The organism is Streptomyces sp. E11-3 (assembly GCF_046540415.1).
GTDB lineage: Bacteria > Actinomycetota > Actinomycetes > Streptomycetales > Streptomycetaceae > Streptomyces.
Window position 1 is genome coordinate 1,438,915 of sequence record NZ_JAZGRL010000002.1, and the last position, 55,970, is coordinate 1,494,884.

Genomic DNA, 55,970 nt, shown 5'->3' on the forward strand with positions numbered 1-55,970 from the left:
CCCGTGGTACTCCCCCGGCCCCTCGGGAACCCGAGGAGCACCCCCACTCGTCGGGAGTGCGCGCCGTTCCGCCGCCCCGTGTCGGCGGTGCCGGCGCCGCGCTCCCTCCGTGGCCTCCACTCTGTCGTCCGCGCGGGTGCGCCCCCATCCGCGCGGCTACTCATCTCATCCACTAGGTACGAATACTCAGACCTGTGTGCTCATCCTCAGGTCAGGCTTTACGTAACTGGTTACGATCGCGTCCGTGTCCGTACTCCCTTTGGTGTTCACCAGTGGCTGGGCCAGCGGTGTCAACGCCTATGCCGTCGTCCTGCTGCTCGGCGTCTTCGGCGCCACCGGTCTGACCGACGAGGTGCCCGCTTCGCTGCAGCGCACCGACGTCCTGGTCGTGGCCGGTGCGCTGTTCCTCTGCGAGGCGGTGGCCGACAAGATCCCCTACGTGGACTCGGCCTGGGACGCCGCGCACACCGTGATCCGGCCGGTCGCGGGTGCGGTGGTGGGGGCTCTGCTCGCGGGGCAGAGCGGCTCGCTGTCCGATCTGACGGCTGGCGCGGTGGGCGGTTCGACGGCCCTGATCAGCCATTTCGTGAAGGCCGGGACACGGATGGCGATCAACACCTCGCCCGAGCCGTTCAGCAACATCGTGATGAGTACGGCCGAGGACCTCGGGGTCGGCACTCTGGTGACGTTCGCGATCTTCTATCCGGAGGTGGCGGCGGTCATCGCGGGGGTGCTGCTCCTGCTGGGGCTGGTGATCGTGCTCTTCCTCGCCCACCGCATCCGGCGGTTCATGCGCCGCAGGGCGCGGCGTCGCGAGGAGAAGCGGCTGGCGGGGGCGGGCCTGGGGCCGCCGCCCGGCTGAGCCGCGCTCCGGCTGAGCCGCGGTCGGTCCGGCTGAGCCGCGGTCCGGGCTGTCAGTGCGGGCCGATAAAGTCGCTGGCATGGCACGGATTGCGGTGATCGGCGCCGGGATGGGCGCCATGGCGGCTGCCGCCCGGCTGGCCGTGGCAGGCCACCGGGTGGTGGTGTTCGAGCGCGCTGACACCTACGGCGGCGCCCTGGGTCGCTACGCGCGGGACGGCTTCGGCTTTGACACGGGCCCCGGCCTGCTGCCGCTGCCCGCCGTGTACCGCGATCTGTTCATCAAGACCGGCAAGCAGCCCCTTGAGGACGTCGTCGAGCTGGTCCAGGTGGAACCCGCGGTCTGTCATGTCTTCGCGGACGGCACCGAGGTCCGGCTGCCGAACGCCTCGCGGGCCGGCGCCGTGGACGCGCTGGACGCGGCCCTGGGCGCGGGCGCGGGTGAGCGCTGGGGCACGGTCATGAACCGCGCGCGGGAGGCCTGGGACCGCACCCGCAGACCGCTGCTCGAAGAACCCCTGTGGCCGAACTGGCAGGTGCTGGCCGAGCGCGAGCCCTACCCGGCGGTGGAGCGGCGCCGGGTGCTGCGCCGCAGCCGTACCGCGACCACCCTGGCCGAGGTCGGCGAGCTGGAACTCGGCGACCCACGGCTGATCGCCCTCCTTGAGAGCCACGCCGTGGCGCACGGCCTCGATCCCCGTACGGCTCCCGCGAGCGCCGCGGTCCTGCCGTACATGGAGCAGTCCTTTGGGGCCTGGTACGTCCGCGGCGGGATGCGGGAGCTGGCCCGCGCGGTGTACGAGCGGTGCCTGACCCGCAAGGTCGAGTTCCACTTCGGTTCCGCGGTGACCCGGATCGTCGAGAAGGACGGCCGGGCGGCGGGTGTCGAGTCGGCGGACGGCTCGGTCCACGAGGCGGACTTCGTCGTGGCGGGGGTCGCGCCCGGAGTGCTCGACTCGCTGACGGGTCGCCCGGTGTGGGGCGAGGTCGGGCCGCAGTCCGGGCTGCCGAGCCGGTTCACGGTACTGCTCGCCCTGCGCGGCGGCCGTCCGGAAGGCACCCCGCATCGCACGGTGCTGCACGCCAGGCACCGGGCGGACGAGCTGAACCACCTCTTCACCGCCCCGGACCTCGGCGGCTGTGCCGCACCCACGGTCACCGTGCTGCGCCCCGACGATCAGACGCTGGCGCCGGACGAGGACCACGAGGCGGTCACCCTGACCGCCACCGTGCCCGCGCACGAGCAACTCGGCCCGGAGGTCGTGGAGAAGGTCGCGGACCAGCTGATGGCCGTCGCCGAGCGCGCGCTGCCCGGCCTGCGCGACCGACTGCTCTGGCGCGAGGTGCGCACCCCGGCCGATGTCGCCCGGGCGACCGGGGCCGACGGCGGTGCGGTGCCCGCTCCCGCGCTGGCCGCGGCGGCCGGACGGCTGCTGCATCCGGCCAACAGCACCGAAGTGCCCGGACTGCACCTCGTCGGCGGCTGGTCCCACCCTGGCGGCGGGCTGCCGCACGCGGGGATGTCGGGCGCCCTGACCGCGGGGCTGATCGTGGAGGGTCCGGAGTTCCGCGGCTCGCAGTGAGCCGGGGCCAGCGAGCCGCCCCAGCTCAGTAGCGGTACGGCTGCTGTTCGTTCTGGTAACCCGCGCCGTAGCCGTCCTGGTAGGGCGGGGGCTGTTCGGGCTGCAGCTCGCTGTCGCGCTGCTGCGGTACCCAGACCCCACCGGGCGGGGTCTCGGCCGCTCCCGGATAGGCGGCACCGCCGTACGGGTCCTGGTAGCCGGTGCCGTAGCCCTGCTGGTCCCCGGCATAGGGGGCGTACGGGCTCTGGCCGCCGTAGGTCTGGGTGTCGTAGGTCTGGGTGCCGATGTAGGGGTCGGAGTACGCGGCGTACTGCTGCTGCGCCCCGGTGTCGTAGCCGTACTGCTGCTGGTCGTAGCCGGAGTAGCCGTACTCCCCCGCGGCGGAGGCGGCCGCGGGCTGGGGCGGGTAGTCCGCGTCCTGGTATATGCCGTACTGGCCGGTGTCCTCGGGCAGCGGCTCCGGGGCGTACACCGGAGACGGAGGCGCCAGGTGGTCCATGGGCTCGGCGTAGTCCCGGTCGGGCATCGGGGGCTGCTCCGGTCCGTAACCGGCGTCGTACTCCAGGTCGCTGACCTCGAGCGTCGGGTCCTGCTCGGCCTCTCCCCGGGTCTTGCGGCGACGGCTCTCGCCCGGGCTCCCGCCGATCGCCCAGCCCGTGGAGAAGCCGCGGCGGAAGGACAGCGTCACATAGGTCTGCCCGATGGCGAACGCGGCCGTGCCGACGCCGATCACCAGCAGCGACTGCAGCAGCACTCCGAAGACCACACCGACGAACCCGACGAAGGCCAGCATCCGCCAGCGCAGCCGCGCCTTGTACTGCAGCAGCACTTCACCCAGCAGCCACAGCGCGACCACACCGAACGCGATGTAGAGGACCGCCCAGCCCATGTACGCCCCTCTCCTACGGCCGCCCGCCCCGGTCGGGGGCGGATACGGCCGATCAGGCCTGCTGTTGGTCGTGCAGGCCCAGATTCTCGTAGATTTCCAGCGTCGCGGTCGAGTTGTTGAGCGTGATGAAGTGCAGTCCGGGCACTCCTTCGGCCAGCAGCCGCGCGCAGAACTCCGTCGCGAACTCAATGCCAATGGAGCGTACAGCCGCGGGATCGTCCTTGGCTGTGAGGATGCGCTCTTTCACGTGCTCCGGGAAAACCGCGTTGCTGAGCTGCGGCAGCCGGGCGAGCTGCTTGACGTTGGTGACCGGCATGACCTCGGGGATGATCGGGGTCTCGCAGCCGGCGGCCGCGACCCGGTCGCGCATCCGCAGGTAGTTCTCGGGGTCGAAGAACATCTGGGTGATCGCGTAGTCGGCGCCGGCGCGGCACTTGTCCACGAAGTGCTGGATGTCACTGTCCCAGTCGGCCGAGCGCGGGTGCATCTCGGGGAAGGCCGCTACGCCCACGCAGAAGTCGCCGGACTCCTTGATCAGCTGCACCAGCTCGGCGGCATAGGCCAGGCCCCTGGGGTGCGGGACCCACTCGCCCATCGGGTCGCCCGGCGGGTCACCGCGCAGTGCGAGCATGTTCCGGATTCCCGCGTCCGCGTACTGCCCGATGATGTTGCGCAGCTCGGCGACGGAGTGGTCGACCGCGGTGAGGTGGGCGACCGGGGTGAGGGTGGTGTCGGCGACGATCTGCTGGGTCTCCTTCACCGTGCCGGCGCGCGTGGAGCCGCCCGCACCGTAGGTGACGGAGACAAAGCTGGGTGCTACCGCCTCAACTCGGCGCAGCGAGTTCCACAGGTTCCGCTCCCCTTTCGGGGTTTTCGGCGCGAAAAACTCGAAGGAATATGAGGTTTTGCCGGTCGTGAGCAGGTCACGCACCGTGCGTGCGCGATCGATCCTGGTGGAAGCAGTGCCAAGGGCCATACCGGCAGGTTAGCCAGGGCTTCGCGGCACCCCAACCAGGCCGGTGCGATATGTCCATAATGTGCATTTGTTGTCCACCCCTCGGACACCCGCACACGCCGGGGACGCATCAAGGGCCTGGGGAGGTTCTAGACCTCGCGCAGCCGCTTGGCGAGGTGTGCGGCCGCGGCTCCCGGATCGTCGGCCTCGGTGATCGCGCGGACGACCACCACCCGGCGGGCGCCCGCTTCCAGTACCTCGTCCAGGTTCGCGGCGTCGATCCCGCCGATCGCGAACCACGGGCGGTCCGTGCCGAGCGAGGCGGTGTACCGCACCAGGTCCAGGCCCGGTGCGTACCGGCCCGGCTTGGTGGGGGTCGGCCAGCAGGGGCCGGTGCAGAAGTAGTCCACGCCGTCCTGGGTAGCGGCGGCGGCTACTTCGGATTCGCCGTGGGTGGAGCGGCCGATCAGGACCTCGTCGCCGAGGATGGCACGGGCCGCGGGCACCGGCAGGTCGCCCTGGCCCAGGTGCAGCACGTTCGCGCCCGCGGCGTGCGCGACGTCCGCGCGGTCGTTCACCGCGAGGAGCTTGCCGTGCCGCTGACAGGCGTCCGCGAAGACGGCGAGGTGCTCAAGCTCCTCGCCGGCCTCCATGCCCTTGTCCCGCAGCTGCACGATGTCGACACCGCCCGCGAGCGCGGCGTCCAGGAACTCCGGCAGGTCGCCCTGGCGCTTACGGGCGTCGGTGCAGAGATACAGCCGGGCGTCGGCGAGCTGTGCGCGTGACATGGAGCGCTCCCCCGTAGTCGGTGGCGTGCGGGCGGCCCTGCTGGGCGGCCCGCACGCCAACAGTTGTCAGGTCAGACGGCGAGCGCCTGGGCGCGGCGCTTCACCTCCGTGCCGCGATTCTCGCTCAAGGCCTGCGCGGGCGTGCCGGGCAGGGTCGGGTCGGGGGNGGGGGGGGGGGGGGGGGGGGGGGCGGGGGGGGGCCCCCCCCACGCCAACAGTTGTCAGGTCAGACGGCGAGCGCCTGGGCGCGGCGCTTCACCTCCGTGCCGCGATTCTCGCTCAAGGCCTGCGCGGGCGTGCCGGGCAGGGTCGGGTCGGGGGTGAAGAGCCACTCGAGCATCTCTTCGTCGGAGAAACCGTCGTCCCTCAGGAGGGTCAGGGTCCCGCTGAGGCCCTTGATCACCTTGGCGTTCTCGCCGTCGATGAAGGCAGCGGGCACCTGGAGCGCGCGGTTCTCACCACGGCGCACGGCGATCAGGCTGCCTTCCTTGACGAGCTGTCGCACGCGGGTCACTTCGACACCGAACATCTCGGCGATGTCGGGGAGGGTGAGCCAGCTGGGGACGAGAGCATCGATCTTTGCGTCAATCTCGGTCACAGGGACAAGCGTGCCATCCCGGACTGACAGTCGGTACCCGGCACAGCCCCGTCACGGGATCAGAGCGTCGTCGATTTCAGCGGTACGGAGGGGTCGGCCAGTCGTTCCTGGTCCAGTGGCGCCCCAGAGGCGATCAGCCGCCGCCCCTGCGCCAGGTCGCGCGGCCGCCCCACGGCGAGCAGCGCCACCAGGGCCCCCTCGCGCAGCCAGCACACCGTCCAGGCGGCGCCCTGCGGTGACCCGCGCCACACCAGGGTGTCCGCGTTGCCGTGGTGCCCGGCGTACTGGACAAAGCGGCCGAACTGCTCCGACCAGAAGTACGGCACGGGGTCGTAGACCTCGGGGGTCTCGCCGATGATGTTCGCCGCCACCGCGCGCGGGCCCTGCAACGCGTTGTCCCAGTGGTGCACGAGGAGCCGCTGACCGAACCGCGCCGAGGGGAACGAGGCGCAGTCGCCGACCGCGTACACATCGGGCGCCGAGGTGCGCAGGCGGTCGTCCGCGACGATCGCGCCGTCCGGCCCGACGGCGATCCCGGAGCCGCTGACCCAGTCGGTGGCGGGCCGGGCGCCGATGCCGACGACCACGGCGCCCGCGGCCAACCGGGTCCCGTCGTCCAGGACGACGGCACCGGGCTCGACCCGCGCCACGCGCGCGTGGGTACGCAGGGTGGCTCCGGACTCCGCGTACCAGTGGGCCATGGGGGCCGCGACCTCGGCGGGCAGCACCCCCGCGAGCGGCCGCTCGGCGGCCTCGACGACCGTGACCGCGCACCCCGCATCGCGGGCCGCCGTGGCGAACTCCGCGCCGATCCAGCCGGCGCCGACGACCACGATGTCGTGCTTCTCGGCGAGTACCGGGCGCAGCCGCTCCGCGTCGTCCAGGGTGCGCAGCAGATGGACCCCGGGCACCCCCTGCGCACCGGGCAGCCGCAGCGGCTCGGCCCCGGTGGCGATCACCAGGACGTCGTAGCCGACGGGCCCGTCGGCGGTGTCCAACTGGTGGGCGTCGGGGCGCACCCCGGTCACCTCGCGGCCCAGCCGCAGCTCCACCTCCAGCTGCTCGAAGTCCACGTCGAAGGCGGACCCCTCCGCCTCGCCGAGCAGCACGGCCTTGGACAGGGGCGGCCTGTCGTACGGCTGGTGCGGTTCGGCGCCGATCAGCGTGACCACCCCGGTGAAACCCTGCTCGCGTAGAGCCACGGCGGTCTGCACACCGGCCATCCCCGCGCCGACGATCACGACACGCTGCTCCTGCTGCCTCTGCTCGTTCACCCGATCACCATAAACAACTGACGGATCATCAGGAAGCGGAAGGGTCAGCGGCTCGGGAGGCGCCCGCCCCCGGCTCCCTTATCCCGTCGGAGCCGAAGGGCTAGGCTGGCCGCTGTAGACCACTCGCGGGAGCCCGGACGCACCGGGCTGAGAGGGAGGCTCAGGCGCCTCCGACCGTACGAACCTGATCCGGGTCATGCCGGCGAAGGGAGGGGCTGGACGCCCATGCACGCACGCACCACATCAGACGTCCTCGTCCTCGGGGGCGGCATCATCGGCCTGGTCACGGCCTGGCGGGCGGCCCAGCGGGGCCTGGACACCGCCGTCGTCGACCCGGAGCCGGGCGGCGGGGCCGCCCAGGTCGCGGCCGGGATGCTCGCCGCCGTCACCGAACTGCACTACGGCGAGCAGACGCTGCTCGGCCTCAACCTGGCCTCCGCGCGCCGCTATCCGGACTTCGCCGCCGAACTCGAAGAGGCCAGCGGCCAGGACCTCGGCTACCGCGCGTGCGGCACGCTGGCGGTCGCGCTGGACGCCGACGACCGTGCCCATCTGCGGGAGCTGCACGCCCTGCAGCAGCGTTCGGGCCTGGAGTCCGATTGGCTGTCGGGGCGCGAGTGCCGCCGTCTGGAGCCGATGCTCGCGCCGGGGGTACGCGGTGGTCTGCGGGTCGAGGGCGACCACCAGGTCGATCCGCGCCGGCTGGCCGACGCCCTGGTCACGGCGTGTGAACGGGCCGGGGTGCGATTCCACCGCGACTGGGCCGACCGGCTCACCGTCGCGGGCGACCGGGCCCGCGGGGCCGTCCTGGCGGACGGCACGGAGCTCGCCGCCGACCAGGTGGTCCTGGCCGCGGGGAGCCTCAGCGGCAAGCTCGCCGGGGTGCCCGCGGCCGTGCTGCCCCCGGTGCGTCCGGTCAAGGGCCAGGTCCTGCGGCTGACCGTGCCGTCGTCGTACGCCCCCTTCCTGAGCCGTACGGTCCGCGCCGTGGTCCGCGGCAGCCATGTCTACCTGGTGCCGCGCGAGAACGGTGAGCTGGTCATCGGCGCCACCAGCGAGGAACTGGGCTGGGACACCACGGTCACCGCGGGCGGTGTGTACGAGCTGCTGCGCGACGCGCACGAGCTGGTCCCCGGCCTCACCGAGCTCCCCCTCACCGAGACCCGCGCGGGTCTGCGCCCCGGATCCCCGGACAACGCGCCGCTCCTGGGGCCAACGGCGCTCCCCGGCCTGCAGCTGGCCACCGGACACCACCGCAACGGTGTCCTGCTGACCCCGATCACCGGTGAGGTCATGGCCCATGCCCTGACGACCGGTGAACTCCCCGAAGAGGCGCGCCCCTTCACGCCCCGGCGCTTCGGCATCCTTCAGGAGCAGCCCGCATGACCACGCACACCGACAACCCCGACAACGCCGACAACACCGGGCACGCCGGGCACGCCGGGCACGCCGGGGCGACCGTGCCCGTCTCCGTGAACGGCGCGCGCCGTGAGATCCCCGCGGGCAGCATGCTGGACACCCTGGTCGCGACGCTGACCACCGCCCCGTCCGGGGTGGCCGCGGCCGTCAACGAGACCGTCGTACCGCGCGGCGCGTGGCAGCGCACCGCACTGCGTGCGGGGGACCGCGTGGAAGTCCTCACCGCCGTCCAAGGAGGCTGATCCCCATGGCTGACGATCCCCTGGTCATCGGCGGTTCGAAGTTCTCGTCCCGGCTCATCATGGGCACCGGTGGCGCGCCCAGCCTTGAGGTGCTTGAGCGGTCCCTGATCGCGTCCGGCACCGAGCTCACCACGGTCGCGATGCGCCGCCTGGACCCGGAGGTGCAGGGCTCGGTGCTGTCCGTGCTGACACGGCTCGGCATCCAGGTGCTGCCGAACACGGCGGGCTGCTTCACCGCGGGCGAGGCCGTGCTGACCGCTCGGCTGGCCCGCGAGGCGCTCGGCACCGACCTGGTGAAGCTGGAGGTCATCGCCGACGAGCGCACTCTGCTGCCCGACCCCCTGGAGACGCTGGAGGCCGCGGAGACCCTGGTCGACGACGGCTTCACGGTCCTGCCGTACACCAACGACGACCCGGTGCTCGCGCGCAGACTCGAAGAGGCGGGCTGCGCCGCGATCATGCCCCTGGGGTCGCCGATCGGCTCGGGCCTCGGCATCCGCAACCCGCACAACTTCCAGCTGATCGTGGAGCACGCGCGCGTGCCGGTGATCCTGGACGCGGGGGCGGGCACGGCATCCGACGCCGCCCTGGCGATGGAGCTGGGGTGCTCCGCGGTGATGCTGGCCTCCGCGGTGACGCGGGCGCAGGAGCCGGTACTCATGGCCGAGGCCATGCGCCATGCCGTCGAGGCGGGGCGGCTGGCACGGCGGGCGGGGCGGATCCCGCGGCGGCACTTCGCCGAGGCCTCGTCGCCGACGGAGGGGCTGGCCCGCCTGGACCCGGAGCGCCCGGCCTTCTGACAGACAGGCTCAGAAGCAGGCTCTGACGGTCACAGGTCAGCTGCAGTACGGCGGTACGGGCCCCCGAGGGGTCGGGCGTGTCAGCGGCGGCTCGTACACTCACCTGCGTGGACACGACCCTTCAAGATCCGCTCGTCGGCCAGGTCCTAGACGACCGCTACCGCATCGACGCGCGTGTCGCCGTCGGCGGGATGGCCACGGTCTACCGGGCCGTGGACACCCGCCTCGACCGCGTGCTCGCGATCAAGGTGATGCACCCCGAACTCGCATCGGACGCGTCCTTCGTGGAGCGCTTCATCCGCGAGGCCAAGTCGGTGGCGCGGCTCTCGCATCCGAACGTGGTCGGGGTATACGACCAGGGCACCGACGGCGCGTACGTCTATCTGGCGATGGAGTACGTCGCCGGGTGCACCCTGCGTGACGTGCTGCGCGAGCGCGGCGCGCTGCAGCCGCGGGCCGCGCTGGACATCCTGGAGCCGGTGCTGGCCGCGCTGGGCGCGGCGCACCGCGCGGGGTTCGTGCACCGCGACATGAAGCCGGAGAACGTCCTGATAGGGGACGACGGCCGGGTCAAGGTCGCGGACTTCGGCCTGGTCCGTGCCGTGGACACCGTGACGAACACCACCGGCGCGGTGCTCGGCACCGTCTCCTATCTCGCGCCCGAGCAGCTGGAACACGGCACCGTGAACCCACGGGTCGACGTGTACGCCTGCGGTGTCGTCCTCTACGAGATGCTGGCCGGCGGCAAGCCGCACACCGGGGACTCCCCCGCCCAGATCCTCTTCCGGCATCTGCACGAGGACGTGCCGCCTCCCTCGGCCGCCGTACCGGATCTCGCCGTCGAGCTCGACGAGCTGGTGGCGGCCGCGACCGCTCGCACGCCCGAGGTACGCCCGTACGACGCGGTGGAGCTCCTCGGGCAGGTCAGGGAGGCGCGGGCCGCCCTGAGTGAGGCGCAGCTGGACGCGATGCCGCCGCAGGCCCGTGCCGCGGACCACGACAACGCGGAGGACCGCACCAGCGTGATCGCGCGCGCCACGGGCACGGTGCCGCGGCCCCAGTCCGCCGAGCAGGACCAGGTGGAGGTCAACCGCACCAGTCGGCTTGAGATGCCCCCGGCCGAGCCGCCTCAGGCGCCGCCCCCGGCCGCCGGGTGGCGTGGCCCGCGGCGTTCGGTGCTCGCCGTGGTCGCGGGCGTGCTGCTGGCGCTCGGGCTCGGCGCGGGGGTCTGGTACATCAACTCGGGTCAGTTCACGCAGGTCCCGGCGCTGCTGAGCAAGACGGAGGCCGAGGCGCGTAAGTCGCTGTCCGACGCCGGACTTGAGGTCGGGGACGTCAAGGGCGAGTACAGCACCACCGACAAGCGCGGCACGGTCATCGGCAGCGACCCCGCGTCCGGCAGCCGGATCAGGGACAACGGCGAGGTGACGCTCACCCTGTCGCTCGGGCCGCGCACCGCCAAGGTCCCCGACCTCACGAACACCCCGCTGGCCAAGGCCAAGACCGAGCTCAAGGACCTCGGCCTGGAACCCGGCATGGTCAAGCGCACGTTCAGCAACAGCGTCCCGAAGAACTCCGTCGTCCGTACGGACCCGCCCGCGGGTACCGAGCGCAAGGCGGGCAGCGCGATCGCCCTCACGGTGAGCAAGGGCGCCCAGGTGGAAGTGCCGGACGTGGTCGGCGAGTCCGTCGCCGACGCGCGCGACGAGCTGCGCGAGGCGGGCCTGAAGGTGAAGGTCGCCACGGAGCGGGTGTTCTCCGAGGAGGACGCGGGCAGCGTCGCCCGGCAGTCGCCCGGCGAGGGCCGGACGCTCGCGGAGGGCGACAACGTCACCCTCACGCTCTCCAAGGGGCCGAGGATGATCGAGGTCCCGGACGTCGTCGGCATGAAGATGGACGCCGCCAAGGCGAAGCTCGGCGCGGCGGGCTTCAAGGTCGAGGTGGACCGCGCGTTCCCGTTCCTCGGCGACGAGATCTCCAGCCAGTCCGTGGAGGGCGGCGAGGAAGCGCCGGAGGGCAGCACCATCCGCATCAAGACGAAGGGCCTGTAGCCGCGGGCGGGGTCGCGGTCCGGGCCAGCGGTCACGGTCCGCGCCTGGGGCCCCGGTGTCCGGGCCCTGGCCACCGGCCCGGCGGCCGGGGGCGGTGATCGGGGTGTAGACCCCAGGCCCGAGCCCAGTGGGCCGGGCTGCCGCATCCCGAGCGAGGCCGCAGCCACGGCGGGAAGCGGGCGGCGGGGGCGGCACAGCTACTCGACGGCGCCAGGAGCGGCAGGCACGCGGACGTACCCTCAGAGCGGACGCGGCCTGCCAGGCCGCGGGACAGGCAGTTGAAGCCCGAGGCCTCGGGCACAGGGCCCCGAGGCCCAAGGCGGGGCCAGCGCCTGAAGAGCGGAACCGAGGGCCGGACACTGACGTCCACACACGCCCGCGCCAACCGTCCGCCCTCACGGCCCTGGCAGCTGGGCTGACGCCCACGCGCTGTCGGCCGCGTCAACGCTCCGCGTCAGGAGCCCAGACTGACGAGCCGCGCTGATGCCCGCGCCGAGGGCCACACCGAGGGCCGCCCTCGGCGCCACGCTCACGGCCACGGGGCCACAGCCCTGCGGCCGATGGTTGGAGGTCTGGGTCTGGGGCAGGGACCGTGAGGCCGAGCACACAGTGCTGGGCCCTGGGGGCCAGCCCGACACCTGGGGCACGCCCAGGCTGGTGGTGACGGCCGCGCCAAGAGCCCGCACCGACGAGCCGCGCTGACGCCAACGCCGAAGGCCCGCACCGAGTGCTGCCCTCTCTGCCACGCTCACGACCACGGGGCCACAGCCCTGCGGCCACCAGTCAGGCAGGGCCACGAAGGCCGAGCCCGAGCACCCAGCACTGGCCCCTGGGGCGAGCCCGACGCCAGGACCGCGCCCGCTAGGGTGCAGGGCCCGCGCCCGGGCCGGGGCCGGTGGCGTGCCACCCTGGCAGTGTGAGCAGCAAGAGAACTCGTAACCCCATCGGCGGGCATGTGCCCGTGGCAGGTGGACTCGCCTCCGTGGGGCTGACGTATGCACGCGAGATGGGCGCCGAGACCGTCCAGGTCTTCGTCGCCAACCCACGCGGCTGGGCGACGCCCGTCGGCAACCCCCGCCAGGACGAGGCGTTCCGGGCGGCCTGTGCCGCCGAGGAGATTCCCGTCTGGGTCCACGCCCCGTACCTGATCAACTTCGGTTCGCACACCGAGGCGACCGCGCTGAAGTCCGTCGAGTCACTGCGCCACTCGCTGCGCCGAGGCCGGGAGATCGGCGCCCTGGGCGTGGTGGTGCACACCGGCTCGGCGACCGGCGGGCGGGAGCGCGAGGTCGCCCTGAGGCAGGTACGCGAGTACCTGGTGCCGCTGCTCGACGAGCTGACGCACGACGACGACCCGTACCTCCTGCTCGAGTCGACCGCCGGACAGGGCTCCTCACTCTGCGCCCGCACCTGGGACTTCGGCCCCTACTTCGAGGCGCTGGACGCCCACCCCAAGCTCGGCGTCTGCCTGGACACCTGCCACATCTTCGCGGCAGGGCACGACCTGGCCGGGCCGGGCGGCATGAAGCAGACCCTGGACCTGCTGGTGGACACCGTCGGCGAGGGGCGGCTCAAACTGATCCACGCCAACGACTCCCAGGACGTGGTCGGCGCCCGTAGGGACCGCCACGCGAACATCGGCTCGGGCCACATCGGCGAGGAGCCGTTCCAGGAGCTCTTCACCCACCCCGCGACCGACGGAGTGTCGCTGATCATCGAGACGCCCGGCGGCAAGGCCGGGCACGCGGCGGATGTGGCACGGCTGAAGGAGCTCCGCGGTCAATAAAGACCCTTGAGGAATACCCCCATGGGGTATACGGTTCCCGGTGTAGCGACAGGAACCGTTATCTGACGTTGGGGGCTCGCCATGCAGCATCACACCGACTCCGCGCACACACACGAGGGTCACGGCACGCACGAGGGTCACGGCACGCACGAGGCCCATGGCTCGCACGGGCACGAGGGTCACGGCGGGCACGAAGGCCACGGCGCGCACGCGGGGCACGGCAAGGTCAGCTGGTCCATGGCCGCCAAGGCCACCCTGCACTGCCTCACCGGCTGCGCCGTCGGCGAGATCCTGGGCATGGTGATCGGCACCGCGCTCGGCTGGGGCAACGCCCCGACCATGGTGCTGGCGATCGCGCTGGCCTTCTTCTTCGGCTACTCGTTCACGATGTACGCCATCCTGCGGGCCGGCCTGACCCTCAAGGCCGCGATCGGCGTCGCCCTGGCCGCCGACACGGTCTCCATCACCGTCATGGAGATCGTCGACAACGGTGTGCTGCTGGCCGTGCCGGGCGCGATGGACGCGCATCTGTCCGACGCCCTCTTCTGGGGCGCCCTGGCCTTCGCCTTCGCGGTCGCCTTCGCCATCACCACCCCCGTCAACAAGTGGCTGATCGGCCGCGGCAAGGGCCACGCGGTGGTGCACCAGTACCACTGACGCGACCCCCACGCCGGGCGCGGCCAAACGGCCTCGGGGGCGGTCGGGNAGCACGAGTGCTACTGACGCACTCACCCGTGCGGCACGCGCCGCGCTGACCGGCCGGGCGTGGGGGCGGCGGGGGGGGCGGCCCAAGGCCACCCCCGCGGCCCACCCCCCCCCCCCCCCCCCCACCACTGCGTACAGCTACCTCAGAACTACTGGTCCCGGTACATCTCGGCGACCAGGAACGCCAGGTCCAGCGACTGGCTGCGGTTCAGACGCGGGTCACAGGCCGTCTCGTAGCGCTGGTGCAGGTCGTCGACGAAGATCTCGTCGCCGCCGCCCACGCACTCGGTGACATCGTCACCGGTGAGCTCGACATGGATGCCGCCCGGGTGGGTGCCCAGCGACTTGTGTACCTCGAAGAAGCCCTTGACCTCGTCGAGCACGTCGTCGAAGCGGCGGGTCTTGTGGCCGGACGCGGCCTCGAAGGTGTTGCCGTGCATCGGGTCGGTCACCCAGACGGGCGTAGCGCCCGAAGCGGTGACCTTCTCGACCAGGTCCGGCAGCTTGTCGCGGATCTTGTCCGCGCCCATCCGCACGATGAACGTCAGTCGGCCGGGCTCGCGGTCCGGGTCCAGGCGCTCGATGTACTGCAGCGCCTCCTCCGGGGTCGTCGTCGGGCCGAGCTTGATGCCGATCGGGTTGCGGATCCTGGAGGCGAACTCGATGTGCGCGCCGTCCAGCTGCCGGGTGCGCTCACCGACCCAGACCATGTGGCCGGAGACGTCGTACAGGTCACCCGTACGGGAGTCGACGCGGGTCAGCGCCGACTCGTAGTCGAGCAGCAGCGCCTCGTGCGAGGCGTAGAACTCGACCGTCTGGAACTCGGCCGGGTCGGTGCCGCAGGCGCGCATGAAGTGGAGCGCGTTGTCGATCTCGCGGGCCAGCTGCTCGTAGCGCTGCCCGGACGGGGACGACTTCACGAAGTCCTGGTTCCAGGCGTGCACCTGGCGCAGGTCGGCGTAGCCGCCGGTGGTGAAGGCGCGGACCAGGTTGAGCGTGGAGGCGGACGCGTTGTACATCCGCTTCAGGCGCTCGGGGTCCGGAATCCGGGCCTTCTCGGTGAAGTCGAAGCCGTTGACGGAGTCGCCGCGGTAGGTCGGCAGGGTGACACCGTCGCGGGTCTCGGTCGGCTTGGAGCGGGGCTTGGAGTACTGCCCGGCGATCCGGCCCACCTTGACCACGGGCACCGAGGCGGCGTACGTCAGCACGGCGCCCATCTGGAGCAGGGTCTTGAGCTTGTTGCGGATGTGGTCGGCGGAGACCCCGTCGAAGGCCTCGGCGCAGTCGCCGCCCTGGAGCAGGAACGCCTCGCCCCTGGCAACGGCTCCCAGGCGGGTGCGCAGCTGGTCACACTCGCCCGCGAAGACGAGCGGCGGATACGACTCGAGGTCCGCGAGTACCTCGCGCAGAGCCTCGGCATCGGGGTACTCAGGCTGCTGCGCCGCGGGAAGGTCTCGCCAGGTGTTGCCACCGGTAGTGGTGGTCTTAGCGTTGACGGTCACATCAGCAACATTACGGGGTCATGTCGCCCGTCCGGCCCGCGGCCCACCAGATGAGACGACCGTCTCCCGCTCCCCCGCGCTGGGCGCCGCCAGCGCGAGCCTGCGGTGGGTGCGGCGCAGCATGGTGCGGGCCATGAACGGGTGGACCTTGGAGACGACCGCCCAGTAGATCCGGCCGCGCCGGTTGTGTATACGCACCACCGAGCTCAGGGTGACCCGACGGGCCGCTTCGTCCACGAGGAGCGATGCCCTGAAGTCCAGGTGCCCGGCGTCCTGGCCGAGCAGGATCTCGCGCTCGGCCCGGTCCGTGACGCGGATGCCGCGCAGGACGCCTTCCCAGGCCGCGGGATCGCGGTCCATGCCGGGCAGCAGGTCCAGGGCGTACGCGTCCCGGTAGTCGGCCCGCTCGCACCAGTCGATGGCCGTACGCGGCAGCCTGGCGCCGTCGGGGATCTCGACCGGGACCGGCCGGTCCCAGCCCAGTCGGTTCAGCAGCCGCACCCAGGGCGACCAGCGCACGGGGTGGGTGACCTCGCGCCCCACCGCCCGCTCGACGTTGTCGAAGAGCTCCTCGATCACCGTGCCGTGCACCGCTCGGACGGCGAACAGCCAGGCGAGCAGGGATACGCCCTTGAGCTCCTGCTCCAGCACATGGCGCACCAGGCAGCGCTCAGGGCCCAGCGGCTCGACGGTCAGCTCGTGGAAGCCGCCCGCCGGGGCCGCGAAGTCGAAGCGGACGCGGCGGCCGGGTTCGTACGCCGTGACCCGGTAGCGCACCGGCCCGTGGCCGCCGTCCGCGCCCACCGAGAGCGGGCGGTCCAGCCGCATCGGGGACCAGGCGGGAGCCGGGAAGATCGGGTCGTCATCGGCGGCGAGGCGGTCGAACAGGGCCCCCACCGCCGTGGCCGGGGCCTCGACGGTCCGCTCATGGATGTTGCGCATCGTGCACCTCCATACGCTGGCGTATGGTTTACCGTACGCTACCGTATGGTCATGGCGCAACGGCAGCAGAAGCGGGACAAGAAGCCCCGGTTGACCGCACAGGACTGGGCGGACGCGGCACTCACCGCGATCGGTGAGGGGGGTCTCGCGGCTGTCGCCGTGGAGCCGCTCGCCACCCGGCTCGGCACCACCAAGGGCAGCTTCTACTGGCACTTCGCCAACCGGGACGCGCTCATCGGGGCCGCGCTGGAGCGCTGGGCCGAGACCAACACCGAGGGGATGATCACCGAGATCGAGGCGGAGCCCGACCCGAGGCAGCGGCTCCGGCTGCTCTTCCGCGAAGCGCTCGCCGCGGCCGACGACGACCCGCTGGAGGTCTCGCTGCTCGCCACGGCGGCCCATCCCCAGGTGGCCGACGCGCTGCACCGCGTCACCGAGCGCCGCGTCGGCTATGTCGCGCGCCTCTTCGCCGACATCGGCTTCCCCGAACCGGAGGCACGCCGCCGCGGACTGCTCGCGTACACGGCCTACCTGGGGCACATCCAGCTCGGCCACGCGGTGCCCTCCGCGCTGCCCGCGGGGGACGAGTTCGCCGCGTATCTGAACGAAGCGCTAGAGGTGCTGATGAGGCGCTGAAGTCACACCGACGATGCGCTAGGGTGCGGAGCATGTTCGCGCAGACGACCCAGACTTGGTGGTGGACCGCTCATCCGGCGGCCCACTGACTGCGCGTAGCACCGCATCGCGAAGGCCGCCCGAGGGGCGGCCTTCAGTGTGTTCCGGGGAGGTTTCCGGACGCGGGCCGTTCCTCCTCACCTCGGGCCGACAAGCCCGACAGGAAGGAACACCATGCGTATCGAGCGTCTTCTGGACGACGACTGCCCGCCCTTCGCCCTGCTGCGCCGCCGTACGCCCGGCCACGATCACGACACGGTCGAGGTGCTGATCGGCGAGGTGCACGAGGCCGAGCGGCTCGCCGACATCCCGGACCGGGAGCTTCCGGTGCTCGCCCTGGTGCCGTTCCGGCAGATCAGGGAGCGCGGCTTCGACGTACGCGACGACGGCACCCCGCTGACCGTACTGGCCGCCGACGAGGTGCACACGCTCCCGCTCGACGAGGCTCTCAAGCAACTGCCCGCGCACCGGGTGCGGGTCGAGGGCGGGGCCTTCGACGTGAGCGACGAGGCGTACGCGGACACCGTGGAGCGGGTGATCCACGACGAGATCGGGCGCGGCGAGGGCGCCAACTTCGTGATCCGCCGCACCTACGAGGGTGAGATCCCCGGCTTCGGGCGGGCCGACGCGCTGGCCCTGTTCCGGCGGCTGCTCGCCGGTGAGCGGGGCGCGTACTGGACGTATGTCGTGCACACCGGAACGCGGACCCTGGTCGGCGCAAGTCCGGAGGTGCATGTACGGGTCAGCGGCGGCACGGTCGTGATGAACCCGATCAGCGGCACCTACCGCTACCCGGCCGACGGGCCCACGGCCGAGGGGCTGCTCGACTTCCTCGCGGACTCCAAGGAGGTCGCGGAGCTGTCGATGGTCGTCGACGAAGAGCTGAAGATGATGTGCACGGTCGGCGACCGCGGCGGCGTCGTGGTGGGGCCGCGGCTCAAGGAGATGGCCCATCTCGCGCACACCGAGTACGAGCTGCGCGGGCGCTCCTCGCTGGATGTGCGCGAGGTGCTGAAGGAGACGATGTTCGCGGCGACCGTCACCGGGTCGCCGGTGCAGAACGCCTGCCGGGTCATCGAGCGGTACGAGCCCGGCGGCCGCGGCTACTACGCGGGGGCCCTGGCGCTGATCGCCCGGGACGCGGGCGGCGCGCAGACGCTGGACTCGCCGATCCTGATCCGTACCGCCGACATCTCCGCTGACGGACGGCTGCGGGTGCCGGTCGGGGCGACCCTGGTACGCGACTCGGACCCGCACTCCGAGGTGGCCGAGACCCACGCCAAGGCGGCGGGCGTCCTGGCGGCCCTGGGCGTACGTCCAGGGCGGGCGCGGGCCGACGAGGAGCCGCCCGCCCTGGCCGACGATCCGCGGGTGCGCGAGGCCCTCGACTCACGGCGCTCGCTGCTCGCGCCGTTCTGGCTGCGGATGCAGGAGCGGTCGGAGGCCGTCGCGGGGCACGCGCTGGTGGTCGACGGGGAGGACACCTTCACGGCGATGCTGGGGCATCTGCTGCGCTCCTGCGGCCTTGAGGTGACGGTACGGCGCTACGACGAGCCGGGCCTTCGGGCCGCCGCGCTCGCGCATCCGGGCCCGGTGGTGCTCGGCCCCGGGCCGGGGAACCCGTCCGATGCCGCCGACCCCAAGATGCGCTTCCTGCGCGGGCTGGCGGCGGAGCTGGTGCGCGGGCATGAGCACGGGCTGCTCGGTGTGTGCCTGGGGCACGAGCTGCTCGCCGCCGAGCTGGGTCTGGAGATCGTCCGGAAGCAGGTGCCGTACCAGGGGGCGCAGGCCCGCATCGGGCTCTTCGGTCGGACCGAGACGGTCGGCTTCTACAACAGCTTCACCGCGCGCTGCGACGCGGAGGCCGCGACCGAACTGGCGGCGCACGGCGTCGAGGTCAGCCGGGACGAAGCCAGTGGCGAGGTGCACGCACTGCGCGGGCCCGGCTTCGCCGGGGTGCAGTTCCACCCGGAGTCGGTGCTCACCCTCCGCGGCGCCGGGCTGGTCCGGGAGCTGCTCGACGCGGTGTCCGGCGCCCGGCCCGTCGCGCGGCCCTGAGAGCCTGCCTTTGACATCCGGGGGCGCCCACCTGGGCGCCCCGGTCAGGGGGCGGCCTTGGGTGCCGCCGGGACCAGGACGTTCTCGGAGCGGCGGCCCTCGGTGTAGTCCAGGACGTTCTGGAGCGTCGTCGCGATGATCTGCTCGACCGCGTCCACCGTGTAGTACGCCTGGTGCGAGGTGACCACGACGTTCGGGAAGGTCACCAGGCGGGCCAGCGTGTCGTCCTGGACCGCCTCCAGGGACCGGTCCAGGAAGAAGAGCCCGGCCTCGGCCTCGTACACATCGAGGCCGACGCCCGTGAAGCGCCCCGCGCGCAGTTCGGCGACCAGGGCGTCGGTGTCGACCAGGCCGCCGCGGCTGGAGTTCACCAGGATCACGTCGTCCTTCATGCTCTTCAGCGCCTCGCGGTCGATGAGGTGCTCGGTGGCGGGCAGCAGCGGGACGTGCAGGCTGATCAGGTCGGACTCGGCGAAGAGTCGTTCCTTCTCGACGTACTTCATCCCCAGCTCCAGACAGGCCGGGTTCTGCGCGACGTCCCAGCCGAGCAGCTTCATGCCGAAGCCGTGGGCGATCCGGGTGAACGCCTCACCGATCTTGCCGGTGCCGAGCACCCCGACGGTACGGCCGTGCAGATCGCGGCCCATCAGGCCGTGCAGCCGGAAGTCGAAGTCGCGGGTCCGGTTGGAGGCGCGGACGATACGGCGGTTGACGGCCATCGCCAGCGTCCAGGCGAACTCGGCGACCGAGTACGGCGAGTAGTACGAGACCCGGGCGACGGTGAGACCGAGACGCTCGGCGACCTGGAGGTCGATGTTGTTGAAGCCGGTGGAGCGCTGGGCGATCATCTGCGTTCCGCCGGCGGCCAGCGTCTGCAGGACGCGGTTGCCCAGGCTGGCGTTGACGCTGGTCGAGATGACCTCGTAGCCCGTCGCGATGGGAGCGGTGTCCTCGTTCAGGAAGACATCGAGGCAGCGGACATCGTGGTGTCCCTCGAAGGCCTTCTCGATCAGTGGCTGTTCATCGGCCTGCACACCGAATGCCAGGATTTCCACGACTTCTCCCAACGACGAGCAAAGGACGACGACGAGTAAGAAGAACTGACGAGTACGAAGAACTATGGGCCGTATAGACGCGAACACACGATCATTCGCGAATATACGACCCACAGCACCGCCGTGCCCGCCCGGGTCGGCCGGTCCCGGCCACCCTCAGCAGCGCTCAGCCCCTCAGCCCCCTCAGCCGAAGAAGACACCGACCTCGGCGTACAGCTCCGGGTCGACCGTCTTGAGCTTCGCGGTCGCCTCCGCCATCGGCACCCGCACGATGTCCGTGCCCCGCAGCGCGACCATCTTGCCGAAGTCTCCGTCCCGCACCGCGTCGATGGCGTGCAGCCCGAACCGGGTGGCCAGCCAGCGGTCGAAGGCGCTGGGCGTGCCGCCGCGCTGGATGTGGCCGAGGACCGTGGTCCTGGCCTCCTTGCCGGTGCGCCGCTCGATCTCCTTGGCCAGCCACTCGCCGACACCTGAGAGCCGGACATGCCCGAAGGAGTCCAGGGTGCCGTCCTTGAGGACCATGTCGCCGTCCTTGGGCATGGCGCCCTCGGCGACGACGACGATCGGGGCGTACGAGGACTTGAAGCGGGAGTGCACCCAGCCGCAGACCTGCTCGACGTCGAAGCGCTGCTCGGGGATGAGGATGGCGTTGGCGCCGCCCGCCAGGCCCGAGTGCAGGGCGATCCAGCCCGCGTGCCGCCCCATCACCTCGACGACCAGGACCCGCATATGGGACTCGGCCGTGGTGTGCAGCCGGTCGATGGCCTCGGTGGCGATCCCGACCGCGGTGTCGAAACCGAAGGTGTAGTCGGTGGCGGACAGGTCGTTGTCGATGGTCTTCGGTACGCCGACGCAGGGGACGCCGTACTCGTCGGACAGCCGGGTCGCGACGCCGAGGGTGTCCTCGCCGCCGATCGTGATCAGGGCCTCGATCTCGTGCTTGGCGAGGGTCTCCTTGACCCTGCGGACGCCGTTCTCGGCCTTGAGTGGATTGGTCCGCGAGGAGCCGAGGATCGTGCCGCCGCGGGGCAGGATGCCGCGCACCGCGGGGATGTCGAGCTGGACGGTGTCGCCCTCCAGAGGACCGCGCCAGCCGTCCCGGAAGCCGACGAAATCGTAGGCGTACTCCTGTACGCCCTTGCGGACGATGCCCCGGATGACGGCATTGAGTCCGGGGCAGTCGCCGCCCCCGGTCAGTACTCCGACCCGCATGGAATCTTCCCTTCACCACCTGGACGTTGTGACCGCCACGCTAATGGTGATCCAGGTCACTCAAGAGGGGTCGGTACGTCAATTCCGGTGAAATACAGGGGAGTTGATCACGCGCGTTCACCCGTACGAGGGTTCGTGGGAGGGTTCGTGCGGGATTACGCGTCGTCGAGGCCGCGTTCGATCGCGTACCGGACGAGCTCCACGCGGTTGTGCAACTGGAGCTTGCCCAGGGTGTTCTGGACGTGGTTCTGCACGGTGCGGTGCGAGATGACCAGGCGTTCGGCGATCTGCTTGTAGCTCAGTCCCTTGGCGACCAGGCGGAGCACCTCGGTCTCGCGCTCGGTGAGTTCGGGGGCCACCGGCTGGTCCGCGGCGGCCGGGGGCGGCGCGGAGGCCAGGCGGCGGTACTCGCCGAGCACCAGGCCCGCCAGGCCCGGCGTGAAGACCGGGTCGCCGACGGCGGTGCTGCGCACGGCGTCGATCAGCTCCTCGGTGGAGGCCGACTTCAGCAGATAGCCGGTGGCACCCGACTTGACCGCCTCCAGGACGTCGGCGTGCTCCCCGCTGGCCGACAGGACCAGGACGCGCAGGCCGGGGTTGGCCGCGACCAGTTCCTTGCACACCTGGACGCCGGGCTTGAGCGGCAGATTGAGGTCGAGTACGAGGACGTCGGGGGCCGCGGCCCTGGCCCGGCGCACGGCCTGCTCGCCGTCACCCGCGGTGGCCACCACCTCCAGGCCGGCCTCCGCCAGGTCCCTGGCGACCGCGTCGCGCCACATCGGGTGGTCGTCGACCACCATGACCCGGATCTGCTGGTGCTGCTCGCTCATGTCCGTGCTGCCTTCCCCCGTGGGACCTTCAGTTCTACTTCGGTGCCCTGGCCAGGGACCGAGATCAGCTCGGCCGTGCCCCCGATGTCCCGGAGCCGGCCGCGGATCGACAGGGCGACACCGAGGCGGCCCTCGCCCTCCGCCTGGGCGAGCCTGCCCTCCGGGATGCCCGGACCATCGTCCCGTACCGTCACGATCACCTCGTCCGTCCAGTCCTCGACCAGGATCCAGGCCTGGGCGTCGTCCCCCGCATGTCTGTGGACATTGTCCAGTGCGGCACCGACAGCGGCCGCCAGTTCCCTGGCATCGGCGGGCGGCAGCAGGACCGGGGCGCCCGGCTCCGAGAGAGTCACCCGGCAGCCCGCGTACGGCGAGAGCAGGGTCCGCAGATCGCACGGCCCGGTGTTGTCCTGCGCCGCGGGGTCCTCCGCCACCTCGACCTCACGCACCAGCGCGCCCTGCGAGGCGTCGTCGGACGCGCGGGACGCGGGCACCAGGCCCCCGGCTACCAGGGTGCGCAGGGCGACCTCCTGCTCGCCCGCCATTCGGCCCAGCTCGGCCGCCTCGCCGCCGAGCGCGTTGCCGCGCCGCTGCACCATGGCGAGCACCTGCAGCACGCTGTCGTGGATGTCGCGGGCGAGCCGCTCCCGCTCGCGGGTCGCCGCCTCGATCTCCAGGGCGCGGGCGAGGGTGCGCTCGGAGGCGCGGGCCACCTCGACGACGTAGCCGATGGCGATGGACGCGATGCAGACCAGCAGGACGTTGTGGACGGTGTCCTTGGTGGGCGCGCCGCGCTGCACGATGTTGGCGACCGCCACCAGCGAGGAGGCCAGCGCCGCCCAGCGCCAGCCGCCCTTGATGGCGAAGGCGAGCACGGCGCCCGCGGTCCATATGGACGGCAGTGTCGGCCCGCCCTCGCGGCCGGGGACGGCGACGGGGGTGAGCAGGATGCCGGTGAGCGCGACCGTGAGGTCGGCGGTGAGGAACCGCTTGGTGCAGCTCGCGGCGCCCGCGACCCTGGGCAGCGTGGCCAGCGTCCAGACGGCCAGCACCGCGAGGAACACGTACGCGACCTCTGGGCGCCCGTACGTGTCGCGCGCGTGCAGGAAGATCGCGATCGCGTAGAGCATGGTGAGGACGCGATAGCCGGTGAGCGCGCGCCACAGCGGCAGCTCGACCGACATCCGCATGACTCGTTCCCGCTTGGCCATGTCCCCCCATCCCGCTCCCGCGCCGCGGCTATGCCCGGTCGGCATTCTCCGTCGGGCCGGACTCGCTCTTCGCCGCCTTCGCGGCCTTGTCCCGCTCCGCCTGCTGCTTGGCGGCCTCGGCGATCTGGCGCTTGGCGGCGGTCGCGTAGATGTCGACGTACTCCTGGCCGGAGAGCTTCATGATCTCGTACATGACCTCGTCGGTCACCGAACGCAGGATGAAGCGGTCGTTCTCCAGGCCGTGGTAGCGGCTGAAGTCCAGCGGCTTGCCGATCCTGATCCCCGGGCGCATCAGCTTGGGCCTGACCTTGCCGGGCGGCTGGATCTTCTCGGTGTCGATCATGGCGACGGGGATGACCGGCGCCCCGGTGGCGAGCGCCACGCGGGCCAGGCCGCCGGGCTTGCCGCGGTAGAGGCGGCCGTCCGGGGAGCGGGTGCCCTCCGGGTAGATCCCGAAGAGCTCGCCGCGCTCGATGACCTCGATACCGCTCTTGATGGCGGCCTCGCCCGCGCCGCGCCCGCCGGAGCGGTCCACCGGGAGCTGCCCGACGCCCTTGAAGAAGGCGGCCGTCAGCTTGCCCTTCACACCCGGCGTGGTGAAGTACTCGGCCTTCGCGATGAAGGTCACCTTGCGGTGGAGTACAGCCGGGAGGAAGAAGGAGTCGGAGAACGAGAGGTGGTTGCTCGCGAGGATCGCCGGCCCCTCGGCGGGAATGTTCTCAAGCCCCTCCACCCAGGGCCTGAACACCGTCTTCAGGGACCCGCCGACGGTGAGCTTCATGACGCCGTAGATCAACGCTTGTGCCTTTCTGTTCCGTGGCACCGACCTTAACCCGTGGCGGGCGGACGCTCTCTCCGGGAGCCGCGCACGGGTTCGCCGAGGACGCGCGGGACGGGTCAGGACGGGTCAGGACGGGTGGCGACGGCCCTGGTCGGTGTCAGTCCGGTCGCGTACCGTTAACACATCCCTCTCGTCACAGCCTCACGAACAGGAGACCGAAGGTGCCGGTCCTCGCTGGAGCCGAGCCGTTCCGCCACGAGGGCGGAGAGGTCGGCGTTCTTCTCTGTCACGGCTTCACCGGTTCTCCGCAGTCGCTTCGCCCGTGGGCGGAGTATCTGGCCGACCGCGGCCTGACCGTCTCCCTTCCGCTGCTGCCGGGGCACGGCACCCGTTGGCAGGACATGCAGCTCACCGGCTGGCAGGACTGGTACGCGGAGGTGGACCGCGAGCTGCGCGCCCTGACCGAGCGCTGCTCCCAGGTCTTCGTCTTCGGCCTGTCCATGGGCGGGGCGCTCGCCCTGCGGCTGGCCGCCAAGCACGGCGCCGCGGTGCGGGGCCTCGTCCTGGTGAACCCGGGAAACAAGGTGCCCGGCGCGGCCGCGCACGCCCTTCCCATCGCCCGCCATTTCGTACGGACGACGAAGGGCATCGCCAGCGACATCGCCAAGGAGGGCAGCGAGGAGGTCGGCTACGACCGGGTGCCGCTGCACGCCGCGCACTCGCTGCGGAAGTTCTTCCAGCTGGTCGACGCCGAGCTGCCGCAGGTCACGCAGCCGATAGTGCTGCTGCACAGCCCCCAGGACCATGTGGTGCCGCCGGCCGACTCGGCGCGCATCCTCAGCCGGGTGTCCTCCAGGGACGTCACCGAGATCCTGCTGGAACAGAGCTACCACGTGGCGACGTTGGACCACGACGCGGACCGGATCTTCGAGGAGAGCTACGCATTCCTCGGCCGGCTCGCGCCCAGTGTCGGCAAGGAAGGGACGTCCACCGGTGGCTGAGCACGACCAGGACCGTGACGAGAACAACGGCAGACCGCTGGACGAGGACGCGGCCTGGGCGTCCATCGTGGCGGGGTACGGCGACGAGCCGCCGGACCCGCCGGGCGCCAAGCCCTTCAAGTCGATCGAGGACATGGCGGGGCTCACCACCGAGACCAACGACGTGAAGCCGGAGCCCGCCGCCGACCCGGACCCCGAGGCGGACGCGGGCCGGCCCGTCGGCGGCTCGGTGACCTTCGCGCCCGGTGTCGGACCGCGTGACTACGCGCTGCCCGAGACCTCCGAACCGGCCAAGAAGGGCGGGGACGACCTCGACCCGGAGGACGAGGGCCACTTCGTCCCGCCGGAGCCGCCGCCGCTGCCGGAGGCCGACGCCACGGCCAAGTTCGCCTGGCTCGCGGTCATCGGCGGGCCGGTGCTGATGCTGCTCGCCGTGCTGCTCGGCTGGGAGATGACCTGGTGGCTGACGACGCTCGGCGTCGGCGGCTTCATCGGCGGCTTCGCCACGCTGGTCTACCGGATGAACGGCGACGACGACGAGCACGACGACCCCGGCCGCGGCGCGGTCGTCTAGACGGCGCGGTCGTCTGCGCGGCGCGATGGTTTACGCGGCGCGGTCGTCCAAGCCTCGCCGTCGTCTGAGCGGCACCTCGTCCGAGGGGGTCACTCGGCGGGCGTGGCGGGCAGTCTGAGGGCGGCCAGCACCGGCAGATGGTCGGTGGCCGCCCGCAGGTCGGCGTCGCTGACGCCGGGCAGGCCCACGGGCACACCACAGCCCAGGACTTCGACGCCCGGCGTGGCGAAGACCGCGTCGATCCGCTGATGCGGATCGGCCGGTGTCGAGGTGTACTCACCGCCCCAGGGCCGCACCGCCCAGCAGTCCTGGAGCTCGCCCGCGAGGCGCTTGAACGTACGCCCGCCAGGCCGCTCGTTCAGGTCGCCGCCCGCGATCACGTGCGGGGTGCCGAGCGCCGCGAGCTGGTCGAGCAGCATCCCGCCCTGTGCGTACCGCTCGTCCTTCTGCAGCGAGAGATGGCAGCTCAGGACCGCGACCCGGGCATCCCCGAAGCGTACGACCGCGGTCGCGAAGCCGCGTCGGTGCAGCCCCGGTGTCAGTGGCAGCAGAACGTCCTCGGTGCGCTCCACCGTGGCCCGCAGCGAGCACAGCAGCGCGGGCCCCGCGGCGGTGGCACCGCCCGAGAGCACCACCAGATCCGACGCGGCCGCGAGCCGGGCCAGGTACTTGCGCCACCGGAAGAACCGCGGCGCCTCCTGGACCAGGACCAGATCGGGGGCGCAGGCGCTGATCACCCGGGCGAGTGCGGCGGTGTCGTCGCGCATCGAGCGGATGTTGTAGCTGAGCACCCGGACCACGGCCGAACCATCGGGCTCGGTCCAGGAGTTGGGCAGTGGGCTGAGCGGACGGCTGGCGGGGCTTGCCCGCCCGTCTCCCACCACCGCCCCTGTACTGAAGCGCTTCGCGCTGCCCCTCTTATCCATGCGGATCAAGATACGACAGCGCCCGCCGCTCCCCCATGGGGCGCGGCGGGCGCGGATCCGTATCGGAGCGGGATCAGCCCTGTCGGGCCAGGTCGGCCGCGCCCACCAGACCGGCCTTGTTGCCGAGCTGGGCCGCGAGGACCTGGGCGTGCGGCCGCCACTGGCCGCCGATCAGCCAGCGCTTGAAGGACTTGCGGATCGGGTCCAGGACCAGGTCGCCCTCGTCCGAGACACCGCCGCCGACGATGAAGGCCGACGGGTCGAAGAGCGAGGCCAGGTCGGCCAGGCCCGCGCCCGCCCAACGGGCCAGCTCCCGGAAGGAGTCGACGGCGACCGGGTCACCCTGCCGGGCGGCCTGCGAGATGTGCTTGCCCTGGATGCCCTCGGGCGTGCCGTCGCCCAGCGAGAGCAGCACCCCGGCGTTCTCCGGCGTCGCCTTGGCGCGCTGCCTGGCGTAGCGGACCAGGGCGCGCCCGGACGCGTACTGCTCCCAGCAGCCCTGACTGCCGCAGCCGCACAGCAGGCCGTCGGGCACGACCCGGACATGCCCGAACTCGGCAGCCACCCCGAAGCGTCCGCGGCGCAGCTTGTTGCCGATGATGATGCCGCCGCCGAGGCCCGTGCCGAGGGTGATGCAGATGACGTCCTCGTGGCCCTGGCCCGCGCCGAACCTGTACTCGCCCCAGGCTGCGGCGTTGGCGTCGTTCTCGACGACGACCGGGAGCCCGATCCGCTGCTCGACCTTGTCCTTCAGCGGCTCGTGCCGCCAGTCGATGTTCGGCGCGAAGAGCACGGTGGCGCGCTTGTCGTCGACGTATCCGGCCGCGCCGATGCCGACGGCCTCGATGTCGTGCCCCTCGCCCGCCCCCGCGACGGCCGCGCAGATCGCGTCCACGATGCCTTCGGCGGTCGGCGGGGTGGGCACCGTGTGTGTTTCGAGGATGGCGCCCTCTTCGTCGACCACTCCGGCCGCGATCTTCGTGCCGCCGATGTCGACGCCGATGGTGAGTCCCATGAGTCCCTCAGTTATAGGTCCAGCCCCGCTGGTGCCCACCGTACCCGAGGCGACCTGGGGCCCTCTCCTGTGTCCAAGCTACGTACAAGGGCCGCACAAGCGACGTGCGGGGGAAGTCTTGGCCAAGGGGAGGCCTCAGTCCAGGTCGATGTGCTCCCCGCCACCGGGGCCCTGGTCCCTGGGGTCCGTCGTGTCCTTGGCCGCCCAGCGCCGCTCGTGGTTCTCGACGGCCGAGCGGTAGGCGGCGAGCAGCTCGGAACCGGCCGCCGCGAGGTGGTCGAAGACCTCGGGGTTGCGCTGGATGACCGGTTCGACGGCGGACTTCGCCTGGTTGATCAGCTCGTTGACCGCGCTCTGGGCTGCCATACCGGCCATCGGCGCCTGCAGTGAGCCGACCTTGTCCGCTACGGCGTCGAAGAGCTTGCGCAGCTCCTCGGCGGCGGACCCGGGCGGGGTGCCGTACTGGGCGCGGTGGCGGGCCTGTTCGGCGGCGAGGTCTTCGGCGCAGGCCTTGGCCCAGGCGTCGGCTTCGGCGTCGACCGGCTTGGGGGCCTCGACCGGCTCGGCGGCTTCGGCCGCGTCACCGGAATCGGGCATGGGGCGCTCGGTGTCGCTCATGGCGGGCTCCTGCGGCGAGTCTCCAGTACGTACTGTCGACGTTACCCGAACGGCGGCACGCCGTTCACGGGTCTCCCGGGGTCCGTTCAGTGGCCGCGCGGCCAGAGCTCGGGGTCCGGTGCGAAGCGTATGGCGAGCTCGTCGTCGCGCAGTCCTGCCCCGGCGACACCGCAGCGGCGCAGCGCGGACGGCAGCGCGAGGACGCGGCGGAACGGGCCCGCGGTGACGACCAGTTCGTCGCCGCGGCGGATCAGGTCGAGCTCTTCGCGTACGGCGCCGGGGAGCGGGATGCGCCACACCAGGACCCCGTCGTCGGCGAGCCGGTCGTCGACGGGCCAGGGGGCGGGTCCGGGTTCGGTGCGGACCTCGGGGAGGCCGAGAGAGGCGAGGTCGTCGATGCCGCGCGGATCACGCCCGAGATGCGCCACCTCGTGGATCTCGTACGCCGTACCGGCCCCGCGCCATTCCGCCACCGCCTTCTGTTGCTGGGCGATGAGCGCCGCCAGCCAGGGGTCGGCGGAGTCGGCGGGGAGCGCCTTGTTGGCTACCAGGGCCTCGGTACGCAGTCCGTGCAGCGCGAGCCCGGTGGCCGCGGTACGGACCGCGTCGGCGCCCGCCGGGCCCGGCTCGGCGACCAGGCGTACGGCGGTGGTGTCGGCCTCGATCACGGCCTGCACGGCGGCGAGGTGCTCGTCGAGGTGGGCGGCGGTCTCGTACAGCCACTGCGCGGGCATCGGCACCCCGGCGAGCTGGGCGAGCATCGGGCGCAGGGCGCGGGCGGCCTGCCGCTCGGGCGGGAGCAGTCGGCGCAGATAGCGGCGCAGCTGCGCGGGGAGGGCGAGCAGGGCCAGGGCCTGCTGCGTCGGGGGCAGGTCCACGACCAGCAGGTCGAGCTGGTCGTCGGCCGCGGCTTTCCGCAGGGCCTTGAGGAGGGCGAGCTGGTCGGCGCCGGGCAGCTCGGTGAGCTCCTCGCCCTCCAGACGCTGGGCGCCCAGCAGGTCGAGGGCACCGGCCGCGCGGTCCTGCAGGTCGAGCAGTTCGGCGCGGGAGTGCGCGGCCGGGTCGACGCGGACCGCGGTGAGGTGCGGTGCGACGGTCACGGGTTCCGGTCCGGTGGCCGTGCCGAGGGCGGCGCCGAGGCTGTCGTCGCGGTCCGCGCTCAGAACCCGCGTGCGGTGCCCTTGCCGGGCGGCGGCGAGTGCGGTGCCCGCGGCCGCGGCGGTGCGGCCTGAGCCGCCGGGTCCGGTGACCAGGAGGGTACGCATGGGGGTGAACGGTACAGGTCAGCGCGGGTGGGACAGCATGGCCCTCCCCCACGCCGCGAAGCCGTGCGGTGCCGTGGGCGCGGCCGGGTGGCACCCGCGGCGAGCGCGCGGGCGAACACGTTGCGGTGCGGTGCCCGCGCCGGGGGGCTGTGCGGTGCGGTGTCCGCGATACGGAACCGTGCGCTGCCGGGGGACAACGTGCGGCGCAGAGCGAACGCACGGAACGCGTTGCGGTGCCGTACCCGCGCCGGGGACCTGTGCGATGCCGCACGCCCGGCCGGGGCAGCACCGCGGGCTGGGAAGCGAGCGCACAGGCAAACCGGCTGCGAGACACGGCACGATGCGATGTCCGCGCCGGGGGGCTGTGCGGTGCCGCACGCGCGGCCGGGGTGGCAGCGTGCGGAGCACGCGGGCGGACCGGCTACGCGCCACGACGCGGTGCGGGGTTGTCCCCGATGCGGAGCCGTTCGCTACCGCAGGCGGCGGGTGGCACTGTGCGGCGCGGAGCGTGCACGCGGGCAAACGCGTTGCGGTGCGGTGCCCGTGCCGGGGAGCTGTGCGGTACCGCACGCCCAGCCGGGGTGGCAGCGTACGGAGCACGCGGGCGGACCGGCTGCGCGCCACGACGCGGGGCGGTGTCCGCGATACGGAGCCGTGCGCTGCCGGGTGGCACCGTGCGGCGCAGAGCGAACGCACGGAACGCGCTGCGGTGCGATGCCCGCGCCGCGCGGCCGCGCACGGCCACACACGCGGCCGGGTGCCACCCAGCGATGCGGTACGAGCGCGCAGGCGGACAGCCTGCGCGTCACAGCGTGGTGCGGTGCCGCACGCGCGGCCTAGTGCCCCCGCGCCGCGCGGCGCGAACACACAGGCGGACGGCCCGGGCGTCACCGCACGGCGCGCCCCCACGCCCGCAGAGCCCTGGGCCGGGCCCGCGTGCCCGCCGTAGCCTGCGCCGCCGAGCGGCGCTGCGCTCGCCCCCGCCGTCGNCCACCGCCCGTTCTCGTCACTTCTGACCGCTGCTGGCCGCTTCTCGTCAGGTGGCGTCAGGTCGCGTCAACTCACAGGAGTTCCTTCAGGCGCTCTGCCAGCAGGTCCCAGCGCCACTTCTCCCCGACCCACTCGCGGCCCCGCTCCCCCATCCGCTGCCGCAGCTCCGGGTCCTTCAGCAGCGTCACGATCCGCTCGGCCGCGTCGGTAGGGCTGCCACCGCGCGCCACCCAGCCCGTCTCGCCCTCCAGGACCGCGTCCGGGGCGCCGCCCGAGTCGCCCGCGACCACGGGGAGCCCGGTGGCGGACGCCTCCAGGTAGACGATGCCGAGCCCCTCGACATCGAGACCACCCCGGCGCGTACGGCACGGCATCGCGAAGACATCGCCGGCGCCGTAGTGCGCGGGCAGCTCCTCCCACGGCACCGCCCCGGTGAAGCGCACCGAGTCGGCGACCCGGTGAGTCTCGGCCAGGCTGCGCAGGTCGTTCTCGTACGGGCCGCCGCCCACGATCAGCAAGACCGCGTCCGGCACCTGCGCGAGGATGCGCGGCATCGCCTGGATCAGCGTGTCCTGACCCTTGCGCGGCACCAGCCGGGACACACAGACCACGACGGGCCGGTCGCTCAGCCCGAGCCGGGCCCTGATCTCGTCGCCGCCCGACCCGGGGTGGAAGGTCTTCTCGTCCACGCCCGGCGGGAGTTGGACCATGCGCGCGGCGGCCTCGGGGGTCAGCGCGGCGGCGATCCGCGCGCGCGTGTACTCACCGAGGTAGGTGAGTGTGTCGGTCGACTCGCCGATCCGGCGCAGCAGTTGCCGCGATGCGGGCAACTGGGCCCAGGCGGCCTCGTGCCCGTGGGTGGTGGCGACCAGGCGCTGGGCGCCCGCCTTGCGCAGTGCGGGCGCCATCAGCCCGAGCGGCGCGGCGGCGCCGAACCACACCGAGGTACAGCCGTGCTCGCGCAGCAGCCGGGTCGCGGTGCGGGTGACGCGCGGGGTGGGCAGCAGCATGGTCGTACGGTCGCGTACGACGGTGAAGGGCTGTTCGGCGTCGAAGGCGGCGGTGGCCTCGGCGCCCTCGCGGCCGCGCTTCCAGGTGGAGGCGTAGACGACGAGCTGCTCGGGGTCCAGACGCAGCGCCATGTTGTGCAGGAAGGCCTGGATACCACCGGGGCGGGGCGGGAAGTCGTTGGTCACGATCAGGGTCTTGTGCATCGCCGCCGACAGTACCGAACCCCGCGCCTTACGCTCTCGTCGAGGGCCGCCCGGCATGATGAGGGGTGCCCGGCATGATGGGCGCGGGCGGCGCAGGCGGTACGGACGGACCGGACGAGGTGTGCATGGCGGGTGCGAGGCGGATTCCCGGGCCGGTCTGGCTCGTGGCGGCCTGGGCGGCTACCCGGACCCTGCTCCTGCTCTGGGTCCTCAAGGTGTTCGTCGTCCCGGGCCCCGACGTGACCAGCGACGTCTCGGTGATCTACCACAACTGGTTCGAGATCCTGCGCACCGGCACGTTCCCGCTGGACGACGTCGCCTGGCAGTACCCGCCGGCCGCCGCGCTCGCCATCCTCTCCCCCGCCACGCTCCCGTTCCTCGACTACACCACCGCCTTCTTCGTCCTGGTCTGCCTCTGCGACGCCGTGGTGCTCGGGCTGCTGCTGTACGCGGGCGGGCGGCCGGGCAAGCGGCGGGCGGGCGCCTGGGTCTGGGTGGCCGGGGTGCCGCTGCTCGGGCCCACCGCCTATGCCAGGTACGACCTGATGGTGACCGCCGTGGCCGTACTGGCGCTGCTCGCGGGCGCCCGGCATCCGCGCGTGCTCGGCGCGCTGGCCGGGTTCGGGGCGCTGCTGAAGGTGTGGCCGGTACTGCTGCTGGTCGGCACAGCGCGCGGGCGTGACACCCGCCAGGCGTGGGCCACGGCGGCCGCTACGGCGGGCACGCTGACGCTGGTCTTCGCGGCGGCGATGCCGGGGTCGCTGGCGTTCCTGGACTTCCAGCGCGACCGCGGCACCGAGGTGGAGTCGCTGGGCGCGCTGGTCTTCCATGTCGCCCGGCACTTCGGCTGGCAGGGCGAGGTACTGCTCAACTACGGCTCGGTGGAGTTCCTCGGCCCGCATGTCCCGCTGGTGAGCGCGGCCGCGCAGGCCCTGTCCGCACTGGCCTTCGGCTGGCTGCTGCTGTGGCGCCTGCGGGCCCGCACCTGGGTGCCGAGCACCCTGTGCGACGCGGCGTTCGCGGCCGTACTGCTCTTCACCGTGACCAGCCGGGTGATCAGCCCGCAGTACCTCCTGTGGCTGGTCGGACTCGCGGCGGTGTGCCTGACGTTCCGCTCCAGCCGGATGGCGCTGCCCGCCGCCCTGACGCTGGCCGCGACCGCGGTCACGTTCTGGGAGTTCCCGATCTGGTTCGCGCACGTCGTGTCCAGCGACTGGCGCGGCGTCCTGCTCCTGTTCGTCCGCAACGGTCTGCTGGTCGCCGCGACCCTGCTGGCCTGCCGCCGCCTGTGGCGGCAGACAGTGACTCCTGACGCACGGCGCGCCGGAAGCACCGGGCGAGCACCCCGCACTGCACGGCCATCGCGAGCGCCATCGCCAGACAGACCCCCGGCAGACCGAGACCTGACAGCGCATACGCGAGCGGCAGTTGAACGGCCACGCCGAGCACGGTGATCCGCAGCAGCACCGGGGCCGCGCCGCTGCCCTCGAAGACCCCGCCGAGCGCGATGAACCAGGCCAGCAGAACCAGATACGGGCCCAGGCACCGCAGAAACAGCACCCCGGCGTCCGCGACCTCGGGCCCGGCGCCGAACGCCCACAGCACGGCGGGCGCGAGCACCAGCAGCATCACGGCGCAGCAGGCACCCGCCGCCGCGGAGACGATCCCTGCCTGCCGCCCGATCTGGCGCCGCTCGTCGCGGCCCGCACCGAGCAGGTGGGCGGTATGGATGGACGCCGCCTGGCGGACCGCGTAGAAGGCCATCGTCGCGAGGTACATCGCCTTGGTCGCGATCCCGTACGCGGCCACTGACGTCACCCCGATCCTGGCGACGACCGCGACCAGGGCGAGCGAGCCCGCCATCCGTACGGTGAAGTCGGCGGACATCGGCAGCCCCGTCGCGAGGGTCCGCCGCGCCGCGCCGAGCAGCGCCCGGCCGCCCCCGGGCACCGCTGAGGCCCGCAGCGCGGCGCCCCGGCGCAGCAGCAGGAAACCCCAGGCCAACGCCACGGACCGGCCGACGACCGTGGCGACGGCGGCTCCCTGGACTCCGTAGAGCTGGATCAGCGGCGGGTCGAGGACGAGGATCAGCCCGTTGGTCCAGAACGCCAGCCGCATCGGCGTACGGGTGTCGCCCGCGCCCTTGAGCACCCCGTGCAGCTGCACTTGGGCGAAGAAGACGGCCGTACCCGGCAACGAGACTGCCAGATAGGCCACGGCGAGGCCGACCGCCGGTCCATCGCCGCCGCCCAGCAGCAGCCGGGCGAGCGGCTCACGCAGCAGGAACCCGCCGACCGCGACCACCGGCGTGAGCAGGGCCCACAGTGCCCAACCGCCGCGTACGGCGGACCGCGCCGCCACCGGATCGCCCGCCCCGCGCGCCCGCGCGACCAGCACGGTCGTCCCGGAACCGAATACGAGGGCCACGCCGAGCAGCACGTTCTCGATGTTGGTCGCGACGGCGACGGCCGCGACGGCTGAGCCGCCGAGCCGCGCGACCCAGACCATGTTGACGATCCCGGCTGCTACGGCGGCCAGCAGCTCGAAGTACACGGGATACGCGAGCGATATGAGTGTTTTGCGATGCGCCCGGGCCGTCTGAGCAGCCATGAACTCCCCTTCTGTTCGTGTTACCTCTCATCGCGCTACCTCTAATCGAGGTACAGCGAACAGAGATAGCATGGCCGCACACACCCGGACAAGCGACGGACAGCGGCGGACAAGCGGCAGGAGCGACGGTTGCTGGAGTTGACGATCCTGGGGTTCCTCGCCGAGGAACCCCTGCACGGCTACGAGTTGAAGGCCCGCATCAAGGGGCTCAGCGGCCATGTCCGCCCGGTGAGCGACGGCGCCCTCTACCCCGCGATCAACCGCCTGATCAAGAACGGCAAGCTCGCCGAGCGCACCGAACCGGGCACCGGCGCCGCCCCGCGCCGCATCCTCTCGCTCACCGACGACGGCCGCGCCGACCTGCTGGAGCGCCTGCGCCACCCCAAGGACGCCGACATCACCGACGGGCAGCGCTTCTTCACCCTGCTCGCGTTCCTGGGCACGCTGCCGGACCGCCGCGAGCAGGCCGCCGTACTCCGCCGCCGCCAGGACTTCCTGCTCACCCCGGCGAGCTTCTTCTACCGCGACGGCACACCGGTGCGGGCCGAGCAGGAGGACGACCTCTTCCGGCGCGGCATGCTGCGGATCGCCCGCGCGACGGGCACCGCGGAGAAAGAGTGGCTGGCCGAGGCTATCGCCGAGCTCGAGTCCTGAACCGACCCGAGTCCTGAGCCGACCCGGGCCGGGTCAGCCCAGCCCAGCCAGCCCCAAGACCAGGTCAGCCCAGCCGGTCCCGGACATAGGCGCGCCAGTCCGCCGTGAACTCCTCCGGTGTCGTGTCGAGTACGTCCCGCAGCGCGCCCTCGACCGCTCCGGCCCGGCGCTTGTGCCCGCCGACCTCCTCGTAGAAGGCGATCAGCTTCTCCTCGCCCCAGCTCCCGGCGATCATCCGGCAGGCCAGCCAGCCGCCCTCGTACGCCTGAGCGAGGCGCCCGGCGTCCCCGGCGAAGCCGAAGGCCTCGTCGTCGGGCAGCGCGGCCGGGAGCTCGCCACGCTGGACCGCGCGCGCCAACTCGGGGGCGATCCGCTGGGCGCCGCGCCCCGAGTCGCGGTACGCGACCCAGTCGGCGAAGCCCTCCGAGAGCCACAGCGGGGTCGCTGCCGAGGTGTGGGCGCGGGTGGCCACATGGGTCGCCTCGTGGGTGAGGACGACCTGTTTGCCCAGGTCGCCCAGGACGTCGTACGCCGCGGGGTTGACGATGATCCGGTCGGCGGGCGCCTTCTTCGAGCCGCCCGCGTCGCCCGTGGTCACCGCCGCGATCCCCTGGTACCCGGCCGCATCCGCCCCGAGCAGCCCCGCCATCGCGTCCAGCGACTCGGGCACCAGCACCACGACCCGCCCCGGCCAGGCGTGCCCCCAGGCGCCTTGCACCTCGGGCACCGCGCGGTCGGCGAGGTCCGCGTAGCCCCGCAGCCGCTCACGGGACGGTCCGGACCCGAGCACCAGGCTGCGCTTGCCGCGTACGGCGGTGACCGGGCCCTGCTCCCACAGCTGCTCGGTCTCACCCTTGCGGGAGCGCTCGGCGGTGACGTACCAGCGGCCGTCGCGCTCGGCCAGGTCGACCGTGCGGGAGGTGACCAGTGGGGCCCGGTCGTGGCCGTCGATGCGGTAGCGCAGCTGCACGGCGGCGGTGGCCCGGGAACCGGAGCGGTCGAGCCGGTTCAGCCGGTAGTCCCAGGAGCCGAGCGGCACTTGGGCGAGGTTGTGGAACTCGCTGCCCCGTCTCGCGGTCCCCGGGGCGCCGGTGGCCAGATAGGCCGCCTCGTCCCGGTCGAGTACCGCCGCCGCGCGCCGCTCCAGGAGCCGCTCGACGGCCCCGGTGGCGGAGTCCTGACGGGCGGGGCCGCCGCAGGAGGTGCCGAAGACGAGGGCGGCCAGGCAGAGCAGCCCCGCCAGCCACGCTCGCGTACGCCTGCTGCCGGACATCCATCGATCGTACGAGCTACGGCCGGGAAGTGACCCGGCCCGCCCGGCCAGACCCGCGCACGGAGCCGCATGCGCTCAGCCGCATGTGCTCAGTCGCGCGTGCTCAGCCCCGCGGACTGGGCCCCGCGGACTCGGACCCGCAGACTCAGACCCGCGTCACAGAGTTGATCGGCATCATGCCGACCGGGTCGTAGCGCACCGCGGCGCCGGGGTAGGGCGCGTGCACCACCTGCCCGTTGCCCACGTACATCCCGATGTGGCTGGCGTCGCCCCGGTAGGTGACGAGGTCGCCGGGCTGCGCCTGGTCGACGGAGACGTGTCGCCCGGCATGGCGCTGCGCCTGCGAGGTACGCGGCAGCCCGACCCCCGCCTGCGCGTACGCCCACTGCGTCAGGCCCGAGCAGTCGAAGCCGCTCGGCCCGTTGGCGCCCCACACATAGGGCCGCCCGACCGCCTGGCGGGCCGCCGAGACCGCGCTCGCGGCGCGTCCGGACGACGCCGCGGGGCCCGGTCCCTGGTCGGGGCGCGCCTCGGAGCGCGAGGCACGGTCGTGGTCGGCGCGCTCCTGGGACGGCAGCGAGTTCAGCAGCCGCTGGGCCTTGGCGAGTTTGCGCTCGACGGAGCGCTTGTGGCGGGTCACCGCGGCGCGGGACTTCTCCAGCTCGGCCAGCTTGCGGGTGGCCTCGGCGCGCTGCCGGGCGAGTTCGCGCTGCGCGCCCTGCAGTTCGGCGAGTTCGCCGACGTGCCGGGCGCTGATGCGGTCCAGGGTTGTGGCCTTGTCGAGGTAGCTGTCCGGGTCTTCGGAGAGGACCAGGGCCAGCGTGGGGTCGATGCCCCCGGAGCGGTACTGGGCCCCGGCGAGGGTGCCCAGCGCGCCGCGCATGGTGTTGATGCGCTCCTGCCCGCGGGCGACGCTGTCCCTGGCCTGGGCGACCTGGCGGCGCAGGGTGCCGGCGTGCTCGTCGGCCTTGTTGTACGCCTCGGTCGCGCGCTCGGCCTCCGCGTACAGCCGGTCCACTTCGGCCCGGGTGTCGCGCGCGGTGTCATGTGGCTCCGCGCCGGCCGGGGTGGCGGCGAGTGCCGCTGCAGCGGTCGCCGCGGCGGCGGACAGGGCGGTGACACGGGCACCGCGGTCAAAACCGGCAAGGCCGGACTGCGAAGGACGGCGATGGGACGCCACAGGCAGCCGCTCCCTTCCGCTGACAGGTCCCCCGGTGAGTCGGGGGAATCAGCCGCAGACAGTAGCCGTCCGATCACCCGGCGACCAAGGACCGGGCCGGGCACACAATCCGACGCCCCGCCGTCGACGCAGGTCGAGGGCGGGGCGCGGGGTCAGCACACGATCAGGGAATTCGCCCGTTCGGAGGGCGCGCCGAGCGGCCCGCAGGAGCCCGACGGGGTGTGACAGGAAGGGTCAGACGCGCACGCCGTACATGTACGGCATGTTGTTGATCGACTCGTAGCGCACCACGGTGCCCGGCTTGGGTGCGTGCAGGATCTGGCCGTTGCCCGCGTAGAAGCCGACGTGGTGCAGGTCGCTGTAGAAGAACACCAGGTCGCCGACCTTGAGGTCGCTCTGCGAGCTGATCCGGGTGCCGATCTTCGCCTGGTCCTGCGAGATCCTGGGTATCTTGACCCCGGCCTGCGCGAACGCCCACGAGGTGAGCCCCGAGCAGTCGAAGGAGCTGGGGCCCTGGGCGCCGTAGACATACGGCGAACCGAGCTTGCTCTGGGCCGCGGAGTACGCGGACGAGGCGCGCCCGCTGCCGGTGGCCGTGCTCCCGCCGGAGGTCGAACCGCCGCCACTGGCCTTGGTCTCGGGGGCGTCCAGCGCCGCCCGCTCGGAGGCGCGGCTGGCCCGCTGCTCCTCCTCCTGGAGCTTCTGGCGCTCCTGGGCGGTCAGGGTGTTCAGGAGCCGCTGCGCCTCGGCGAGCTTGCCCTGGACTTCCTTCTTCTTCTTGCCGAGCACCTTGCGGGTGTCCGCGAGGTCCGTCAGCTTGCCGGAGGCCTCCGACCGCTGCTGCGCGAGGGTGCGCTGCTTCGCCTGGATCTTCTTCAGGGAGTCGGCCTGCTTACCGCTCAACTGGTCGAGGGCGGAGGCCTTGTCGAGGTAGTCGTCCGGGTCCGATGACAGGAACAGCTGTACGGAGGGGTCGATGCCGCCCGAGCGGTACTGGGCCGTGGCCAGCGAACCGAGGCCGTCGCGCAGGTCGTTGAGCTCGTCCTGACCGCGGGCGACCTTGTCCTGCAGGCCGTCGATCTGCTTCTCGAGCTTCTCCTGCTTCTCCTTGGCCCCGTTGTACTTCTCGGTGGCGTGCTCGGCCTCTTCGTAGAGCTTGTCGACCTTTTCCTTGACGTCCTTCTTGGTCGGCTTCGGGTCCGCCTGCGCGGCCTGCGAGGTAAGCGCGACGGCAGCGGCCGCGGTCGCGGTCAGCACGGTGACGCGGGTGCGGCTCGGCTGCTTGGGTCGACGGTGGGACGCCACGAAGGCGGCTCCTTCTTCCTCCAGCCGCCTACCGATACCCGGCGGGCGGGACCCTCACCGTCACCCCGTATGGGTGATCAACCGTGCGAAGGTTCGAGCCCAGACCCTAATGACCCCGATGTGATCAGTTCAAATCCTGTGAGAAAAAACCCGCCCGCCGTCTGCATTCTTTACTCACAACGCACATGGGGTGATGACGGGTTGACGCTACGTCGCGCTATGGTCAGCTCAATTCGGGCATTAGCCCCAGGAGTTGACTAGCTCCTCGAAAGCCGCTTCAGGAGTACAGCGGACGCGACCGGGCGCGCTCCGGCCCTGGCGACGCCGTCGGCTACCTCGCGGTCGGTCGAGACCACCGTCACGGGCCGCCCCGGCGGCTCGGCGCGCACCAGCTGGCGGATCAGCTCGTCCGCCGTCACGCCCGGCTTGGAGAACAGCACCCGCACCCCGCGCGGCGGCGCGAGCAGCACCGGCGCGGCCAGTTCGGCGCCGTCGAAGACACAGGTCACCTCGGCCCCGGTCTGGGCCGCGAGCGCGGAGAGACTGCCGAGCAGGCGGAGCCGCTGCTTCTCCAGCGGCATGGTGGGATAGCCGGTCTTGGTGACGTTGTAGCCGTCCACCACCAGATGGGCCTGGGGCAGCGTGAGCAGTTGGTCCAAAATGGCCGGATCGCTCTCGGAGAGCGCGCGGGCGGCGATGTCCTTGGGGGTCATCCGGCCGGGCTCGACGGCGTCCACGGTCTCCGCGGGGTGCAGCGAGACCGGTGGCAGGGCCAGTTCGCGGCGCAGCCCCTGGGCCGACTCCAGCATCGTGTCCAGGAGCAGCCGCACCCGCATGTCCTCGATGGAGCGGCCCTCGCGCACCGCCTTGCGGCTGGCCTCCAGCGCCGCCTCGGCCTCGCCGAGCCGCGCCTTGAGCCGACGCGTCTCACTGTCGGCCGCCGACAGCTGGGTCTGGCTCTCGGCCCGTACGGACTCGGTCTCGGCGACCGCCTTGCGCAGCGCGGCCTCGCCCCGCTTGACGTCGCTGAGGGCGCTGCGCAGTTTGCGCTGAAGCGATTCGGCTTCCTTCTTGGCCGACTCCAGGTCGGTGCGCAGCCGTTCGTTCTCGGCCCTGGCGCGCTCGCGGGCCTCGGCGACCTCGCGGCGCAGCCGCTCCAGTTCCGCCTTGGTCTCCTCGTCCGCGCGCTCGGCGTCGGCGCGCTGGGCCTCCTCGCCCGCCGCGGTCACCAGTTTCACCCAGCCCGTGGGGCGCAGCACATAGGCCGCGGCCGCCACATCGAGCGGGTCGGCGGCCGGGGGCGGCGAGCCTGCCTCCAGGGCGCGGACCAGCTCGGGCTGGGCCTCTCTGAGGCGTTCGGCGATCCGCTGCCGGAACAGCGGTTCGGCCTCCAGGGCCGTGGCCATCGCGTTACCCGCGAACTTCAGCCGCCTGGACGGCGTGAACCGGGCGTACTGGCGGAGCTGGGCGGGCAGTTCGGCGACGGTCAGGCCACCGAAGCCGTCCGAGACGATCGCGATGACCCGGCGGCGTACACCCTCGGGCAGCGGGCGGTCGAGTTCCTCGGCGGAGCCGTCGGCCGCGCCGGCCGGCTCGGCACCGCTTGACGCCTCCACCATCCGTCACCCCACTACCTGTGCGGGGCGGCTCCCTCAGGAGTCCGCGCCCGGCCTGTCCACGAGTTCCACCTGGTCCACCGCGTTGCACCAGCGGCAGCGCACCGACTCGATGGTCTCACTGACCACCTCACGCTCCTCCACCTTGGGCTCACCTGCCAGGTCGAGGTGGACGTACTCCACGACCTTCGACGAGCGGGTCACGTCGAAACGCGTGAGGTTGCCGCACAGCGTGCAGCGCCATCGGGTCTCGGCGGTCGGCAGGGGAACCGTCATGGTGGCGTGGGGCCTTCCCTCGAGTGTCGGTCGCTGGTCCTGCAGGTAACCCTACGGCCTGGCGGAGCGCCGTGCGGACGGCACCGGTACGGCGAGGCGGTCTATGCGGTTCGGTCCGGTTACGTCAGGATCTGGTCATGATCGATAAGAGGGGGGCCTGGCGGGTGGTCCGGGTCGTGGCGGCGCGGCTGCCGGCGGGCCGCGGGGCCGTGGTGACGTACGGGGTGATCGCCTTGTGCTGCGTCGTCTTCGCCGTGTCCCCGGCCTCCGGGCTGAATCCCGCCTACGGCACCGGCGAGCAGCTGCTCACCGCCCAGCGCGACTACTTCGCGCGGTGGGGAGTGATCCCGGCCGAGCTGCTGAGCGGCTCGGCGCGGGCCGTCGTCACTCCCGTCACGGCGCTCTTCGTGCACGGCAGCTGGCTGCATCTGCTGGGCAACATGCTCTTCCTGTTCGTCTTCGGCGTGATGGCCGAGGAACGCCTGGGGCATGTTCGCTTCGCCCTGTTCTACGTCGGCTGCGGGGTCCTGGCGCTGTGTGTGTACGCACTCGCCAACGCCGACTCCACACAGACCCTGGTCGGCGCGTCAGGGGCGATCTCCGCGGTGCTCGGAGGCTTCCTGCGGCTCCTCCCCAAGGCCCGGGTGACCAGCCTCTTCCCGTTCCTCTTCTTCCTGCCGCTGCGCTTTCCCGCCTGGCTGGTGCTGCCCTTCTGGGTGGCCCTGCAGTGGCTGGCCGCGCGCCGGGACGCCGAGGGTCCCTCGGTGGCGTACCTGGCGCACCTGGCGGGGTTCGCGCTGGGCTTCGGCTGCGCGTGGGTGCTTGAGCTGCGGACGACTAGAGTGAGCACCCCAGCGACGGCCACCGAGGGAGACAGTCAGCCGTGATCACCGCGATCGTGCTCATCAAGACCAGTGTGGACCGCATCCCGGAGATCGCGGAGTCGATCGCCGCGCTGGACAGTGTCAGCGAGGTCTTCTCCGTGACCGGCACCTATGACCTGATCGCCATGGTGCGCGTGGCCTCGCACGACGACCTGGCGGACGTCATTCCGGGCAGCATCAGCAAGATCCCCGGCGTGCAGGCCACGGACACCCATGTCGCGTTCCGTACGTACTCCCAGCACGACCTGGAGGCGGCGTTCGCGATCGGGCTCGACTCCTGACCCGTCAGGCCGTGGTGTCGGGCACGCAGCGCCCGTCCTCGGTGCGGTAGCTCCACCGGGCGCCGTCCCGGACGAGTTCGCCGACGGCCCGTACGAACCGCTCCACATGCTCGTCGGGCGTGCCCGCGCCGAAGCTCACGCGGATCGCGTTCAGCGACTTGGTGCCGGGCGCCGCCTCGGGGGCTCCGCACGCGCCTTGCTCCTGCGGGTCGCTGCCGAGCAGGGTGCGGACCAGCGGGTGGGCGCAGAACAGTCCGTCGCGTACCCCGATGCCGTACTCGGCCGAGAGCGCGGCCGCGAAGTGCGAGCTGTTCCACCCCTGGACCACGAACGAGATGACGCCGACCCGGGGCGCGTCATCGCCGAAGAGCGAGAGCACCTTCACCTCGGGCACCGCCGCCAGGCCTTCGCGCACCTTCGCGATGAGCTCCCGCTCCCGCTCCACCAGCGCGTCGAACCCGGCCTCGGTCAGGGCCTTGCAGGCCGAGGCGATCGCGTACGCCCCGATGACGTTGGGCGAACCGGCCTCGTGGCGCGCGGCGGTGGTGTGCCACTCCACGTCGACGCCGCCGTCGGCCCGCCGCGCCACCGCCTTGGACGCGCCACCGCCCGCGAGGTACGGCTCGGCGGCCCGCAGCCAGTCGGCGCGGCCCGCGAGCACGCCTGAGCCGAAGGGCGCATAGAGCTTGTGTCCGGAGAAGGCGACCCAGTCGACGTCCAACGCGGCGATGTCCACCGGGTGGTGGGGCGCGAGCTGGGCGGCGTCAAGGACGATACGGGCGCCGTGGGCGTGCGCGGCGGCGGCCAGCTCCTGTACGGGCCACAGCTCGCCGGTCACGTTCGATGCGCCGGTGACGCAGACCAGGGCGGGGCCGTGCCCCTCTTGAATGGATGCAGTGCGGTCGGCGAGGGCGCGTTCCAGGGTGGCGACGGCCTGCTGCGGGGTGCGCGGCGCGTTCAGGTAGGTGACGCGGGCGTCGCGCCAGGGCAGCAGTGAGGCGTGGTGCTCGGTCTCGAAGACGAAGACCTGGCAGTCGGCGGGCAGCGCGGCGGCGAGCAGGTTCAGCGAGTCGGTGGTCGACCGGGTGAAGACGACCTGGTCCCCCTCGCGGCAGCCGAGGAACTCCTCGACGGTCCTGCGGGCGTTCTCGAAGAGGTCGGTGGAGAGCTGCGAGAGGTACCCGGCACCACGGTGCACGCTGCCGTAGTACGGGGCGTACGCGGCCACGTCGTCCCAGACCCGCTGCAGGGCGGGCGCGCTGGCGGCGTAGTCGAGGGCGGCGTAGGTGGCCTCGCCGCCGGTGACGAGCGGGACGGTGACGTCGCGGCCGAGGACGGGCAGCGTACAGAGGGGCTGGTCGACGGCGGCGGAGGTGGAGGCGGCGGCAGCGGTGGCGACGGACATGGCGAACTCCCGTGTGAGGCAGGCGAAAGCTCCGCGCGAGCGACGGCTTGGATACACGTCGGCGCAGGAGAAAAAGAGAAAAAGGGTGTGCGGAAGTGGGGCGTGAAGCCCTATCGCATTCGCTTACTCACGAGACTGCTCCCTTGAGGACCAGGACCCCAGGGTATGCAGGGGTCCGCGCTTGCCGCAGACCTCGCTGCCTGCGGCCTGGTCTTCACCCGGGGCACCCCGCCACGGACGGAGGGTTGCCGGACAGCGGGCCGGGGCCGTAGTCGCTGTCACTCATGACCTGGGCAGCATCTTGCCACACGATCTTGCATACGCAAGGCGCGGTCCAGAATCCGGACCGCGCCTCGCACCACTCCAGGTACGCCTCAGGCGTTGCTGGCCGCCACCCACCGGTCAAGGGCCCGCTTGGCCGCGCCGGAGTCGATCGCCTCCGCCGCCTTGGCCATCGCGGCCCGGATCTGCTCCGGCAGCGGGGCCCCGGTCGGGTCCAGGGCCACCAGGGCCGCCGCCGAGTTGAGCAGTACCGCGTCCCGTACCGGGCCGGTCTCACCGGCCAGCAGCCGCAGCGCCACCTCCGCGTTGTACGAGGCGTCCGCGCCGCGCAGCGCCTCGACCGGTACCAGCTCCAGGCCGACGTCGCGCGGGTCGAAGGCCTCCTCGCGGACCTGGCCGTCCCGGACCACCCACACTCGCGAGGTCGCGGTGGTGGTCAGCTCGTCGAGCCCGTCGTCGCCGCGGAAGACCAGGGCGGACGAGCCGCGTTCGGCCAGCACCCCGGCCATGATCGGCGCCATCCGGGCGTCCGCGACACCGGTCGCCTGGGCCCGCACCCGAGCCGGGTTGGTCAGCGGCCCCAGGAAGTTGAAGGTGGTCCTGATACCCAGCTCCTTGCGCGCCGCGGCCACATGCCGCAGCGCCGGGTGGAACTTCACCGCGAAGCAGAAGGTGACCCCGGCCTCTTCGGCGACCTCGGCAACCCGACGTGGCGTCAACTCCAGGTTGACGCCGAGCTTTTCCAGGACGTCGGACGCGCCGGAGGCAGACGACGCCGCGCGGTTGCCGTGCTTGACGACCTTGGCGCCCGTTCCGGCGACCACGATCGCGGACATGGTGGAGATGTTGACGGTCTTGGCGCCGTCGCCGCCGGTGCCGACGATGTCGACGCTCGGCCCCGGCACCTCGATCACCCTGGCGTGCTCGTACATCGTGCGGACCAGACCGGAGATCTCCTCGACGGTCTCGCCCTTGGCCCGCAGCGCCACCGCGAAGCCGGCGATCTGCGCGTCGGTCGCCTCGCCCCGCATGATGCGGTCCATCGCCCACGCGGTGTCGTCCGCGCTCTGGTCGCGCCCCTCCAGCAGGCCGTTCAGTACGTCGGGCCAGGAACGGCCCGCCGCGGTGTCGCCTCCAGCGGGGTTCACAGCGCTCATGGTCGCTCCTGGTCTCGTACGACGAATGCGGATGCGGCTCAGCCTATCCAAGGGCTGGGACGGCAAAGAGCCCCGTCCATTCGCTGGACGGGGCTCAGAGCCGTGGCGATCAGTGGTGATCAGTTCAGGACATCAGTGGTGGCCGTGGCCACTGGTGATCTCCTCGTACTCCTCGGTGGTCGCCTTGGGGATCTGGTTCCCCTCGGCGAAGTAGCCCTTGGAGAGCTTGGCCCGGAGCTTCTCGGACCCCTTCACCTTGCGCTTCACACCGTTCTCGTCGACCGTCGGGCCGATCTCGGCGGGCTTGTACTGCTCGTGCGCGGTGAGCTTGTGCAGCTGCTCCTGGTCGAGCGGCTCGTGCACCTCGATGAACTCACCGTGCGGCAGCCGCTTGATGATGCCGGTCTCGCGACCGTGCAGCACCTTGTCGCGGTCGCGCCGCTGCAGACCCAGGCAGATCCGCTTGGTGGCGATGAACACCAGGATCGGTCCGGCGATGAAGAAGATCCGCACGAACCAGGTGATCGAGTTGATCGACAGATCGAAGTGGGTGGCCCACAGGTCGTTGCCACCACCGATCAGCATGATGAAGTACGCCGCAATCCAGGCGGCACCGAAGGCGGTACGCGTCGGGGCGTTGCGCGGGCGGTCCAGGATGTGGTGCTCGCGCTTGTCGCCGGTGATCCAGGACTCGATGAACGGGTAGACCGCGATCGCGCCCAGCACCAGCGGGAAGATCATCAGCGGGATGAACACACCCAGGTTGAGCGTGTAGCTGTCCCAGAGGACGATCTCCCAGCCCGGCATGAACCGGATCAGACCCTCGGCGAAGCCCATGTACCAGTCGGGCTGGGCGCCGGTGGACACCATGTCCGGGCGGTACGGGCCAAGGGCCCAGATCGGGTTGATCGAGGCGATCGCCGCGATGGCCGCGATGATGCCGAAGACCAGGAAGAAGAAGCCTCCGGCCTTGGCCATGTAGACCGGCAGCAGCGGCATGCCGACGACGTTCTTGTTGGTCTTTCCGGCACCCGCGAACTGCGTGTGCTTGTGGTAGAAGACCAGGATCAGGTGGGCCACGACCAGGCCGAGCATGATGCCCGGCAGCAACAGGATGTGGATCGAGTAGAACCGGGCGATCATGTCGCCGCCGGGGAACTCGCCGCCGAACAGGAACATCGAGATGTACGTGCCCACGACCGGCATGGACAGGATCGCGCCCTGCGTGAAGCGGACACCGGTGCCGGAGAGCAGGTCGTCCGGGAGCGAGTAGCCGGTGAAACCGGTGAACATGCCGAGGACGAACAGCAGGAAGCCGAACAGCCAGTTGATCTCACGCGGCTTGCGGAACGCACCCGTGAAGAAGACGCGCATCATGTGCACGAACATCGCCGCGAGGAAGATCAGGGCGGCCCAGTGGTGGATCTGCCGGATGAGCAGACCACCGCGGACCTCGAAGCTGATGTCCAGCGTCGAGGCGTAGGCCTCACTCATCAGCACGCCCTGCATCGGGCCGTACGCGCCGTGGTACTCCACCTCGTTCATCGACGGGTGGAAGAACAGCGTCAGGTACACACCCGTGAGGATGATGATGATGAAGCTGTAGAGGGCGATCTCACCCAGCATGAAGGACCAGTGGTCCGGGAAGATCTTCCGCATGTTGGCCTTGGCCAGGCTGTAGATGCCCAGCCGGCCGTCGGCCCAGTCGGCGACCCGCTCGCCCGCCGGTGCCTTGCGCTTGTCGTCAGTTGCGGTACTCATCCGCGCTCCCAGAAGGACGGACCGACGGGCTCTTCGAAGTCGCTGAGCGCCTCGAGGAAGCCCTCATCGTTCACACCGATGCGCAGCTGCGGCAGCGGGTGACCGGCCGGGCCGAAGATGACTCGGGCACCGTCAGTGAGGTCGAAGGTGGACTGGTGGCACGGGCAGAGGACGTGGTGCGTCTGCTGCTCGTACAGGCTGATCGGGCAGCCCACATGGGTGCAGATCTTGGAGTACGCGACGATGCCCTCGTGGCCCCACTCGAGCTCGCGCTTGTCCTTGATGTCCTTCGGCTCCAGCCGGACGATCATCAGGGCGGCCTTGGCGATCTCGTTCAGGAAGTCGTGGTCGTGCTCGTCCATGCCGTCGGGCATGGCGAAGGTCAGCGAACCGACAACGACGTCCTCGGGGCGCAGCGGCTCCTTGGTGTTCATGTTCACCAGCTGCTTGCCCTTGGCCCACTTGGTGTGCCGCAGCTTGTCCTCCGGCAGCGGACCGAGGTCACGCAGCAGGACGACGCCGGAGAGCGGTACCAGGGCGAGAGCGCCGAACATGGTGTTCCGGATCAGCTTGCGCCGCCCGAAGCCGGACTCCGCGGCACCCTGCCGGAAGTCCTCCATGACCTTGGCCTTGACCTCGGGCTCGGCCTCGATGGCGTGCCGCTCGTCGGCGATCTCCACGTCGGACATCAGAGTGCGGGCCCAGTGGACCGCACCCGCGCCGATGCAGAAGAGCGCGAGGCCCAGCGTCAGTCCCAGCGAGAAGTTCAGCGCACTGACCCGGCCGAACGGCCAGATGTACACGATCTTGTCGATCGGGAACGCCACGAACGAGGCGATGAACGCGACCGTGGACAGCATGGACACGGTGAAGAGCAGGGCGACCGTGCGCTCGGAGCGCTTGGCGGCCCGCTCGTCGATGTCCTGGACGCGGTGCTCGTGGGGCGGCAGCCCCGGGTCCGCGAACGGGTTCTTGTCGGCGGGCTTGGCCACGCTCGACTCGGTGGCCTGCTCGTCCGTCAGGCTCGTCTCTGGAATGTCTTGGCTACTCATGACTTCTTGGCCTTTGCGGTCCGCGCGGCGACCCAGACAGCGGTGGCGACCAGGGCGCCGAGACCGAAGATCCAGGCGAAGAGGCCCTCACTGACCGGGCCGAGGCCGCCCAGCTTGAGACCCCCGGGGTTCGCGGTCTTCTCACCGTTGACCGCGTCGAGGTACGCGATGATGTCCTTCTTGGCCTTCTCCGGCATCGTCGAGTCGGGGAAGGACGGCATGTTCTGCGGGCCGGTCAGCATCGCCTCGTAGATGTGCTTCGGGTCGACGCCCTCAAGGCTCGGGGCGTACTTGCCTTCCGTCAGCGCGCCGCCCTCACCGGTGAAGTTGTGGCACTGCGCGCAGTTGTTGCGGAACAGCTCACCACCCTCGCCGATGTCGGCACCGTCCTTGCTGTACTGCTTCGGCTTGGGCACGGAGGGCCCGACGCCCAGCGAGGCGATGTACGCCGAGAGCTGGTCGATCTCGGCCTGGGTGTAGATCTTCTTCTTCTTCGGCACCTGGGCGCCCTGCGAGGTGGCGGCCGGCATGCGGCCGGTGCCCACCTGGAAGTCGACGGCTGCGCTGCCGACGCCCGCCAGGCTCGGTCCGTCGGACCCGCCCTGGCCGTTGGCCCCGTGGCAGCTGGAGCAGCCCACCGAGTAGAGCTTCTTGCCCTCGTCGATGGCGAGGGACTGAGCGGTCTCGTCGGCCTGTGCCTTGTCCGCGGGCGCGAACACGGCGTACAGCCCCCCGGTGGCCGCCAGCGCGAAGAGTAGGACGACGACCGCCGCCAGCGGATGGCGTCGTCGTGCGGAGAGCTTTTTCACGGATTACCCCGGTGTCAGGATCTTCTGCGTCGGTGCTTCTGGACTGTGTCGGACTCAGCGCCCGGTTACTTGATCAGGTAGATCGTGGCGAAGAGGCCGATCCAGACCACATCGACGAAGTGCCAGTAGTAGGACACGACGATGGCGGCCGTTGCCTGATCATGGGTGAACCTCCTGGCCGCGTATGTTCTGCCGAGAACCAGCAGGAAGGCGATGAGGCCTCCCGCCACGTGCAGACCGTGGAAGCCGGTGGTCAGGTAGAACGCCGAGCCGTAGGCGTCGGACGAGAGCGAGAGGCCCTCGTGGACGAGCTCGGTGTACTCGAAGACCTGACCGCCGATGAAGATCGCGCCCATGACGAAGGTCAGGATGAACCACGCCCGGAGCTTCTTCACATCGCCGCGCTCGGCCGCGAAGACACCCATCTGGCAGGTCAGCGAGGACGCCACCAGGATCGCCGTGTTCGTCAGCGCGAACGGGAGGTTCAGCAGGTCGGCCTGACCGGACCAGAAGTCGGCGCCCGTCACCGATCGCAGGGTGAAGTACATCGCGAAGAGGGCCGCGAAGAACATCAGCTCGGAGCTCAACCAGATGATGGTTCCGACGCTGGTGAGGTTCGGTCGATTGACCGTCGGGTGTGCATGCCCGGTATCTACTGTCGTTACTGTCGCCACGACCGACATTATGTCGGTCGCTTATCCCGCCCTCACCCCGGGGGGTGCCGTTCGGAGTGTTCCCGCCCCATGTCCAGCCCGGATGGCCCATCGAAGCCCTGTGCGTACCGGTGTTGACGGGGTGTTTGACGGAGTAGCATCCGCGCATCGGTTCAGATGCGATGTTGTCGACGAAGCGGAGCACCCATGCAGCCCACCGCCACGGTCCTGGTCTACAGCGACGACTCGAACACCCGTGAACAGGTGCGGTTGGCGACGGGCCGCAGGCCGGCCGCGGACGTGCCGCAGGTCGAGTTCATCGAGTGCGCCACGCCTGCCGCGGTCATGAGGGAGCTGGACCGGGGCGGGATCGATGTCTGCGTCCTGGACGGCGAGGCGGTGCCCGCGGGCGGTATGGGGATCTGCCGGCAGATCAAGGACGAGATCTTCCAGAGCCCGCCGGTACTGCTGCTGATCGGCCGCCCGCAGGACGCCTGGCTGGCCACCTGGAGCCGCGCTGAGGCCGCTGTGACGCTGCCGGTGGAACCGGTGGAGTTCGCCGAGGCCCTGGCCGCCCTGCTGCGCACCAGGGCCCTCGCACAGGCCTGAGGTCAGACCTGCGGCCGGAGCCGGGCGGCGTCGGCCGGGCTCTGACCCTCGCGCGTCCCGGCCAGCAGGACGCTGCCCTCGCGCCACTTCTTCCAGCTGATGTTCCAGTCGCCGTAGCCGTTGCCGAAGGTGGGCATCGTCTCGCCGTAGCTGTTGATGGTTCTGACGATGTCCCCCTGGCGCACGGTGTTGTAGAACCAGGCGGCGTTCCCGGTACTCATACCGACGCAGCCGTGGCTGACGTTGGCGTAGCCGTGGGAGCCCGCGGACCAGGGCGCGGCGTGTACGTACTCGCCGCTGTGGGTGACCCGGGTCGCGTAGTAGACCGGCAGGTCGTACGAGTCGGAGCTGCCGGTGGGGATGCCGATGCTGGTGCCCCGCATCCGGACGAAGTACTCCTTTCCCAGGACGACCTTGACGCCGTTTCGGGTGGAATAGCCAGCTTTGCCGGTGGTGACCGGGATCGAGTTGATCTCCTCGCCATTGCGGTAGATCGTCATCCAGTGCGATGAGGCGTTCACCACAGCTTCGATCTTGTCGCCGGTCTTCAGTCGCAGCGGCTTGGTCGCGGTGCCCCTGAGCCGGTCGTCGACCTTGATGCCCGCGAGGCGGGAGGTGGCCTCGATGGTCGCGCCCGCCGGCCAGTACTCCTTGGGCCGGTAGTGCAGGGTCTCGCTGTCCGCCCAGTGCCAGGCACCCTCGACCGCGGGGGTGGAGCGCACGGTCAGGGCGCGCTCCACGACGGCGCGGGCCCGCTTGTCCTTGACCGGGGCGCTGAGCTTCGCCGTGACCGGCTGTCCCACCCCGTACGTGCCCGCCTGCGGGCCGAACTCGACCTTGAGGGCCTTCGCCTTGGCCGCGCCGGTCTGGAACGTCAGCGCCTTGTGGCCAGGCGCGCCGTCGCTGTCCTCGGTGCTGATCTTGACCTCGTACGCGGTGTCCGCGGCCAGCGGTGTGGTGGAGTGCCAGCGCGACCCGTCGGCGGACAGCTCGCCCGCGACATAGCGGCCCGCGGCGTCGGTGGCCGTGACGTCGGTGATGCGCGCGTCCTTGCCCTGCGCGGTCACCTCAAGCGGCTGGTCCGGGTTCGCCTTCTTGTTGCCGACGGGCCCGTTGAAGGCGATCTGCCCGGCCGCGTCATACGGCTTGGACGAGAGCGGATGGCTGTCGGAGCCGCAGGCCGAGGCCCCCGCGCCGCCGGCGACCACCAACAGGGTGCAGCTCAGTATCGTGTGGATTCGCGGTGAGTGGCTCATGATCACACGCTAGGAAGCCGCGTCAATTACGGCGCGCCGAGTGACCCGTATGAGGGGCAAGGGTTACGGCAAACGAGGGGCCCGAACGCTCCTTGACGGAGTGTCCGGGCCCCTCGGGGTCCCGCGGTGTGCTAGCTAGCGGCTCACTGGTTCTGGTTCTCGCCGCGGTAGTACTCGAAGACCCAGCCCCACAGGCCGATCAGGAGCAGCGGGGCGGAGAAGTACAGCAGCCACCAGCCGAAGACGACGCCCATGAAGGCGAACGCGCCACCGACGGCCAGCGCGAGCGGCTGCCAGCTGTGCGGGGAGAAGAACCCCACCTCGCCGGCCTCGTCCGCGATGTCGGCCTCCTTGTCGTCCTGCGCCATCGCGTCGACCCGCCGGGCCGTGAAGGCCAGGTAGAAGCCGATCATGATGCACAGGCCGAAGGCCATGAAGAGCGCCGCGGTGCCGACCGGCTCCTTGGACCACCAGCCGTAGACGCCGGCCATGATGAGGATGAAGACGCTCAGCCAGATGAACATCTTGCCCTGGATCTTCACTTGCCAGCCTCCTTGTCGCCGTCACCGGCGATGGCGCTGCCACCGTGACCGGCGTGCTCAAGCTGGTCGAGCGCGGCGATCTCCGGGTGGTGCAGATCGAACGCCGGGGATTCGGAGCGAATCCGGGGCAGGGTGAGGAAGTTGTGCCGCGGCGGCGGGCAGGACGTGGCCCATTCGAGCGAACGGCCGTAACCCCACGGGTCGTCGACCTCGATCTTCTTGCCGTACCTGGCCGTCTTCCAGACGTTGTACATGAACGGCAGCATCGACAGGCCGAGCAGGAACGAGCTGATCGTGGAGATGGTGTTCAGCGCCGTGAACCCGTCCGCGTCCAGGTAGTCCGCGTAACGCCGCGGCATGCCTTCAGCGCCCAGCCAGTGCTGCACCAGGAACGTGCCGTGGAAGCCCACGAACAGCGTCCAGAAGGTGATCTTGCCGAGCCGCTCGTCCAGCATCTTGCCGGTGAACTTCGGCCACCAGAAGTGGAATCCGGAGAACATCGCGAAGACCACGGTGCCGAAGATGACGTAGTGGAAGTGCGCGACGACGAAGTACGAGTCCGAGACGTGGAAGTCCATCGGGGGCGAGGCCAGGATGACACCGGTCAGACCACCGAAGGTGAAGGTGATCAGGAAGCCGGTGGCCCAGAGCATCGGGTTCTCGAAGGACAGGCTGCCCTTCCACATGGTGCCGATCCAGTTGAAGAACTTCACACCGGTGGGCACCGCGATCAGGAAGGTCATGAAGGAGAAGAACGGCAGCAGCACACCGCCGGTGACGTACATGTGGTGCGCCCACACCGTCACGGACAGACCGGCGATCGCGATGGTCGCACCGATCAGACCCATGTAGCCGAACATCGGCTTACGCGAGAAGACCGGGATGACCTCGGAGATGATGCCGAAGAACGGCAGCGCGATGATGTACACCTCTGGATGGCCGAAGAACCAGAAGAGGTGTTGCCACAGTAGGGCGCCGCCGTTGGCGGCATCGAAGATATGCGCCCCGAACTGTCGGTCCGCCTCCAGGGCGAACAGCGCGGCGGCCAGCACCGGGAAGGCGAGCAGGACCAGCACACCGGTCAGCAGCACGTTCCAGGTGAAGATCGGCATCCGGAACATCGTCATGCCGGGGGCGCGCATGCAGATGATCGTGGTGATGAAGTTGACCGAGCCGAGGATCGTGCCGAAGCCGGAGAAGGCCAGACCCATGATCCACATGTCGGCGCCGACGCCCGGCGAGCGGACCGCGTCCGATAGTGGGGAGTAGGCGAACCAGCCGAAGTCGGCGGCACCCTGCGGGGTGAGGAAGCCGGCCACCGCGATCAGCGAGCCGAAGAGGTACAGCCAGTACGCGAACATGTTCAGCCGCGGGAACGCCACGTCGGGCGCGCCGATCTGCAGCGGCATGATCCAGTTCGCGAAACCGGCGAACAGCGGTGTCGCGAACATCAGCAGCATCACGGTGCCGTGCATCGTGAACGCCTGGTTGAACTGCTCGTTCGACATGATCTGCGTGCCCGGACGGGCCAGCTCGGCGCGCATGAAGAGCGCCATCAGACCGCCGACGCAGAAGAACACGAACGACGTGATCAGGTAGAGCGAGCCGATCGTCTTGTGGTCAGTGCTGGTAAGCCACTTCACCACGACATTGCCGGGCTGCTTGCGCCGTACCGGCAACTCGTCCTCGTACGAGTCGTCGGCTACGGCGGCACCCTGGGGTTCGTTGAGGATGCTCACAGTTGGTTCTTCTCCGCGTTCCTGGCCGGGTCCGTCTGCTCAATGCCCGACGGGATGTAGCCGGTCTGCCCCTTGTCGGCCAGCTCCTTGAGGTGCTGCTGGTAACGCTCCGGGGAGACGACCTTGACGTTGAACAGCATCCGGGAGTGGTCGACGCCGCAGAGCTCGGCGCACTTGCCCATGAAGGTGCCCTCCTTGTTGGGGGTCACCTCGAAGGCGTTGGTGTGGCCCGGGATGACGTCCTGCTTCATCAGGAACGGCACCACCCAGAAGGAGTGGATGACGTCACGAGAGGTCAGGATGAAACGGACCTTCTCGCCCTTGGGCAGCCAGAGCGTCGGCCCCGGGTTGCCGTTCTGCGGGTTCCGCTCGCCGGGCGTGCCGGCCACGAACACACCACCGGCGTTCTCCGGGAAGTCTTCCTTGAACCGGTCCGGGATGGCCGCCAGTTCCTTGCTGGTCTTGGCGTCGCCCTTGTCGGACCCCGGTACGTCCTCGATGTAGTTGAAGCCCCAGCTCCACTGGTAGCCGACCACGTTGATGGTGTGTGCCGGCTTGTCCTCGAGTGCGAGGAGCTTGGCCTCGTCGCGGGCTGTGAAGTAGAACAGCACCGAGACGATGATGAGCGGAACCACGGTGTACAGCGCCTCGATCGGCATGTTGTACCGGGTCTGCGGAGGTACCTCGACCTTGGTGCGGCTGCGCCGGTGGAAGATGACGCTCCACAGGATCAGGCCCCACACCAGGACGCCCGTGGCGAGCGCAGCCGCCCACGAGCCCTGCCAGAGGGACAGAATCCGCGGGGCTTCCTCTGTGACCGGCGTTGGCATACCAAGACGGGGGAAGTCCTTGTATGTGCAACCGGTTGCGGTCGCGAGGATCAGGCCCGCAGTCAGCACCTGCGGCAGCTTCCGCCGCATCGGGCGCCGCGACGAGCGGTCGGAGCCGTTGGGACTCACGTAGCGCCTTCCCGAGAGTCTCGCCCGCTCGACCGGGCTCGTCCGTGTAGCTGGTCGGGCTCCGGCCCGTACACGGGCAGGGGTTTGGATGTTTATGCGGACCAAACCCTACTGGACGCTATTTGGGGTCGCGCGGGGAGGGTCCCCAACGCGCCGTGGCACTCCCCAAAGGGGTGGTTGGATCTTCTGAAGAGCGCCCCTCCGGCCCCCGAATAGCGCCCGCCACCAGGCAACTGACGCCCTCTGATGTGGTCCCGGCCGACCGTCGGTCCCGACCGGGGTTAGCGTGGCCGGGTGCCCTACTTCGACGCCGCGTCCTCCGCCCCACTGCACCCCGTCGCCCGGCAGGCCCTGCAGGCCTCGCTCGACGAGGGATGGGCCGATCCGTCCCGTCTGTACCGCGAGGGGCGGCGGGCCCGACTGCTGCTTGACGCGGCCCGTGAGGCGGCGGCCGACGCGGTGGGCTGCCGCCCCGACGAGCTGGTCTTCACCCCGTCCGGTACGCGTGCGGTGCACTCCGGGATCGCCGGCGCGCTCGCCGGACGTCGGCGTGTCGGATCCCGCCTGGTCGTCTCCGCGGTCGAGCACTCCTCGGTGCTCCATTCGGCTGCGGCCCACCGGGAACAGGGCGGCTCGGTCACCGAGGTGCCGGTGGACCGTACGGGCCGGGTGGCCCCCGCCGCGTATGCCCAGGCGCTGGGCGAGGACACCGCGCTGGCCTGTCTGCAGTCCGCCAACCACGAGGTGGGAACCGAACAACCGATCGCCGAGGTAGCCGCGGCGTGTCAGGTGGCCGGGGTGCCCCTCCTGGTGGACGCGGCCCAGTCGCTGCCGTGGGGTCCGGTGGAAGGCGGCTGGTCGCTGCTCACCGCCAGTGCGCACAAATGGGGCGGACCGGCAGGGGTCGGGCTGCTCGCCGTACGCAAGGGGGTGCGGTTCGCCCCTCAGGGACCCGCCGACGAGCGGGAGTCGGGGCGCGCGCCCGGCTTCGAGAACATCCCGGCGATCGTGGCGGCGGCCGCGGCCCTGCGTGCGGTGCGTGCCGAGGCGGCCCAGGAGGCGCTGCGGCTGCGCGAGTTGACCGAGCGGATCCGGGCCCGGGTGCCCGAGCTGGTGCCGGACTGCGAGGTGGTGGGCGATCCGGAACGGCGGCTGCCGCATCTGCTGACGTTCTCGTGTCTCTATGTCGACGGGGAGACTCTGCTGCACGAGCTGGACGTGGCGGGCTTCTCGGTGTCCTCCGGCTCGTCGTGCACCAGCTCGACGCTGACGCCCAGCCATGTGCTGAAGGCGATGGGGGTGCTCACCGAGGGAAACGTCCGGGTGTCCCTGCCGACCGGCACACCGTCGGACGACGTCGACCGCTTCCTGCGGGTGCTGCCGGAGGCGGTGTCCTCGGTACGGGAGAAGCTGGGCGCGCCGGACGCGGCGGCCGGGCGTACGAAGACGGGGTCGCTGGTCGTCGACTCGCTGGGCAAGCGGTGCCCGATTCCGGTGATCGAGCTGGCCAAGGCGATCGGCGACGTCCCGGTCGGCGGGACGGTGACGGTCCTGTCCGACGACGAGGCGGCGCGGCTCGACATCCCGGCGTGGTGCGAGATGCGGGGTCAGGAGTACGTCGGCGAGGAGCCGGCGGACCGAGGCAGCGCCTATGTGGTCCGCCGGCTCTCGTAGCGCTCTGAGGGCAGGCCCTGTCGCCAGGGGCCCCGATGGCCTAGGCCAGGTGCTCCTTGACCTCGGTCGCGGCCTCGAAGCCGTACGCCTTGGTGAAGCGGTCCATGAAGTGGGCCCGGCGCAGGGTGTACTCCTGGGTGCCCATGGTCTCGATGACCAGGGTGGCGAGCATG

The 55,970-nt window shown here is 71.2% G+C and carries 53 protein-coding genes, 1 pseudogene and 2 riboswitches (1 of these 56 running past the window's edge); of the genes and pseudogenes, 19 read left to right on the top strand and 35 right to left on the bottom strand.

What is annotated here, in order from left to right; all coding sequences use genetic code 11:
• The first annotated feature begins 244 nt into the window (after nt 1-244).
• Entirely contained in the window at nt 245-862 is a 618-nt protein-coding gene (locus U9R90_RS25580; protein ID WP_411059023.1) for a DUF4126 domain-containing protein, read from the top strand.
• Nucleotides 863-941: 79 nt separating this feature from the next.
• Nucleotides 942-2,444 (top strand): phytoene desaturase family protein, encoded by a 1,503-nt coding sequence (locus U9R90_RS25585; RefSeq protein ID WP_411059024.1) that lies wholly within the window; start codon nt 942-944, stop codon nt 2,442-2,444.
• A 25-nt stretch (nt 2,445-2,469) separates the two neighbouring features.
• Here U9R90_RS25585 and U9R90_RS25590 read toward each other — a convergent pair whose 3' ends face one another.
• The 6 genes from U9R90_RS25590 to U9R90_RS25615 all read right to left on the bottom strand — a co-directional run bounded on the left by U9R90_RS25590 (nt 2,470) and on the right by U9R90_RS25615 (nt 6,897).
• Nucleotides 2,470-3,333 carry a hypothetical protein gene (locus U9R90_RS25590; RefSeq protein ID WP_411059025.1) on the bottom strand — a complete coding sequence of 288 codons (864 nt, stop codon included), beginning with the start codon at nt 3,331-3,333 and terminating at the stop codon, nt 2,470-2,472.
• 52 nt (nt 3,334-3,385) lie between these two features.
• On the bottom strand, nt 3,386-4,309 hold the full coding sequence (metF, locus tag U9R90_RS25595; protein ID WP_411059026.1) for a methylenetetrahydrofolate reductase [NAD(P)H]: 924 nt from the start codon (nt 4,307-4,309) through the stop codon (nt 3,386-3,388).
• 128 nt (nt 4,310-4,437) lie between these two features.
• A complete protein-coding gene (gene thiE, locus U9R90_RS25600) occupies nt 4,438-5,076 on the bottom strand; it encodes a thiamine phosphate synthase (protein WP_411059027.1) in 639 nt (212 codons plus the stop codon).
• Nucleotides 5,077-5,147: 71 nt separating this feature from the next.
• Nucleotides 5,148-5,291 carry an Rv2175c family DNA-binding protein gene (locus U9R90_RS25605; RefSeq protein ID WP_411059028.1) on the bottom strand — a complete coding sequence of 48 codons (144 nt, stop codon included), beginning with the start codon at nt 5,289-5,291 and terminating at the stop codon, nt 5,148-5,150.
• 11 nt (nt 5,292-5,302) lie between these two features.
• Nucleotides 5,303-5,674, bottom strand: coding sequence for an Rv2175c family DNA-binding protein (locus tag U9R90_RS25610; protein ID WP_411059029.1), 372 nt, complete (start codon nt 5,672-5,674; stop codon nt 5,303-5,305).
• Nucleotides 5,675-5,733: 59 nt separating this feature from the next.
• A complete protein-coding gene (locus U9R90_RS25615) occupies nt 5,734-6,897 on the bottom strand; it encodes an NAD(P)/FAD-dependent oxidoreductase (protein ID WP_411059799.1) in 1,164 nt (387 codons plus the stop codon).
• Between the two features lie 166 nt (nt 6,898-7,063).
• Nucleotides 7,064-7,176: riboswitch (TPP riboswitch) on the top strand.
• Here U9R90_RS25615 and thiO point away from each other — a divergent pair.
• The 6 genes from thiO (at nt 7,174) to U9R90_RS25645 (ending at nt 13,903) form a co-directional block, all read left to right on the top strand.
• Nucleotides 7,174-8,334, top strand: coding sequence for a glycine oxidase ThiO (thiO, locus tag U9R90_RS25620; protein ID WP_411059030.1), 1,161 nt, complete (start codon nt 7,174-7,176; stop codon nt 8,332-8,334). Its footprint overlaps the riboswitch before it by 3 nt.
• A gap of 122 nt (nt 8,335-8,456) precedes the next feature.
• A complete protein-coding gene (gene thiS / locus U9R90_RS25625) occupies nt 8,457-8,609 on the top strand; it encodes a sulfur carrier protein ThiS (RefSeq protein ID WP_411059800.1) in 153 nt (50 codons plus the stop codon).
• Between the two features lie 5 nt (nt 8,610-8,614).
• Nucleotides 8,615-9,409, top strand: coding sequence for a thiazole synthase (locus tag U9R90_RS25630; protein WP_411059031.1), 795 nt, complete (start codon nt 8,615-8,617; stop codon nt 9,407-9,409).
• Between the two features lie 107 nt (nt 9,410-9,516).
• The gene (pknB, locus tag U9R90_RS25635) at nt 9,517-11,460 is read left to right on the top strand and encodes a Stk1 family PASTA domain-containing Ser/Thr kinase (RefSeq protein WP_411059032.1); all 1,944 of its coding nucleotides are present in this window, start codon (nt 9,517-9,519) and stop codon (nt 11,458-11,460) included.
• Nucleotides 11,461-12,376: 916 nt separating this feature from the next.
• The gene (locus U9R90_RS25640; RefSeq protein WP_411059033.1) at nt 12,377-13,246 is read left to right on the top strand and encodes a deoxyribonuclease IV; all 870 of its coding nucleotides are present in this window, start codon (nt 12,377-12,379) and stop codon (nt 13,244-13,246) included.
• 81 nt (nt 13,247-13,327) lie between these two features.
• Entirely contained in the window at nt 13,328-13,903 is a 576-nt protein-coding gene (locus tag U9R90_RS25645) for a DUF4396 domain-containing protein (protein WP_411059034.1), read from the top strand.
• Between the two features lie 197 nt (nt 13,904-14,100).
• On the opposite strand, the gene U9R90_RS25650 is transcribed toward U9R90_RS25645, so the two are convergent.
• Nucleotides 14,101-15,453, bottom strand: a complete 1,353-nt coding sequence (locus U9R90_RS25650) for a class II 3-deoxy-7-phosphoheptulonate synthase (protein ID WP_411059035.1) — start codon at nt 15,451-15,453, stop codon at nt 14,101-14,103.
• An 18-nt stretch (nt 15,454-15,471) separates the two neighbouring features.
• Nucleotides 15,472-16,395 (bottom strand): DUF2867 domain-containing protein, encoded by a 924-nt coding sequence (locus tag U9R90_RS25655; protein ID WP_411059036.1) that lies wholly within the window; start codon nt 16,393-16,395, stop codon nt 15,472-15,474.
• A gap of 45 nt (nt 16,396-16,440) precedes the next feature.
• Here U9R90_RS25655 and U9R90_RS25660 point away from each other — a divergent pair, with 45 nt between their 5' ends.
• The 3 genes from U9R90_RS25660 (at nt 16,441) to U9R90_RS25670 (ending at nt 19,128) form a co-directional block, all read left to right on the top strand.
• Nucleotides 16,441-17,031 carry a TetR/AcrR family transcriptional regulator gene (locus tag U9R90_RS25660; protein ID WP_411059037.1) on the top strand — a complete coding sequence of 197 codons (591 nt, stop codon included), beginning with the start codon at nt 16,441-16,443 and terminating at the stop codon, nt 17,029-17,031.
• Between the two features lie 32 nt (nt 17,032-17,063).
• Nucleotides 17,064-17,120, top strand: a complete 57-nt coding sequence (locus U9R90_RS25665) for a trp operon leader peptide (protein ID WP_355716996.1) — start codon at nt 17,064-17,066, stop codon at nt 17,118-17,120.
• Between the two features lie 124 nt (nt 17,121-17,244).
• Complete coding sequence (locus tag U9R90_RS25670; RefSeq protein WP_411059038.1) at nt 17,245-19,128, top strand: anthranilate synthase family protein; 1,884 nt, start codon at nt 17,245-17,247, stop codon at nt 19,126-19,128.
• Between the two features lie 44 nt (nt 19,129-19,172).
• Here the strand turns inward: U9R90_RS25670 and U9R90_RS25675 are convergent, their stop codons facing one another.
• The 5 genes from U9R90_RS25675 to U9R90_RS25695 all read right to left on the bottom strand — a co-directional run bounded on the left by U9R90_RS25675 (nt 19,173) and on the right by U9R90_RS25695 (nt 24,217).
• Nucleotides 19,173-20,183 carry a 2-hydroxyacid dehydrogenase gene (locus U9R90_RS25675; RefSeq protein WP_411059039.1) on the bottom strand — a complete coding sequence of 337 codons (1,011 nt, stop codon included), beginning with the start codon at nt 20,181-20,183 and terminating at the stop codon, nt 19,173-19,175.
• A gap of 183 nt (nt 20,184-20,366) precedes the next feature.
• Entirely contained in the window at nt 20,367-21,395 is a 1,029-nt protein-coding gene (locus U9R90_RS25680; protein ID WP_411059040.1) for a 6-phosphofructokinase, read from the bottom strand.
• Nucleotides 21,396-21,550: 155 nt separating this feature from the next.
• Nucleotides 21,551-22,225, bottom strand: coding sequence for a response regulator (locus U9R90_RS25685; RefSeq protein ID WP_411059041.1), 675 nt, complete (start codon nt 22,223-22,225; stop codon nt 21,551-21,553).
• The gene (gene macS / locus U9R90_RS25690) at nt 22,222-23,436 is read right to left on the bottom strand and encodes a MacS family sensor histidine kinase (protein ID WP_411059042.1); all 1,215 of its coding nucleotides are present in this window, start codon (nt 23,434-23,436) and stop codon (nt 22,222-22,224) included. The genes U9R90_RS25685 and macS overlap by 4 nt, the downstream gene beginning before the upstream one ends.
• Nucleotides 23,437-23,464: 28 nt before the next feature.
• Nucleotides 23,465-24,217 (bottom strand): lysophospholipid acyltransferase family protein, encoded by a 753-nt coding sequence (locus U9R90_RS25695; RefSeq protein ID WP_411059043.1) that lies wholly within the window; start codon nt 24,215-24,217, stop codon nt 23,465-23,467.
• 221 nt (nt 24,218-24,438) lie between these two features.
• On the opposite strand from U9R90_RS25695, the gene U9R90_RS25700 reads away from it, so the two are divergent.
• Entirely contained in the window at nt 24,439-25,218 is a 780-nt protein-coding gene (locus U9R90_RS25700; protein ID WP_411059044.1) for an alpha/beta hydrolase, read from the top strand.
• Nucleotides 25,211-25,792 carry a hypothetical protein gene (locus U9R90_RS25705; protein ID WP_411059045.1) on the top strand — a complete coding sequence of 194 codons (582 nt, stop codon included), beginning with the start codon at nt 25,211-25,213 and terminating at the stop codon, nt 25,790-25,792. The genes U9R90_RS25700 and U9R90_RS25705 overlap by 8 nt, the downstream gene beginning before the upstream one ends.
• Before the next feature lie 89 nt (nt 25,793-25,881).
• On the opposite strand, the gene U9R90_RS25710 is transcribed toward U9R90_RS25705, so the two are convergent.
• The 5 genes from U9R90_RS25710 to U9R90_RS25730 form a co-directional block, all read right to left on the bottom strand.
• Nucleotides 25,882-26,718, bottom strand: a complete 837-nt coding sequence (locus tag U9R90_RS25710) for an endonuclease/exonuclease/phosphatase family protein (RefSeq protein ID WP_411059046.1) — start codon at nt 26,716-26,718, stop codon at nt 25,882-25,884.
• Between the two features lie 73 nt (nt 26,719-26,791).
• Nucleotides 26,792-27,733 carry an ROK family glucokinase gene (locus U9R90_RS25715; protein ID WP_411059047.1) on the bottom strand — a complete coding sequence of 314 codons (942 nt, stop codon included), beginning with the start codon at nt 27,731-27,733 and terminating at the stop codon, nt 26,792-26,794.
• Between the two features lie 135 nt (nt 27,734-27,868).
• The gene (locus tag U9R90_RS25720) at nt 27,869-28,330 is read right to left on the bottom strand and encodes a DUF5304 domain-containing protein (protein ID WP_411059801.1); all 462 of its coding nucleotides are present in this window, start codon (nt 28,328-28,330) and stop codon (nt 27,869-27,871) included.
• Nucleotides 28,331-28,437: 107 nt separating this feature from the next.
• Nucleotides 28,438-29,616, bottom strand: coding sequence for an ArsA family ATPase (locus U9R90_RS25725; RefSeq protein ID WP_411059048.1), 1,179 nt, complete (start codon nt 29,614-29,616; stop codon nt 28,438-28,440).
• 1,061 nt (nt 29,617-30,677) lie between these two features.
• The gene (locus U9R90_RS25730) at nt 30,678-31,820 is read right to left on the bottom strand and encodes a glycosyltransferase family 4 protein (RefSeq protein ID WP_411059049.1); all 1,143 of its coding nucleotides are present in this window, start codon (nt 31,818-31,820) and stop codon (nt 30,678-30,680) included.
• 125 nt (nt 31,821-31,945) lie between these two features.
• Between U9R90_RS25730 and U9R90_RS25735 the strand changes: the two genes are divergently transcribed.
• The gene (locus U9R90_RS25735) at nt 31,946-33,274 is read left to right on the top strand and encodes a glycosyltransferase 87 family protein (protein WP_411059802.1); all 1,329 of its coding nucleotides are present in this window, start codon (nt 31,946-31,948) and stop codon (nt 33,272-33,274) included.
• Nucleotides 33,275-33,293: 19 nt separating this feature from the next.
• Here the strand turns inward: U9R90_RS25735 and U9R90_RS25740 are convergent.
• A pseudogene (locus U9R90_RS25740) lies at nt 33,294-34,430 on the bottom strand (MATE family efflux transporter); the annotation flags it as partial.
• A 129-nt stretch (nt 34,431-34,559) separates the two neighbouring features.
• On the opposite strand from U9R90_RS25740, the gene U9R90_RS25745 reads away from it, so the two are divergent.
• A complete protein-coding gene (locus U9R90_RS25745; protein ID WP_411059050.1) occupies nt 34,560-35,084 on the top strand; it encodes a PadR family transcriptional regulator in 525 nt (174 codons plus the stop codon).
• Between the two features lie 64 nt (nt 35,085-35,148).
• On the opposite strand, the gene U9R90_RS25750 is transcribed toward U9R90_RS25745, so the two are convergent.
• From U9R90_RS25750 to U9R90_RS25770, 5 genes are all read right to left on the bottom strand, one after another.
• Entirely contained in the window at nt 35,149-36,357 is a 1,209-nt protein-coding gene (locus U9R90_RS25750; protein WP_411059051.1) for a hypothetical protein, read from the bottom strand.
• Nucleotides 36,358-36,502: 145 nt separating this feature from the next.
• Nucleotides 36,503-37,537 carry an NlpC/P60 family protein gene (locus U9R90_RS25755; protein ID WP_411059052.1) on the bottom strand — a complete coding sequence of 345 codons (1,035 nt, stop codon included), beginning with the start codon at nt 37,535-37,537 and terminating at the stop codon, nt 36,503-36,505.
• Between the two features lie 234 nt (nt 37,538-37,771).
• Entirely contained in the window at nt 37,772-38,842 is a 1,071-nt protein-coding gene (locus U9R90_RS25760; RefSeq protein WP_411059053.1) for an NlpC/P60 family protein, read from the bottom strand.
• A gap of 257 nt (nt 38,843-39,099) precedes the next feature.
• Nucleotides 39,100-40,461: an NYN domain-containing protein gene (locus tag U9R90_RS25765; protein WP_411059054.1), complete on the bottom strand. Its 1,362-nt coding sequence runs from the start codon at nt 40,459-40,461 to the stop codon at nt 39,100-39,102.
• A 33-nt stretch (nt 40,462-40,494) separates the two neighbouring features.
• Nucleotides 40,495-40,734 (bottom strand): hypothetical protein, encoded by a 240-nt coding sequence (locus tag U9R90_RS25770; protein WP_411059055.1) that lies wholly within the window; start codon nt 40,732-40,734, stop codon nt 40,495-40,497.
• 137 nt (nt 40,735-40,871) lie between these two features.
• Here U9R90_RS25770 and U9R90_RS25775 point away from each other — a divergent pair, with 137 nt between their 5' ends.
• Both U9R90_RS25775 and U9R90_RS25780 read left to right on the top strand, forming a co-directional pair.
• On the top strand, nt 40,872-41,621 hold the full coding sequence (locus tag U9R90_RS25775) for a rhomboid family intramembrane serine protease (RefSeq protein WP_411059056.1): 750 nt from the start codon (nt 40,872-40,874) through the stop codon (nt 41,619-41,621).
• Nucleotides 41,618-41,899 (top strand): Lrp/AsnC family transcriptional regulator, encoded by a 282-nt coding sequence (locus tag U9R90_RS25780; RefSeq protein ID WP_411059057.1) that lies wholly within the window; start codon nt 41,618-41,620, stop codon nt 41,897-41,899. The genes U9R90_RS25775 and U9R90_RS25780 overlap by 4 nt, the downstream gene beginning before the upstream one ends.
• A 4-nt stretch (nt 41,900-41,903) precedes the next feature.
• On the opposite strand, the gene U9R90_RS25785 is transcribed toward U9R90_RS25780, so the two are convergent.
• From U9R90_RS25785 to U9R90_RS25810, 6 genes are all read right to left on the bottom strand, one after another.
• On the bottom strand, nt 41,904-43,304 hold the full coding sequence (locus U9R90_RS25785) for an aminotransferase class V-fold PLP-dependent enzyme (protein WP_411059058.1): 1,401 nt from the start codon (nt 43,302-43,304) through the stop codon (nt 41,904-41,906).
• 172 nt (nt 43,305-43,476) lie between these two features.
• A riboswitch (SAM riboswitch) is annotated at nt 43,477-43,594 on the bottom strand.
• 84 nt (nt 43,595-43,678) lie between these two features.
• Nucleotides 43,679-44,743, bottom strand: a complete 1,065-nt coding sequence (gene trpD / locus U9R90_RS25790; RefSeq protein ID WP_411059059.1) for an anthranilate phosphoribosyltransferase — start codon at nt 44,741-44,743, stop codon at nt 43,679-43,681.
• A gap of 132 nt (nt 44,744-44,875) precedes the next feature.
• The gene (locus tag U9R90_RS25795) at nt 44,876-46,504 is read right to left on the bottom strand and encodes a cytochrome b (protein WP_411059060.1); all 1,629 of its coding nucleotides are present in this window, start codon (nt 46,502-46,504) and stop codon (nt 44,876-44,878) included.
• Entirely contained in the window at nt 46,501-47,556 is a 1,056-nt protein-coding gene (locus U9R90_RS25800) for a Rieske 2Fe-2S domain-containing protein (RefSeq protein WP_411059061.1), read from the bottom strand. The genes U9R90_RS25795 and U9R90_RS25800 overlap by 4 nt, the downstream gene beginning before the upstream one ends.
• On the bottom strand, nt 47,553-48,365 hold the full coding sequence (locus U9R90_RS25805) for a c-type cytochrome (protein WP_411059062.1): 813 nt from the start codon (nt 48,363-48,365) through the stop codon (nt 47,553-47,555). The genes U9R90_RS25800 and U9R90_RS25805 overlap by 4 nt, the downstream gene beginning before the upstream one ends.
• A gap of 65 nt (nt 48,366-48,430) precedes the next feature.
• Nucleotides 48,431-49,048 (bottom strand): heme-copper oxidase subunit III, encoded by a 618-nt coding sequence (locus tag U9R90_RS25810; RefSeq protein WP_411059063.1) that lies wholly within the window; start codon nt 49,046-49,048, stop codon nt 48,431-48,433.
• 177 nt (nt 49,049-49,225) lie between these two features.
• Here U9R90_RS25810 and U9R90_RS25815 point away from each other — a divergent pair, with 177 nt between their 5' ends.
• A complete protein-coding gene (locus tag U9R90_RS25815; RefSeq protein ID WP_411059064.1) occupies nt 49,226-49,627 on the top strand; it encodes a hypothetical protein in 402 nt (133 codons plus the stop codon).
• A gap of 2 nt (nt 49,628-49,629) precedes the next feature.
• On the opposite strand, the gene U9R90_RS25820 is transcribed toward U9R90_RS25815, so the two are convergent.
• The 4 genes from U9R90_RS25820 to coxB form a co-directional block, all read right to left on the bottom strand.
• Nucleotides 49,630-50,883 (bottom strand): Ig-like domain-containing protein, encoded by a 1,254-nt coding sequence (locus tag U9R90_RS25820; protein WP_411059065.1) that lies wholly within the window; start codon nt 50,881-50,883, stop codon nt 49,630-49,632.
• A 143-nt stretch (nt 50,884-51,026) separates the two neighbouring features.
• The gene (locus U9R90_RS25825) at nt 51,027-51,425 is read right to left on the bottom strand and encodes a cytochrome c oxidase subunit 4 (protein ID WP_411059066.1); all 399 of its coding nucleotides are present in this window, start codon (nt 51,423-51,425) and stop codon (nt 51,027-51,029) included.
• Nucleotides 51,422-53,164: a cytochrome c oxidase subunit I gene (gene ctaD / locus U9R90_RS25830; protein ID WP_411059067.1), complete on the bottom strand. Its 1,743-nt coding sequence runs from the start codon at nt 53,162-53,164 to the stop codon at nt 51,422-51,424. Before ctaD ends, U9R90_RS25825 begins: the two co-directional genes overlap by 4 nt.
• Nucleotides 53,161-54,123 carry a cytochrome c oxidase subunit II gene (coxB, locus tag U9R90_RS25835; RefSeq protein ID WP_411059068.1) on the bottom strand — a complete coding sequence of 321 codons (963 nt, stop codon included), beginning with the start codon at nt 54,121-54,123 and terminating at the stop codon, nt 53,161-53,163. The genes ctaD and coxB overlap by 4 nt, the downstream gene beginning before the upstream one ends.
• Nucleotides 54,124-54,417: 294 nt before the next feature.
• On the opposite strand from coxB, the gene U9R90_RS25840 reads away from it, so the two are divergent.
• The gene (locus tag U9R90_RS25840) at nt 54,418-55,797 is read left to right on the top strand and encodes a cysteine desulfurase/sulfurtransferase TusA family protein (protein WP_411059069.1); all 1,380 of its coding nucleotides are present in this window, start codon (nt 54,418-54,420) and stop codon (nt 55,795-55,797) included.
• Nucleotides 55,798-55,837: 40 nt separating this feature from the next.
• On the opposite strand, the gene U9R90_RS25845 is transcribed toward U9R90_RS25840, so the two are convergent.
• Nucleotides 55,838-55,970, bottom strand: the final stretch of a protein-coding gene (locus U9R90_RS25845) for a carbohydrate kinase family protein (RefSeq protein ID WP_411059070.1). 842 nt of this gene lie beyond the right edge of the window; only the last 133 of its 975 coding nucleotides appear in the window; its start codon lies off the right edge, out of view — the gene reads right to left on this strand; it ends in the stop codon at nt 55,838-55,840.

Excerpts from the sequence above, each read along its gene's own strand:
- U9R90_RS25590 (WP_411059025.1), bottom strand. The coding sequence starts at position 3,333 with ATGGGCTGGGCGGTCCTCTACATCGCGTTCGGTGTGGTCGCGCTGTGG.
- U9R90_RS25795 (WP_411059060.1), bottom strand. The coding sequence starts at position 46,504 with ATGAGTACCGCAACTGACGACAAGCGCAAGGCACCGGCGGGCGAGCGG.
- U9R90_RS25800 (WP_411059061.1), bottom strand. The coding sequence starts at position 47,556 with ATGAGTAGCCAAGACATTCCAGAGACGAGCCTGACGGACGAGCAGGCC.
- U9R90_RS25670 (WP_411059038.1), top strand. The coding sequence starts at position 17,245 with ATGCGTATCGAGCGTCTTCTGGACGACGACTGCCCGCCCTTCGCCCTG.
- U9R90_RS25660 (WP_411059037.1), top strand. The coding sequence starts at position 16,441 with ATGGTCATGGCGCAACGGCAGCAGAAGCGGGACAAGAAGCCCCGGTTG.
- metF (WP_411059026.1), bottom strand. The coding sequence starts at position 4,309 with ATGGCCCTTGGCACTGCTTCCACCAGGATCGATCGCGCACGCACGGTG.
- U9R90_RS25680 (WP_411059040.1), bottom strand. The coding sequence starts at position 21,395 with ATGCGGGTCGGAGTACTGACCGGGGGCGGCGACTGCCCCGGACTCAAT.
- U9R90_RS25645 (WP_411059034.1), top strand. The coding sequence starts at position 13,328 with ATGCAGCATCACACCGACTCCGCGCACACACACGAGGGTCACGGCACG.
- thiS (WP_411059800.1), top strand. The coding sequence starts at position 8,457 with ATGCTGGACACCCTGGTCGCGACGCTGACCACCGCCCCGTCCGGGGTG.
- U9R90_RS25695 (WP_411059043.1), bottom strand. The coding sequence starts at position 24,217 with ATGAAGCTCACCGTCGGCGGGTCCCTGAAGACGGTGTTCAGGCCCTGG.
- trpD (WP_411059059.1), bottom strand. The coding sequence starts at position 44,743 with ATGAGCGCTGTGAACCCCGCTGGAGGCGACACCGCGGCGGGCCGTTCC.
- U9R90_RS25770 (WP_411059055.1), bottom strand. The coding sequence starts at position 40,734 with ATGACGGTTCCCCTGCCGACCGCCGAGACCCGATGGCGCTGCACGCTG.
- U9R90_RS25730 (WP_411059049.1), bottom strand. The coding sequence starts at position 31,820 with ATGCACAAGACCCTGATCGTGACCAACGACTTCCCGCCCCGCCCCGGT.
- U9R90_RS25765 (WP_411059054.1), bottom strand. The coding sequence starts at position 40,461 with ATGGTGGAGGCGTCAAGCGGTGCCGAGCCGGCCGGCGCGGCCGACGGC.
- U9R90_RS25750 (WP_411059051.1), bottom strand. The coding sequence starts at position 36,357 with ATGTCCGGCAGCAGGCGTACGCGAGCGTGGCTGGCGGGGCTGCTCTGC.
- U9R90_RS25725 (WP_411059048.1), bottom strand. The coding sequence starts at position 29,616 with ATGCGTACCCTCCTGGTCACCGGACCCGGCGGCTCAGGCCGCACCGCC.
- U9R90_RS25710 (WP_411059046.1), bottom strand. The coding sequence starts at position 26,718 with ATGGATAAGAGGGGCAGCGCGAAGCGCTTCAGTACAGGGGCGGTGGTG.
- thiE (WP_411059027.1), bottom strand. The coding sequence starts at position 5,076 with ATGTCACGCGCACAGCTCGCCGACGCCCGGCTGTATCTCTGCACCGAC.
- thiO (WP_411059030.1), top strand. The coding sequence starts at position 7,174 with ATGCACGCACGCACCACATCAGACGTCCTCGTCCTCGGGGGCGGCATC.
- U9R90_RS25820 (WP_411059065.1), bottom strand. The coding sequence starts at position 50,883 with ATGAGCCACTCACCGCGAATCCACACGATACTGAGCTGCACCCTGTTG.
- U9R90_RS25815 (WP_411059064.1), top strand. The coding sequence starts at position 49,226 with ATGCAGCCCACCGCCACGGTCCTGGTCTACAGCGACGACTCGAACACC.
- macS (WP_411059042.1), bottom strand. The coding sequence starts at position 23,436 with ATGGCCAAGCGGGAACGAGTCATGCGGATGTCGGTCGAGCTGCCGCTG.
- U9R90_RS25720 (WP_411059801.1), bottom strand. The coding sequence starts at position 28,330 with ATGCCCGATTCCGGTGACGCGGCCGAAGCCGCCGAGCCGGTCGAGGCC.
- U9R90_RS25655 (WP_411059036.1), bottom strand. The coding sequence starts at position 16,395 with ATGCGCAACATCCATGAGCGGACCGTCGAGGCCCCGGCCACGGCGGTG.
- U9R90_RS25630 (WP_411059031.1), top strand. The coding sequence starts at position 8,615 with ATGGCTGACGATCCCCTGGTCATCGGCGGTTCGAAGTTCTCGTCCCGG.
- U9R90_RS25585 (WP_411059024.1), top strand. The coding sequence starts at position 942 with ATGGCACGGATTGCGGTGATCGGCGCCGGGATGGGCGCCATGGCGGCT.
- U9R90_RS25715 (WP_411059047.1), bottom strand. The coding sequence starts at position 27,733 with ATGGGACTCACCATCGGCGTCGACATCGGCGGCACGAAGATCGCGGCC.
- U9R90_RS25785 (WP_411059058.1), bottom strand. The coding sequence starts at position 43,304 with ATGTCCGTCGCCACCGCTGCCGCCGCCTCCACCTCCGCCGCCGTCGAC.
- U9R90_RS25685 (WP_411059041.1), bottom strand. The coding sequence starts at position 22,225 with ATGAGCGAGCAGCACCAGCAGATCCGGGTCATGGTGGTCGACGACCAC.
- U9R90_RS25615 (WP_411059799.1), bottom strand. The coding sequence starts at position 6,897 with ATGGCCGGTGTGCAGACCGCCGTGGCTCTACGCGAGCAGGGTTTCACC.
- U9R90_RS25775 (WP_411059056.1), top strand. The coding sequence starts at position 40,872 with ATGATCGATAAGAGGGGGGCCTGGCGGGTGGTCCGGGTCGTGGCGGCG.
- U9R90_RS25810 (WP_411059063.1), bottom strand. The coding sequence starts at position 49,048 with ATGTCGGTCGTGGCGACAGTAACGACAGTAGATACCGGGCATGCACAC.
- U9R90_RS25735 (WP_411059802.1), top strand. The coding sequence starts at position 31,946 with ATGGCGGGTGCGAGGCGGATTCCCGGGCCGGTCTGGCTCGTGGCGGCC.